General features: G+C 66.2%; 50 protein-coding genes and 2 riboswitches (2 of these 52 cut by a window edge). Of the genes, 28 read left to right on the top strand and 22 right to left on the bottom strand.

Annotated elements, in window-relative coordinates; translation table 11 throughout:
• The 7 genes in view from V8Z74_RS19250 to V8Z74_RS19220 are tightly spaced (at most 55 nt apart) and all read left to right on the top strand, a layout consistent with a single transcriptional unit that may run on beyond the window.
• On the top strand, positions 1-127 hold the 3' portion of the coding sequence (locus tag V8Z74_RS19250) for a 3-carboxyethylcatechol 2,3-dioxygenase (RefSeq protein ID WP_349710710.1). 839 nt of this gene lie to the left of the window's left edge; the window shows 127 of its 966 coding nt (coding positions 840-966); the start codon falls outside the window, past its left edge; it ends in the stop codon at positions 125-127.
• A 19-nt stretch (positions 128-146) separates the two neighbouring features.
• Positions 147-929: a 2-keto-4-pentenoate hydratase gene (gene mhpD / locus V8Z74_RS19245; RefSeq protein ID WP_349710709.1), complete on the top strand. Its 783-nt coding sequence runs from the start codon at positions 147-149 to the stop codon at positions 927-929.
• A 37-nt stretch (positions 930-966) separates the two neighbouring features.
• Complete coding sequence (locus tag V8Z74_RS19240) at positions 967-1,944, top strand: Bug family tripartite tricarboxylate transporter substrate binding protein (RefSeq protein WP_349710708.1); 978 nt, start codon at positions 967-969, stop codon at positions 1,942-1,944.
• A 49-nt stretch (positions 1,945-1,993) separates the two neighbouring features.
• Positions 1,994-2,932 carry a Bug family tripartite tricarboxylate transporter substrate binding protein gene (locus V8Z74_RS19235; RefSeq protein ID WP_349710707.1) on the top strand — a complete coding sequence of 313 codons (939 nt, stop codon included), beginning with the start codon at positions 1,994-1,996 and terminating at the stop codon, positions 2,930-2,932.
• Positions 2,933-2,953: 21 nt separating this feature from the next.
• A complete protein-coding gene (locus V8Z74_RS19230) occupies positions 2,954-3,904 on the top strand; it encodes an acetaldehyde dehydrogenase (acetylating) (protein WP_349710705.1) in 951 nt (316 codons plus the stop codon).
• An 18-nt stretch (positions 3,905-3,922) separates the two neighbouring features.
• Entirely contained in the window at positions 3,923-4,948 is a 1,026-nt protein-coding gene (dmpG, locus tag V8Z74_RS19225; RefSeq protein WP_349710714.1) for a 4-hydroxy-2-oxovalerate aldolase, read from the top strand.
• A gap of 55 nt (positions 4,949-5,003) precedes the next feature.
• Positions 5,004-5,864: an alpha/beta fold hydrolase gene (locus V8Z74_RS19220; RefSeq protein ID WP_349710703.1), complete on the top strand. Its 861-nt coding sequence runs from the start codon at positions 5,004-5,006 to the stop codon at positions 5,862-5,864.
• A 436-nt stretch (positions 5,865-6,300) separates the two neighbouring features.
• On the opposite strand, the gene V8Z74_RS19215 is transcribed toward V8Z74_RS19220, so the two are convergent.
• Positions 6,301-6,828, bottom strand: coding sequence for a DUF6882 domain-containing protein (locus V8Z74_RS19215; RefSeq protein WP_349710701.1), 528 nt, complete (start codon positions 6,826-6,828; stop codon positions 6,301-6,303).
• A gap of 41 nt (positions 6,829-6,869) precedes the next feature.
• Positions 6,870-7,775 carry an alpha/beta fold hydrolase gene (locus tag V8Z74_RS19210; RefSeq protein WP_349710699.1) on the bottom strand — a complete coding sequence of 302 codons (906 nt, stop codon included), beginning with the start codon at positions 7,773-7,775 and terminating at the stop codon, positions 6,870-6,872.
• A 151-nt stretch (positions 7,776-7,926) separates the two neighbouring features.
• Here V8Z74_RS19210 and V8Z74_RS19205 point away from each other — a divergent pair, with 151 nt between their 5' ends.
• Positions 7,927-8,835: a LysR family transcriptional regulator gene (locus V8Z74_RS19205; protein ID WP_349710697.1), complete on the top strand. Its 909-nt coding sequence runs from the start codon at positions 7,927-7,929 to the stop codon at positions 8,833-8,835.
• A gap of 20 nt (positions 8,836-8,855) precedes the next feature.
• Here V8Z74_RS19205 and V8Z74_RS19200 read toward each other — a convergent pair whose 3' ends face one another.
• On the bottom strand, positions 8,856-9,821 hold the full coding sequence (locus V8Z74_RS19200) for a LysR substrate-binding domain-containing protein (RefSeq protein WP_349710695.1): 966 nt from the start codon (positions 9,819-9,821) through the stop codon (positions 8,856-8,858).
• Positions 9,822-9,930: 109 nt separating this feature from the next.
• Between V8Z74_RS19200 and V8Z74_RS19195 the strand changes: the two genes are divergently transcribed.
• Positions 9,931-10,563: a LysE family translocator gene (locus V8Z74_RS19195; RefSeq protein WP_349710694.1), complete on the top strand. Its 633-nt coding sequence runs from the start codon at positions 9,931-9,933 to the stop codon at positions 10,561-10,563.
• A gap of 174 nt (positions 10,564-10,737) precedes the next feature.
• Entirely contained in the window at positions 10,738-11,319 is a 582-nt protein-coding gene (locus V8Z74_RS19190) for a peroxidase-related enzyme (RefSeq protein ID WP_066478563.1), read from the top strand.
• A gap of 7 nt (positions 11,320-11,326) precedes the next feature.
• Here V8Z74_RS19190 and V8Z74_RS19185 read toward each other — a convergent pair whose 3' ends face one another.
• The gene (locus V8Z74_RS19185) at positions 11,327-12,811 is read right to left on the bottom strand and encodes an aminotransferase-like domain-containing protein (protein WP_349710692.1); all 1,485 of its coding nucleotides are present in this window, start codon (positions 12,809-12,811) and stop codon (positions 11,327-11,329) included.
• Positions 12,812-12,882: 71 nt separating this feature from the next.
• Between V8Z74_RS19185 and V8Z74_RS19180 the strand changes: the two genes are divergently transcribed.
• Positions 12,883-13,668, top strand: a complete 786-nt coding sequence (locus tag V8Z74_RS19180; RefSeq protein WP_349710691.1) for an arylamine N-acetyltransferase family protein — start codon at positions 12,883-12,885, stop codon at positions 13,666-13,668.
• 28 nt (positions 13,669-13,696) lie between these two features.
• On the opposite strand, the gene V8Z74_RS19175 is transcribed toward V8Z74_RS19180, so the two are convergent.
• The 4 genes from V8Z74_RS19175 to V8Z74_RS19160 form a co-directional block, all read right to left on the bottom strand.
• Positions 13,697-15,037 (bottom strand): sigma-54-dependent transcriptional regulator, encoded by a 1,341-nt coding sequence (locus tag V8Z74_RS19175; RefSeq protein ID WP_349710690.1) that lies wholly within the window; start codon positions 15,035-15,037, stop codon positions 13,697-13,699.
• 95 nt (positions 15,038-15,132) lie between these two features.
• A complete protein-coding gene (locus tag V8Z74_RS19170; protein WP_349710688.1) occupies positions 15,133-17,058 on the bottom strand; it encodes a sensor histidine kinase in 1,926 nt (641 codons plus the stop codon).
• An 80-nt stretch (positions 17,059-17,138) separates the two neighbouring features.
• Positions 17,139-18,434: a dicarboxylate/amino acid:cation symporter gene (locus V8Z74_RS19165; protein WP_349710686.1), complete on the bottom strand. Its 1,296-nt coding sequence runs from the start codon at positions 18,432-18,434 to the stop codon at positions 17,139-17,141.
• 347 nt (positions 18,435-18,781) lie between these two features.
• The gene (locus V8Z74_RS19160; protein ID WP_066478592.1) at positions 18,782-19,204 is read right to left on the bottom strand and encodes an acyl-CoA thioesterase; all 423 of its coding nucleotides are present in this window, start codon (positions 19,202-19,204) and stop codon (positions 18,782-18,784) included.
• A gap of 266 nt (positions 19,205-19,470) precedes the next feature.
• Here V8Z74_RS19160 and V8Z74_RS19155 point away from each other — a divergent pair, with 266 nt between their 5' ends.
• The 4 genes from V8Z74_RS19155 to V8Z74_RS19140 all read left to right on the top strand — a co-directional run bounded on the left by V8Z74_RS19155 (position 19,471) and on the right by V8Z74_RS19140 (position 24,545).
• Positions 19,471-21,174, top strand: coding sequence for an electron transfer flavoprotein-ubiquinone oxidoreductase (locus V8Z74_RS19155; RefSeq protein ID WP_349710684.1), 1,704 nt, complete (start codon positions 19,471-19,473; stop codon positions 21,172-21,174).
• A gap of 567 nt (positions 21,175-21,741) precedes the next feature.
• The gene (locus V8Z74_RS19150; protein ID WP_066478598.1) at positions 21,742-22,710 is read left to right on the top strand and encodes an ABC transporter substrate-binding protein; all 969 of its coding nucleotides are present in this window, start codon (positions 21,742-21,744) and stop codon (positions 22,708-22,710) included.
• 121 nt (positions 22,711-22,831) lie between these two features.
• Positions 22,832-23,716, top strand: coding sequence for an ABC transporter permease (locus tag V8Z74_RS19145; protein WP_066478600.1), 885 nt, complete (start codon positions 22,832-22,834; stop codon positions 23,714-23,716).
• A gap of 34 nt (positions 23,717-23,750) precedes the next feature.
• Entirely contained in the window at positions 23,751-24,545 is a 795-nt protein-coding gene (locus tag V8Z74_RS19140; RefSeq protein ID WP_066478604.1) for an ABC transporter ATP-binding protein, read from the top strand.
• A gap of 150 nt (positions 24,546-24,695) precedes the next feature.
• Here the strand turns inward: V8Z74_RS19140 and V8Z74_RS19135 are convergent, their stop codons facing one another.
• Positions 24,696-26,648 carry a sigma-54-dependent Fis family transcriptional regulator gene (locus tag V8Z74_RS19135; protein ID WP_349710682.1) on the bottom strand — a complete coding sequence of 651 codons (1,953 nt, stop codon included), beginning with the start codon at positions 26,646-26,648 and terminating at the stop codon, positions 24,696-24,698.
• 214 nt (positions 26,649-26,862) lie between these two features.
• Between V8Z74_RS19135 and V8Z74_RS19130 the strand changes: the two genes are divergently transcribed.
• Complete coding sequence (locus V8Z74_RS19130) at positions 26,863-27,882, top strand: diacylglycerol kinase family protein (protein ID WP_349710681.1); 1,020 nt, start codon at positions 26,863-26,865, stop codon at positions 27,880-27,882.
• On the opposite strand, the gene V8Z74_RS19125 is transcribed toward V8Z74_RS19130, so the two are convergent.
• The 9 genes from V8Z74_RS19125 to V8Z74_RS19085 all read right to left on the bottom strand — a co-directional run bounded on the left by V8Z74_RS19125 (position 27,824) and on the right by V8Z74_RS19085 (position 36,515).
• Positions 27,824-28,687 (bottom strand): alpha/beta fold hydrolase, encoded by an 864-nt coding sequence (locus tag V8Z74_RS19125; protein WP_349710680.1) that lies wholly within the window; start codon positions 28,685-28,687, stop codon positions 27,824-27,826. The genes V8Z74_RS19130 and V8Z74_RS19125 overlap by 59 nt on opposite strands.
• Before the next feature lie 13 nt (positions 28,688-28,700).
• Positions 28,701-30,281, bottom strand: a complete 1,581-nt coding sequence (locus V8Z74_RS19120; protein WP_349710679.1) for a GMC family oxidoreductase — start codon at positions 30,279-30,281, stop codon at positions 28,701-28,703.
• 31 nt (positions 30,282-30,312) lie between these two features.
• On the bottom strand, positions 30,313-30,894 hold the full coding sequence (locus tag V8Z74_RS19115; protein WP_349710678.1) for a gluconate 2-dehydrogenase subunit 3 family protein: 582 nt from the start codon (positions 30,892-30,894) through the stop codon (positions 30,313-30,315).
• 86 nt (positions 30,895-30,980) lie between these two features.
• Entirely contained in the window at positions 30,981-31,694 is a 714-nt protein-coding gene (locus V8Z74_RS19110; protein WP_349710677.1) for a lipoate--protein ligase family protein, read from the bottom strand.
• A gap of 8 nt (positions 31,695-31,702) precedes the next feature.
• A complete protein-coding gene (locus V8Z74_RS19105) occupies positions 31,703-32,419 on the bottom strand; it encodes a dihydrolipoamide acetyltransferase family protein (RefSeq protein WP_349710675.1) in 717 nt (238 codons plus the stop codon).
• A complete protein-coding gene (locus tag V8Z74_RS19100; RefSeq protein WP_066478651.1) occupies positions 32,416-32,661 on the bottom strand; it encodes a lipoyl domain-containing protein in 246 nt (81 codons plus the stop codon). Before V8Z74_RS19100 ends, V8Z74_RS19105 begins: the two co-directional genes overlap by 4 nt.
• Positions 32,658-33,695, bottom strand: a complete 1,038-nt coding sequence (locus V8Z74_RS19095) for an alpha-ketoacid dehydrogenase subunit beta (protein ID WP_349710673.1) — start codon at positions 33,693-33,695, stop codon at positions 32,658-32,660. The genes V8Z74_RS19100 and V8Z74_RS19095 overlap by 4 nt, the downstream gene beginning before the upstream one ends.
• Before the next feature lie 27 nt (positions 33,696-33,722).
• A complete protein-coding gene (locus V8Z74_RS19090; protein WP_349710672.1) occupies positions 33,723-34,730 on the bottom strand; it encodes a thiamine pyrophosphate-dependent dehydrogenase E1 component subunit alpha in 1,008 nt (335 codons plus the stop codon).
• A 303-nt stretch (positions 34,731-35,033) separates the two neighbouring features.
• The gene (locus V8Z74_RS19085; protein WP_349710671.1) at positions 35,034-36,515 is read right to left on the bottom strand and encodes an MFS transporter; all 1,482 of its coding nucleotides are present in this window, start codon (positions 36,513-36,515) and stop codon (positions 35,034-35,036) included.
• A 143-nt stretch (positions 36,516-36,658) separates the two neighbouring features.
• On the opposite strand from V8Z74_RS19085, the gene V8Z74_RS19080 reads away from it, so the two are divergent.
• Positions 36,659-37,549, top strand: coding sequence for a LysR family transcriptional regulator (locus V8Z74_RS19080; protein WP_349710670.1), 891 nt, complete (start codon positions 36,659-36,661; stop codon positions 37,547-37,549).
• A gap of 42 nt (positions 37,550-37,591) precedes the next feature.
• Here the strand turns inward: V8Z74_RS19080 and V8Z74_RS26300 are convergent, their stop codons facing one another.
• The 3 genes from V8Z74_RS26300 to V8Z74_RS19065 all read right to left on the bottom strand — a co-directional run bounded on the left by V8Z74_RS26300 (position 37,592) and on the right by V8Z74_RS19065 (position 40,142).
• Positions 37,592-37,930 (bottom strand): hypothetical protein, encoded by a 339-nt coding sequence (locus V8Z74_RS26300; RefSeq protein WP_502879582.1) that lies wholly within the window; start codon positions 37,928-37,930, stop codon positions 37,592-37,594.
• Positions 37,931-38,145: 215 nt separating this feature from the next.
• Entirely contained in the window at positions 38,146-38,952 is an 807-nt protein-coding gene (gene dkgB, locus V8Z74_RS19070; protein ID WP_349710669.1) for a 2,5-didehydrogluconate reductase DkgB, read from the bottom strand.
• Between the two features lie 20 nt (positions 38,953-38,972).
• On the bottom strand, positions 38,973-40,142 hold the full coding sequence (locus V8Z74_RS19065) for an MFS transporter (RefSeq protein WP_349710667.1): 1,170 nt from the start codon (positions 40,140-40,142) through the stop codon (positions 38,973-38,975).
• Positions 40,143-40,256: 114 nt separating this feature from the next.
• Between V8Z74_RS19065 and V8Z74_RS19060 the strand changes: the two genes are divergently transcribed.
• The 6 genes from V8Z74_RS19060 to V8Z74_RS19035 all read left to right on the top strand — a co-directional run bounded on the left by V8Z74_RS19060 (position 40,257) and on the right by V8Z74_RS19035 (position 47,542).
• On the top strand, positions 40,257-41,159 hold the full coding sequence (locus V8Z74_RS19060) for a LysR substrate-binding domain-containing protein (protein ID WP_349710666.1): 903 nt from the start codon (positions 40,257-40,259) through the stop codon (positions 41,157-41,159).
• A 371-nt stretch (positions 41,160-41,530) separates the two neighbouring features.
• Positions 41,531-43,006, top strand: coding sequence for an amino acid permease (locus V8Z74_RS19055; protein WP_349710665.1), 1,476 nt, complete (start codon positions 41,531-41,533; stop codon positions 43,004-43,006).
• Between the two features lie 236 nt (positions 43,007-43,242).
• On the top strand, positions 43,243-43,515 hold the full coding sequence (locus tag V8Z74_RS19050) for a hypothetical protein (RefSeq protein ID WP_349710664.1): 273 nt from the start codon (positions 43,243-43,245) through the stop codon (positions 43,513-43,515).
• Entirely contained in the window at positions 43,502-43,813 is a 312-nt protein-coding gene (locus V8Z74_RS19045) for a hypothetical protein (RefSeq protein ID WP_349710663.1), read from the top strand. Before V8Z74_RS19050 ends, V8Z74_RS19045 begins: the two co-directional genes overlap by 14 nt.
• Positions 43,810-45,432, top strand: a complete 1,623-nt coding sequence (locus V8Z74_RS19040; protein ID WP_349710661.1) for a PepSY-associated TM helix domain-containing protein — start codon at positions 43,810-43,812, stop codon at positions 45,430-45,432. The genes V8Z74_RS19045 and V8Z74_RS19040 overlap by 4 nt, the downstream gene beginning before the upstream one ends.
• 4 nt (positions 45,433-45,436) lie before the next feature.
• Entirely contained in the window at positions 45,437-47,542 is a 2,106-nt protein-coding gene (locus V8Z74_RS19035; RefSeq protein ID WP_349710660.1) for a TonB-dependent receptor, read from the top strand.
• Positions 47,543-47,564: 22 nt separating this feature from the next.
• On the opposite strand, the gene V8Z74_RS19030 is transcribed toward V8Z74_RS19035, so the two are convergent.
• Positions 47,565-48,020 (bottom strand): Lrp/AsnC family transcriptional regulator, encoded by a 456-nt coding sequence (locus tag V8Z74_RS19030; protein WP_066478697.1) that lies wholly within the window; start codon positions 48,018-48,020, stop codon positions 47,565-47,567.
• Between the two features lie 430 nt (positions 48,021-48,450).
• Positions 48,451-48,559: riboswitch (glycine riboswitch) on the top strand.
• Between the two features lie 18 nt (positions 48,560-48,577).
• Positions 48,578-48,685, top strand: a riboswitch (glycine riboswitch).
• 110 nt (positions 48,686-48,795) lie between these two features.
• Here V8Z74_RS19030 and gcvT point away from each other — a divergent pair.
• The 5 genes from gcvT to V8Z74_RS19005 all read left to right on the top strand — a co-directional run.
• On the top strand, positions 48,796-49,920 hold the full coding sequence (gcvT, locus tag V8Z74_RS19025; protein WP_349710713.1) for a glycine cleavage system aminomethyltransferase GcvT: 1,125 nt from the start codon (positions 48,796-48,798) through the stop codon (positions 49,918-49,920).
• 91 nt (positions 49,921-50,011) lie between these two features.
• Positions 50,012-50,386, top strand: coding sequence for a glycine cleavage system protein GcvH (gcvH, locus tag V8Z74_RS19020; protein WP_349710659.1), 375 nt, complete (start codon positions 50,012-50,014; stop codon positions 50,384-50,386).
• A 121-nt stretch (positions 50,387-50,507) separates the two neighbouring features.
• On the top strand, positions 50,508-53,411 hold the full coding sequence (gene gcvP, locus V8Z74_RS19015) for an aminomethyl-transferring glycine dehydrogenase (RefSeq protein ID WP_349710658.1): 2,904 nt from the start codon (positions 50,508-50,510) through the stop codon (positions 53,409-53,411).
• A 166-nt stretch (positions 53,412-53,577) separates the two neighbouring features.
• The gene (locus tag V8Z74_RS19010; RefSeq protein WP_349710657.1) at positions 53,578-55,074 is read left to right on the top strand and encodes a hypothetical protein; all 1,497 of its coding nucleotides are present in this window, start codon (positions 53,578-53,580) and stop codon (positions 55,072-55,074) included.
• A gap of 107 nt (positions 55,075-55,181) precedes the next feature.
• On the top strand, positions 55,182-56,054 hold the 5' portion of the coding sequence (locus V8Z74_RS19005) for a PAS domain-containing hybrid sensor histidine kinase/response regulator (RefSeq protein ID WP_349710655.1). It continues 1,329 nt past the right edge of the window; the window shows 873 of its 2,202 coding nt (coding positions 1-873); the start codon lies at positions 55,182-55,184; the stop codon falls past the right edge of the window.

Raw genomic sequence — 56,054 nt, 5'->3', positions numbered from 1 at the left:
ATCCAAAACCTGGCTGGTCGCACGTGCGGCCTTGCCCACCGACGTTGCCCTGCCCTGCCCGGTCCGGACCTACCGCGCCATTCCGTCGCTGATCGCCGGCTATGGCGTGATGTTTATGCATTCTTGATCTTCACAACGTTCCCTCCATGAATACCTCCGCACAAATCCAGGTCTGGTCCGAGCGCCTACGCCTGGCTGAACAAACTGCCACACCGATCGCTCCGCTGCGTGAAGAAATAAAGGACAACGACACCGCCTATGCCGTGCAACTGGCAAATGTGCAGTACGCACAGAGCCAAGGGCGCCGCATCATCGGTCGCAAGATCGGCTTGACTTCGCTGGTGGTGCAAAAGCAGTTAGGAGTAGACCAACCAGACTTCGGCACCTTGTTTGCCGACATGGTCTACGGCGACGATGAAATCGTCCCCTTGTCTCGCACTATGCAACCCAAGGTCGAAGCCGAAATCGCCCTGGTACTGTCCAAAGACCTCGACCTCAAGGACGCTACGCTGGTCGATGTCATCAATGCCACAGCCTACGTGCTGCCGGCCATCGAAATTGTGGGCAGTCGCATCGCCGACTGGAACATCCGCTTCATCGATACCGTAGCTGACAACGCATCCAGTGGCCTGGTCGTTCTGGGAGCCGTGCCCTGCTCGCTCAATACGTTGGATCTCAAGCTCTGTGAAATGCAGATGACACGCAACGGAGAGGTTGCCTCCGCCGGCTCTGGCGCCGCCTGTCTGGGGCACCCACTCAACGCCGCCGTATGGCTGGCACGCAAGCTGGCCAGCCTTGGGCAGCCTCTTCGAGCTGGCGACTTGGTGCTTACCGGCGCCCTAGGCCCGATGGTTCCCGTCCAAGCTGGCGACCGGTTCGAAGCATGCATCAGCGGCGTAGGCCACGTCCGCGCCCAGTTCGGCCAATAAGGCTTCTACATCTACCCCAACAACAAGGAGACAAAACATGTGGAATCGTCGTAGCGTCATAACTGCAGGTATCACTTGCCTTGCCATGGGCGGCTCTGTGCCTGCGCTGTCCCAAAATTTTCCCAATCGCCCTGTGACGATGGTCGTCCCCTTCCCTGCGGGAGGGATCACCGACGCTGTGGCACGGGCTCTGGCGAGCAAGATGGGTGAGCAACTAGGCAAGCCCGTCATAGTCGATAACCGTCCAGGTGGCGGAGGACAGATTGCGGCAGCTTATGTACGCCAGCAAGCTGCTGATGGCCATACGCTTTACGTTGGGGCAACCGAGATGTTCGTCATCAACCCCACGCTATTTCGTCGCTTTTCTTACGACCCGCTCAAGGATTTCAGCCCTGTCACCTCGCTGATCGCATCTCCACTAGTGCTTGTCGTCCCAGCCAACAGCCCGCTAACCAGCGTCAAGGAACTGATCGCTCAAGCCAAGAGTCGCAATGGGGGATTGAACTACGCCTCCCAGGGGATCGGTTCGATCGGTCACCTGTTAGGTGAAACATTCCGCGGCAAGGTCGGAGGCAAGTTCAACCATGTGGCCTACAAAGGTTCCGCTCCCGCACTTCAGGATGTAATGGGCGGTCAGGTGGACTTTATGTTCGACCCCGTTATCACTACCTCCCCTATGATTGCCGGCGGAAAGCTCAAGCCCCTGGCGATTGCATCCGACAAGCGCTCACCCCAAATGCCAAGTGTTCCCACCTTGGCTGAAATGGGAGTGCCAGGCGTCAATGCGGGCGTCTGGTTCGGCGCCGTCGTGAAAGCCGGTACACCCTCACCCGTTATCGATCGCCTGAACGACGCTATACATAAGGCCATGAAAGACCCTGAGGTGGTCAAGCGCTTCGCTGATCAAGGCATGCAAGCTTTTCCCTCGACACCTGCCGAATTCGGAGACTTCATGAGAACCGAGCTCGCCAAGTGGGGACCACTGATCAAGGCCAGTGGAGCCTCGGTCGATTAAAGGGGTTACATATGCTGCAGCGTCGCACTCTTTTGCAATCAGTTTAGGCTTGAGCGGCTTATCAATCAGTGGTTTAAGCACTGCTCAAACCTTCCCCAGCAAGCCCATAACACTGGTACTACCGTTTTCTGCCGGCGGTATCAGCGATGTCATGGCCCGCGCGCTTGGCCAGTACTTGGCACAACACCTTGGCAAGCCGGTTATCGTTGATAACAAGCCTGGTGGAGGCGGGCAGATTGCTGCCAATACCGTGCTACAGCAGCCTACCGACGGACATACCGTGTACGTTGCCGGAACAGCTATGTTTGCAATCAACCAGACGCTGTTTCGCAAGTTCTCCTACGACCCAGTCAAGAGCTTTGAACCAGTCACGGCCCTAGTCAGCTCACCACTGGTACTGGTGGTCGCTGCCAACAGTCCAATTAAAAGCCTGCACGACTTGATCGCCCTGTCCAAGGCCAGCAAGCAAGGTCTCACTTTTGCTTCGCAGGGCCTGGGCTCCATCGGTCACCTACTCGGAGATCTGTTCCGCAGCAAAAGCGATTCCAGCATGTTCCATGTGGCTTACAAGGGCTCCATCCCAGCTCTGCAAGATGTGATGACCAATAGGGTCGACTTCATGTTCGACCCTATCAGCTCTACAGAAGCTCTGATCAAAGGTAAAAAACTCCGAGCGCTCGCCATTGCGGCCACTCGTCGCAGTTCGCTGCTGCCGGAGGTTCCCACGCTTGCCGAGCTAGGCATTCAGGGAATGGATGCAGGTGTCTGGTTTGGTGCAGCCGTACGCAGTGGCACGCCGACTACGGTGATCCAGACACTGAACCACGCTTTCGTTGCCGCTTTGCGGGACCCCGAGATACAGAAACGCTTTGAAAGTCAGGGCATGCAGGTGCAGCCGCAGACCCCGGGCCAATTCAAGCAGTTCATCCTGAGCGAGATTGCTCGCTGGACACCGCTGATTCAATCCAGCGGAGCCACCATAGATTGATATTTTTCGAAGGTAAACGCTATGACGCGCAAACTCAAAGCAGCCATCATCGGCAGCGGCAATATCGGCACGGATCTGATGATCAAGATCCTGCGCCATGGCAAGCACATCGAGATGGGGGCCATGGTCGGCATTGACCCCAACTCCGACGGCCTTGCCCGCGCATCTCGCATGGGCGTGGCCACCACTCACGAAGGCGTGGAAGGCCTCACGCGCATGCCCGAGTTTGCAGAGATCGATTTTGTTTTCGATGCGACCAGCGCTGGCGCACATGTGAAGAATGATGCATTTTTGCGCAGCCTCAAGCCCGGCATCCGCATGATCGACCTGACGCCAGCCGCTATCGGTCCCTATTGCATCCCCGTGGTCAACGGCGAAACGCATCTGGACGCACCGAATGTGAATATGGTCACCTGCGGCGGCCAGGCCACCATTCCCATGGTTGCAGCAGTCTCTCGCGTGGCCAAGGTGCACTACGGCGAAATCATTGCCTCGATCGCCAGCAAGAGCGCCGGCCCCGGCACCCGCGCCAACATCGACGAATTCACCGAGACCACGTCCAAGGCGATCGAGGTCGTGGGCGGGGCCACCAAGGGCAAAGCCATCATCATCATGAACCCGGCCGAGCCGCCCCTGATCATGCGCGACACGGTCTACACCCTGAGCGAGCTGGCCGACGAGGCGGCGATTGCCGAGTCGGTGGAGCGCATGGCTGCCGCTGTTCAGTCCTATGTCCCGGGCTACCGCTTGAAGCAGAAGGTGCAGTTCGACCGCCTCGATGCACCGATCCGCATCCCCGGCGTAGGCAATGCGCTCACGGGCCTGAAGACCTCAATCTTTCTGGAGGTCGAGGGTGCGGCCCACTACCTTCCCGCCTATGCAGGCAACCTGGACATCATGACCAGCGCCGGTCTGCGCACTGCGGAACACATGGCCGAACGCATGCTGGCAAATCACGCCGTTGCTGCCTGAGGAGACGACACATCATGAATCCGAACAAAAAAAATCTACATCTCCGACGTCACCCTGCGCGATGGCAGCCACGCCATTCGCCACCAGTACAGCGTGGAACAGGCCAGGCAGATTGCCCAGGCACTGGATGAGGCCAAGGTCGACTCGATTGAGGTTGCCCATGGCGACGGCCTGCAAGGCTCCAGTTTCAACTACGGTTTTGGCGCACATACCGATCTCGAATGGATTGAGGCCGTGGCCAGCGTGGTCAAGCACGCCAAGATCACCACCTTGCTGCTGCCAGGCATCGGTACCGTCCATGACCTCAAGGCGGCCTACGAAGCCGGTGTGCGTGTGGTACGTGTGGCGACACACTGTACCGAAGCAGACGTGTCCAGACAGCATATTGAATATGCGCGCCATCTGGGGATGGAAGCCGTGGGCTTCTTGATGATGAGCCATATGCAAACGCCTCAAGGTCTGGCCCAACAGGCCAAGCTGATGGAAAGCTATGGCGCGACCTGCTGCTATGTCGTGGATTCGGGCGGAGCCCTGGGCATGAACGATGTGCGCGACCGCTTCAGGGCCTTCAAGGACATTCTGAAGCCCGAGACCCAGACCGGCATGCACGCCCACCACAACCTGAGCCTGGGCGTGGCCAACTCCATCGTGGCGGTGGAAGAAGGCTGCGACCGCGTGGATGCCAGCCTGGCAGGTATGGGAGCCGGCGCGGGCAATGCGCCATTGGAGGTCTTCATCGCGGCAGCCGAGCGCCTGGGCTGGAACCACGGCACCGACCTCTACAAGCTCATGGATGCCGCCGACGACATCGTGCGCCCGTTGCAGGACCGCCCGGTGCGCGTGGACCGCGAGACGCTGGCTCTGGGCTATGCCGGGGTTTACAGCTCTTTCCTGCGTCACTCCGAAGCCGCAGCAGCCAAGTACGGACTCAAAGCCGTGGACATTCTGGTGGAGCTGGGTAAGCGCCGCATGGTCGGAGGTCAGGAAGACATGATCGTGGACGTTGCACTAGATCTGTTGCACCAAAAGGCCGCCCATTCTTGAATTTTTCACCTTTGCTGTTCTTCTACTCGAAATGTCAGCTCCATCCAAATAGCTTATGAACACCCCTTTTACAGAGCAATCCACTAGTCACTTCGTCACAATCACCGAAGACAACAAGCCTCTACAACTGCACTACAACGACGTCGGAACAGGCAGCGAAGTAGTGGTCATGCTGCACGGCTCTGGCCCAGGTGCAAGTGGTTGGTCCAATTTTCATCGCAATATCGAACCACTAGTGAATGCAGGCTACCGCGTCATCCTCCTGGATTGCCCTGGCTGGAACAAGAGCGATTCCATCGTTAGCACTGGTTCTCGTTCGGATCTAAATGCACGCTGCCTCAAAGGCGTATTGGACGCTCTTGGTGTCGCAAAGGTGCACATCATCGGCAACTCCATGGGAGGTCACAGCGCCGTCGGCTTCGCCCTCGCCAACCCCGAGATGGTAGGCAAGCTCATCCTGATGGGAGGTGGGACTGGCGGCCCGAGCGCCATCGTCCCCATGCCCGCCGAAGGCATCAAGCTCATCGGTGCGCTGTACCGCGACCCTACGGTAGAAAACCTGAAGCGCATGATGAACGTGTTTGTCTATGACACCAGCAACCTAACGGAAGAATTGTTCCAGCAACGGCTGACCAATATATTGGCCCGCCGCGATCATCTCGAAAATTTCGTCAAGAGCGCCCAGATCAATCCCAAGCAATTCAGCGACTACGGCTCTCGCCTGCACGAGATTACCGCCAAGACCCTGATCATTTGGGGCCGCGATGACCGCTTTGTGCCGTTAGACATAGGCTTGCGCTTGCTCTGGGGCATTCCCAACTCTGAGTTCCACGTATTCAGCCAGTGCGGCCATTGGGCGCAGTGGGAGCACGCCGAAGTCTTTAACAAAATGGTCCAAGACTTCCTTGCACGCTGATAAAGCGGAACTAGTCACCGAAAGTTGGAACTTGATAACCACGGCCTTGAGTCCTTTCTCCGCAGCCTCGTTGCAAGTCTAGTATTCGTTGAGCGTGGATCGATCGGTGGCTTTTAAATCGAAATCCGAGTACTTTGACAATACCGCCTGGCAGAGTTCGTGAAGTCGCTATTCCGCGGCATACACGGATTGGATGAAGTCGTCGTGTACGCGCTTGGCTTCAAGGTCCACATGATGGGCTGCTGCCGGTTTCAAAGACACCTTGTTAAGGTGGAAGATGAAACCGGCAGTAGCCCATCAGCAGTCATTGGCATCTTAAAATTGAGCGACTGCAGACAGCCTTGTAGCTGACCCCAACACCTTCGTTGAAAACACCGCTTCACCCAAATAAAAAGCGCTCCTTGGAGCGCTTTTTCCATATCCACACCACAGCGCCTCAATTGGGCAACTGTTCCTCCCCCATCGCCACCTGCAGATGCAGGATGGTGAAGTACAGCGTCACATCGCCCTGCTTGTCGACGAAGGTGCCCAGCGCGCGCTGCAGGCGGGCGGCGATGCACAGGCATTCCGTGGCTTCGGGGCGGCCGCCCTGGATGCGGGGGGTGGTCAGCAGGGCAAGATGGTGCTCGCGGCCGAAGTCGTGCACGACTTCCAGGGCTTGGCCGTGCTGCCGGGGAATCGCCTCGTTGGCCCAGCTCCACAGAAAGCTGCCTTCGCTGTCGCTGGTGGTGCCGACCAGGCACACGGTGGCCACGACTTCGTGCAGCGGGCCTTCGAACACCAGGGTGGCGCTGTCCAGGTCCCAGCGGTAGGCGGGAGAGCCTTGCAGGCCGAACTGGCGCGGCCATTCGGCGTTGCGCTGCATCATGGTTTCGACGGCCTCGCGGCTCCAGGCGGCCCAGTCGGTGGCCGTGCCGCAAGCGGCGCCAGGGGCGGTATTGTCGGCGGAAGGGGTTTCGCTCATTCGCTGTCCAGTTTCTCGAATGGACCAGATTGTCGGCCAATTCAGGCCTGGCTTTCCCCCTGGAGAAACGGCAACACCTGCTCCAGCAGCAGCGCGGGCGCCTCCTCGGCAATGTAATGGCCGCAGGGCAAGGGCCGGCCGCGCACGTCGTCGGCCAGTTTCTGCCATTCCTCGAGCGGCTCGAAGCAGCGGTGCACCACGCCCTGCTCTCCCCATAGCGCGAGCACCGGCATCAGCAGCTTTCGGCCGGCGGCGCGGTCCTCGCGCTCATGCTGCAGGTCGATACCGGCCGAGGCGCGGTAGTCCTCGCAGATGCCGTGCGCGGCGCCGGGCAGCGCCAGGCAGCGCATGTATTCGGCCAGGGCCCGCGCATCGAACGGCGCCAGGCCCGCGCTGCGCCGGCCCATCACGTCGCGCACATAGGCGGCAGGGTCGGCCGCTATCAGCCGCTCGGGCAGCGGCTGCGGCTGGATCAGGAAGAACCAGTGCCAGTAGGCGGTGGCGAAATCCTGGCTGGTCTGCTCGTACATGGCCAGCGTGGGCGCCACGTCCAGCAGGACAAGGCGCCGCACGGCGTCCGGATGGTCCATGGCCAGCCGGTGCGCCACGCGCGCGCCGCGGTCGTGGGCCAGCACGCTGAACTTGCGGTGGCCCAGCGTCTGCATCAGCGTCAGCAGGTCCTGCGCCATGGTGCGCTTGCTATAGTTGGCGTGGTCGGCATCGCCCTGCGGCTTGCTGGAATCGCCGTAGCCGCGCAGATCGGCCAGCACCAGCGTGAAATGCCTGGCCAATCGGGGCGCCACCTTGTGCCAGATGGCATGGGTTTGCGGATGGCCGTGCACCAGCAGCAGCGGCGGGCCTTCGCCGCCCGTGCGCACGTGCAGCGCCGCATCGGCGGCCACGGCGATGCGGGAAGTGGAAAAGCCGGGAAACAGATCTTCATCCATGGTCGTGCGTGATTCTCCTGCGTAAACGGCCGACGGCCGGCATGCCCGAGCCTGCGGCATCCATCATAGAAGTGCGCCGGATACACATAATTCGCCAGTTTTTATTTCATTCTTCAGTTGAGCTGAAGAATCAGCCATATCCGGGGGACTTATGGACGGCTATTCCGATCTGCGCTTCTTCCAGCAACTGATACAGGCCGGCAGCCTGGCCGCCACGGCCCAGGAGCAAGGCCTGTCCCCGCCCGCGGTCAGCAGGCGTTTGAGCCTGCTGGAGCAGCGGCTGGGGGTGCGCCTGCTGCAGCGCACCACGCGCCGCATGCGGCTCACGCCCGAGGGCGAGACCTATCTGCTCGAAGGTACGCGCCTGCTGCAGGCGCTCGATGCGCTGGAGCGCGAAGTCTCCGGTGCGCGCAGCACACCGCGCGGGCTGCTGCGCCTGGCCTGCACGCTGGGCTTCGGCCGCAAGCGGCTGGCGCCGGCACTCTCGGCCTTTGCGCGCGAGTATCCGGAGATCGAAGTCCGGCTGCACCTGACCGAGCGTCCCGTCCATCTGGTGGAACAGGGTTTTGACGCCATGGTCTGCTTTGGCGATCCGCCCGACTCGCGGCTCACCGCCCGGCGGCTGCTGCGCAACCGGCGCGTGCTGTGCGCGGCCCCCGCCTACCTGCAGCGCCACGGCCGGCCGCGCGGCCCCGCCGAGCTGGGCACCCACCGCTGCATCGTGCTGCGCGAGGCCGACGAGCGCTACGGCACCTGGCATCTGCAGCGGGACGGGCAGACGCATAGCGTCAAAGTCGCGGGCCCCATGAGCACCAACGACGGCGAAACCGCCCTGCTCTGGGCGCTGGACGGCCACGGCATTCTGCAGCGCTCGCTATGGGACGTGGCGCCGCTGCTGGCAGGCGGGCAGCTGCAGCAGGTGCTGCCGGACTGGCAGCTGCCGGGCGCCGACATCTATCTGCTGCATGCCACGCAAAGCGAGCTGTCGGCGCGCATCCGGGCGCTGTCGGAATTTCTGCAGGCCTGGTTCGGCCGCGGCGAAAAACACTGCGGCGCCTGAACTGCCCCTGCCGCCAGCTGCTACGGCTGCGGCCTTGTCTGCGCCATCTGCGCCAGCAGCCAGTCGCACAGCTGCCGCGCCGCACTGTCCCCGGCCCAGGGCTGGCGGGCCAGCAGGCAGTATTGCGAGCCATCGGCCGCAAAGCCCAGCGGCGCGGCCAGCCGGCCGGCCTGCACATCGTCCTGCACCAGCAGCTGCGGCCCCATGGCCACGCCCAGGCCGGCCGCGGCGGCCTGCAGGCTCAGGTAGAAATGCTCGAGCATCAGACTGCCGGCTGCCGGCGCAAGCCAGGCCTGGGCTTTCTGCTGTTTTGACCAATCACTCCAGGCATGGGGCCGCGTCTTGCTGTGCAGCAGCGGCGCATCGGCGCGCAGCCGGTAGCGGCCCTGCCCGTCGCCTTCAAAGAACCGGGCCAGCTGGTCCGGCTGGCAGACCGGCCCCAGGCGCTCGGCGCACAGCGGCACGGCATGGGTGGTGCGGCCCCAGTCGAAGTCGTTGCGGCGAATGGCCAGGTCCAGCCCCGCGCCCCAGTCCACGGGGCCGCCGCCGGCCACCAGATGCACCTTGTGCTGCGGATGGCGGGCCTGGAAGTCGCCCCAGCGCGGAATCAGCCAGCGCATCAGCAAGGTGGGCTCGCACGACAGCAGCAGCGGCCGCTGGGACGCGCGCCGGCGCACGGCCTCGGCCGCCTCGGACATGCGGGCCAGGCCCGCGTGCACGCCGTCGAACAGCACGCGGCCGTGGTCGTTGAGGTAGACGCGGCGGCTCCTGCGCTCGAACAGCGGCACGCCCAGTTCGTCCTCCACCGTCCGCACGGCCCGGCTCACGGCGCCATGGGTGAGGTGCAGCTCGTCGGCCGCGCGGCTGAAACTCTCCAGCCGCGCCGCGGCCTCGAAGCAGCGCAGCGCCACCAGCGACGGCAGGCGCCGCGCGTCCGGCGCATCGCCATATTGTGATTCCAGCTCACTTTTTTCTTGAGAAATCATCGTTATTCAAACAGCGGTGTTATGCCTAGAGTTCTTTCCTATCAAGCGCTGCAGCCATTCCCTCTTCAGAAAAGGCCAGCAGATATTGTGAACCCAGATCACTTTTTCCATGCATACCTGGCCCACCGTCATTCTTGTCACCACCCTGGCCGTCATCAGCCCCGGCGCGGATTTCGCCATGGTCACGCGCACCAGCCTCATGGTCTCGCGCCGCGCGGGCCTGCTCGTGGCCCTTGGCATAGGCTGCGGCGTGCTCGTGCATGTGGGATACACGCTGCTGGGCCTGGGCGTGCTGCTGCACCGGCTGCCCTGGCTGTTTTCGGCACTCAAGTGGCTGGGTGCCGGCTATCTGGTCTGGCTGGGCCTTGCGCTATGGCGCCAGGCCGGCGCTGCCGCCCATGCAGATGCAGTTGCGAACGCAGCCGCGCCAGCGCCCGGGCTTGCCGCCCGGCATTGGCGCCGCGGGTTCCTGACCAATGCGCTCAATCCCAAGACGGCGTTGTTCATCCTCAGCCTGTTCACGCAGGTGACCGGGCCCGAGGTGGCCGTGGCCACGCAGCTGGCACAGGGCCTGTTCATCGCCATCGCCCATGTGCTGTGGTTTGCGCTCGTGGCCTGGTGCTTTTCCGCACCCACGCTGCAGACCCGGGTGCAGGCCATCCGCCCGTGGATAGACAAAAGCCTGGGCGGCGTGCTCATGGGCCTGGGCATGCTGCTGATCGGCACGGCACTGCCGCAGTGACGGTGGCGAAATCCTCAAAAACCATAGCTTCCAGCGCTTTCCAGAAGTGCGCCAGAGGCCATTTTCATGCCTCATGGCCTTGCATCAGCGGCAGCATCTGCAACGCAGACGACAGCTTTGCTCCGGCCGGCCATGCCATGCTCTGGCCGGATTCCATCAATACAGGAGACAGGCATGAGCCAGGCGCGCTACCCCTTTCCGGACTTGAACACCCTGCCCCAGGACATCAGGGAACGCATCCAGCAGGTGCAGGAGAAATCGGGCTTCATCCCCAATGTGTTCCTGGCCTTTGCGCGCCGCCCGGCCGAATGGCGCGCCTTCTTTGCCTACCACGACGCGCTGATGCTCAAGGAGGAAGGCAGCCTGACCAAGGGCGAGCGCGAGATGATCGTCACCGCCACCAGCGCCGCCAACCAGTGCCTGTACTGCGTGGTGGCCCACGGCGCCATCCTGCGTATCTACGAGAAAAAGCCGCTGATCGCCGACCAGGTGGCGGTCAACTACCGCAAGGCCGACATCAGCCCGCGCGAACGCGCCATGCTGGACTTTGCGATGAAGGTCTGCCAGCACAGCCAGGAGATCACGGATGCGGACTTCGAGGCCCTGTACCCCCATGGATTCGACGACGAGGACATCTGGGACATCGCGGCCATCACCGCTTTCTTCGGCCTGTCCAACCGCATGGCCAGCTTCGCGGGCATGCAGCCCAACCCCGAGTTCTACCTGATGGGCCGCGTGCCGCGCGAGAAGAAATAGCAGGCTGTCAGGCCGGAGCGGTGCTCCGCGCCAGTTCCCGGCACAGTTCGCCGATCTGCCCCACGGCCCCGAGCAGCCGGGGCGTGGGCTCGTTGGCACAGTTCAGGCGCAGGTGGCTGGGCAGGTCGGCCTGCGGCGAGAACAGCTGGCCGGGGCTCACGCCTATGCCCAGCTCCAGCGCGCGGCGGTGCACCTCCAGCGCATTCACCTGGCGCGGCAGTTCCACCCACAGCACAAAACCCTCGCAAGGCATGGAGATGCGCGTGCCGGGCGGGAAACTGGCTTCCACCCGCGCCGTGACGGCTTGCACCGCAGCCTGGATACGGGTTTTCAGACGCCGCAGATGGCGGTCGTAATCGCCGCTGGCCAGCACCTCGCCCACGGCGGCCTCCAGCAGCGGCGCACCGGCCCAGTCCCCGGCCAGCCGTGCCTTCAGCACCTGCGCATGAAAGCGCCCCGGCGCAATCCAGCCGATGCGCCAGCCCGGCGCCAGGGTCTTGGACACCGAGCTGCAGTACAGCACGTTGCCGCTGCCGTCGAAGGCCTTGCAGGCCGGCGGACGCTGGCCCTCGCCAGCCAAGTCGCCATACACATCGTCCTCGATCAGCGGCACGCCGGCCTGCTCCAGCAGCGCCACCAGCGCGCGCTTGCGCTCCACGGACATGCTGGCGCCCAGCGGGTTCTGCACCGTGGGCGAGGCCAGCACCGCCGCAGGCCTGTGCCTTGCCAGGGCCTCGGCCAGCGCCTCGGGCAGCAGGCCTTCGCGCGGATCGGTCGCGACCTCCAGCGCCTTCAGGCCCAGGTCTTCCAGCAGCAGCAGCGTGCCGAAATAGGCTGGCCGCTCGATGGCCACCACATCGCCGGGCTGGCATACGGCGCGCAGCGCCAGCCGCACGGCCTGCGTGGCCCCGGAGGTGAGAATCAGATCGTCGGGGCCGAAGCGGCCGCCCCATTGCGCGGCCCGCGCCGCGATCTGGCCGCGCAGCTCGGCCCGACCCGGCGGCATGCTGTAGCTCTGGCCCTGGGCCTGCAGGCGCCGGCCCGCGGCCTGCAGCGCGCGCTGCAGCGTGGCCGCGGGCAACCAGGCGGGGTCGGGCAGCGCGGCGCCCAGCGGGATCAGCCGCGCATCGGCGCTGCTGAACAGCGAGCGCGCCAGGCCCGCCATGGTCACGGGCATGGGGCGCGGCGACGGGCGCGAGGGCGGCAAGGCCGCGACCGGGGCCTGCTGGCGCACAAAGTAGCCCGAGCGCGGCCGCGCGACGATCAGCCCCTGGGCTTCGAGGCTGCGCAGCGCCTCCAGCGCCGTGGGCAGGCTGACCCGTTCGCGCTCGGCCAGCTTGCGTGCAGAGATCACACGGTCGCCGGGTCGCAGCGCGCCCGAAGCCAGGGTCTGGCGCAGCATCCCGGCAATGCGCAGATAGTGGGGCAAAGAGGCGTCGAGGCTGTCCATGGGCAGGGGCGAAAGAATCTGTACAGGTGGATTTTCATTCATTCTGCCTATACAGCGGAGGCCGCCCATGCCCTATCGTCCGGACTGCAATCTACGCAAGGACTTTTTTCCAAATGCACGCCAGCAATTTCGACCTGCCCACCTATCTGCAACGCATCGGCCACACCGGCCATTCCGGCCCCGACACCGCCACGCTGCACGCCCTCATGCGCCGGCAGCTGTTCACCGTGCCCTTCGAGAACCTGGACGTCCAGGAGGGCAAGATCGTCTCGCTGGTGCCCGAGGACATTGCCGAAAAGATTCTCCGCCAGGGCCGCGGCGGCTACTGCTACGAGGTCAACGGCCTGTTCGCCATGGCGCTGCAGGCCCTGGGCATCGCCTACCGCTTTGTCGCGGCCCGGCCCATGTTCTACCCCGCCCGCCGACCCCGCACCCACATGGCCGTGATCGCCGAGGTCGAAGGCCGGCGCTGGCTGTGCGACCTGGGCTTCGGCAGCTACGGCATCCGCGCGCCGATGGACCTGGACGCCGTGGGCGTCGAGGTCGCGCAAGACTGCGACACCTTCCAGCTCACGCTGGACGAACGCGGCGAATACGTGCTCAAGGCCAGGGTGGAGGGCGAATGGGCCAACCAGTACGCCTTCGACCTGTCGCCCCAGGAATGGATCGACTTCGTTCCCGCCAACTACCTGAACTCCACCCACCCCGAAGCCATCTTCGTGCAGAAGCTGCTGGTGGTGCTGCACCACAGCACCGGCCGCGCCATCCTGCTGGACGACATGCTCAAGACGGTGACGAACGGCCAGGTCGAGAAAAGGCAGCTGGCCCGCGAAGAGATCGGCGAGGTGCTGGCCAACCTCTTCGGGCTGGCGCCGGCCGTGGCGCAGCCAGGGCGCTGACAGCCGGCTTCCGGCGCGGCCTTGCGCCTCAGCCGCCCTGCCCGTCCAGTCCGTACTTGCGGATCTTGTCGTGCAGCGTGGTCTTGGGCATGGACAAGGCCTCGGCCGTGCGGGCCAGGCTGCCGCCCTGGCGGCGCAGCGCATCGGCAATCAGCGCACGCTCGAAGGCCTCCACGGTGGCCGCCAGGGGCTTGGGGGCTTCGGACGGCTCGGTGGCGAAAGGCGGCGAGCCGGCCTCTATGCCCAGCACCGTGCGTTCGGCCACATTGCGCAGCTCGCGCACATTGCCGGGCCAGTCATAGCCCAGCAGCTGCTGTATGCGCGCCGCCGTCAGCTCGGGCACGGGCCGCTGGTGGCGCGCCGCACCCTGCAGCGCGAAGTGCTCGAACAGCAGCGGCACGTCCTCGCGCCGTTCGCGCAGCGGCGGCACCGTCAGCGTGGCCACGTTGAGCCGGTAGTAGAGATCGGCCCGGAACAGCCCCTGGCGGCTCAGCTCCAGCAGATCCACCTTGGTCGCGGCGATGACGCGGCAGTCGATGGGAATCAGCGTGTTGGAGCCCAGGCGCTCCAGCACCCGCTCCTGCAGCACGCGCAGCAGCTTGATCTGCATGGCCATGGGCATGCTCTCGATCTCGTCGAGGAACAGCGTGCCGCCGCTGGCGTGCTCGATCTTGCCGATGCGCTTCTTGCCCGCGCCCGTGAAGGCGCCGGCCTCGCTGCCGAACATCTCGCTGTCGAACAGCGTATCGGGCAGGCCGCCGCAGTTGATGGCCACGAAGTTGCCGTTGCGCCGGCTGCTGGCCTCGTGCAGGCAACGCGCCACCAGTTCCTTGCCGGCGCCGGTTTCGCCGACGATGAGCACGTCGGCCGCGCTCTGGGCCAGGCTTTGCAGGGTCTGGCGCAGGCGCTGCATATTGGGCGCGCGGCCCAGCAGCCGGTGCTCCAGGTTGCCCGCGCTTTCAAGCTGGCGGCGCAGCGAGCGCACTTCCAGCACCAGGCGCCGGCGCTCCAGCGCGCGGCGCACGGCGCCAACGAGCAGCTCGGGCGCGAACGGCTTTTCCAGAAAGTCCTGGGCGCCGTCCTTCATGGCCTGCACGGCCATGGAGACATCGCCATGCCCGGTGATGAGCACCACGGGCAACTCGGGGTCCAGCGCCATGAGTTCGCGCAGCAACGCCATGCCGTCCATTCCCGGCAGGCGGATGTCGCTGACCACCACGCCCTCATAGTCGGGCATCAGGCGCTTGCGCGCCTGCTCGGCACTGGCCACGCATTCGCAGGCAATGCCTTCGAGCTGCAGCGCCTGCTCGCAGCCCAGGGCGACATCCGGGTCGTCTTCGATGATCAGGACTTTGAGAGCGGGGTTCATGGAGCAAGGCACGCAGGCATCAGGGCAATCGGAAAAGAAACAGTGCGGCAGGGCTTGGCATCAGGGAAGGCGCCATTGCCGCTGCACGGCTGGCATCAGCCAGCCCGAGTATCCGCCAAAGCCGCGGGCGGCACCGCCGGCAGGGACAAGGTGAAGACTGCGCCGCCATCGGGGTGGTTGGCACCCTTCAGCGAGCCGCCGCAGGCCTGGACGATATCGGCCGACAGGGCCAGGCCCAGGCCCAGTCCCTGGTCCTCGGGCTTGGTGGTGAAAAACGGCTCGAACAAATGCTCTTGTGCTTCGGCGCTCAGGCCCGGGCCATGGTCGCGCACCAGTATCTGCACCTGGCCCGGCTCCTGTCCTGCCGCCTGCCGGCATTCCAGCTCCACGCAGGGCGCGGCCTGCCCGCGCATGGCATCGAGCGCATTTCCCAGCAGGTTGACCAGCACCTGCTCCACGCGGTTGGCATCGCACCAGGCGGCAAGCCGGGGCTCCCCCTTGCGCGCGATGACTGCACCAGCGCGGTCGATGCGCGCCTCCAGCACGGACAGGGCATTGTCCAGCACGTCGTTCAGCACCACGCTGGCCGGCCGGCCCTCGGACTTGCGGGCAAAGTTGCGCAGCCGCGCCGTGATGCGGCCCATGCGGTCGGCCAGATCGGCCATGCGCTGCAGATTGCCCTGGGCCACCGCCAGTTCGCCGCGCTCCAGGAAGCGCTGGCTGTTGCCGGCCAGCGTGCGCAGCGCCGCCAGCGGCTGGTTGAGTTCGTGCGCCATCTCGGTGGACAGGCGCCCGATCACGGCCAGCTTGCCGGCCTGCACCAGCTCGTCCTGCTTGGCTCGCAGCGTGGCTTCGGCCTGCACGCGCTCGGCCACTTCCTGCTGCAGGGCCTGGTTGGCGGCCGACAGGTCGGCCGTGCGCTGCGCCACCTTGCGTTCCAGCGCATCATGCGCGGCCTGCAGGGCCTCCCGGGCCGCCAGCTGCTCGCGCAAATGCCGGCGGCGCTGGTGCAACAGGGCCACCAGCAGCAGCGCCAGGGCCATGGCCGCCGTGGCCACTCCGGCACGGCTCAGCGCCAGCTGGTTGACCGGCCGCAGCGGAGACAGCACGGTCATGCGCCATGGCGTGGCCAGAAAGGAATGGAGCGGACGCGACTGGGACAGGAACAGATTGGCGGAAGCGCCGGGGGAAGCACCGGCGGCCCCGGGCCTGAACCGCACCAGGGCCGTGCCGGCGTCCAGTTCGCGCAGCACCTGCCAGTCCAGCGGCTGCAGGGCGCGCCGGTTGTACTTCTGGGAATTCTCGAGCTGCTGGCGCGTGGCCTCGTCCAGCGGCTGCAGCGTGGTGAACTTCCATTCGGGCCGGTTGCTGAGGATGAGCACGCCGTTCTCGTCGCTGACCAGCACCGGCGACTCCACGGCCGCCCAGGACTGCTCCAGCTGCTCCAGGCCCACCTTGACCACCGCCACGCCCAGCACCCCGCCCCGGTCATGGACGGAGCCCAGCGTGCTGGTGAGGTAGTAGCCGGGCTCGCCGCGCGTGGTGCCTATGCCGAAATAGCGCCCGCTGCCCACGCGCAGGGCCTCGCGGTAATAGGGACGGAAGCTCAGGTCCTCGCCGAGGAAGCTGTCGGCGCGCCGCCAGTTGCTGGCGGCCTTGACCTTGCCGCGGCTGTCCACCACGTAGACGCTGAGCGTGCCGGCGCGCTCGCTGAGCTGCTCCAGGTATTGATTCACCCGCTGCTGCAGGCCCGCATCCTCGGGGCGGTTCAGCATGGCCCGGACATCTTCGTCCAGGGCCACGATGGCGGGCAGGAAGGCGTACTTGTCGACCTCCCGCTCCAGGCTGGCCGCGTACAGGTCCATGCGGTGCTCGCCCGAGGCGCGCAGGTCCGCAATGCCTGCCCGCTGCGCCAGCCAGTACACGCCCCAGCCGCCCAGGGCGCTCAGCAGCAGCCACAGGCAGACAAGCAACAGCAAAAAAAGCGGGCGCAGCGGCCTGGCTGCGGATAGAGCGGACATGGGGTCCGCCATGGTAGCAGCGCCGGCCGCCGCACCCATGGCCGGCAATGGGACCGGGCGGGCCAAATGCCGTCAGCCCGTCAGGCGGCCAGGCGCTCCGACTCGGGCAGCGCAATGGCCGCGGCCTCGGCCTGCAGGCCGGTCTCGTCGTCGCTGTCGCCTTCCCACTTGGCCACCACGGCCGTGGCGATGGCATTGCCCAGCACATTGGTCAGCGTGCGGCCCATGTCCAGGAAATGGTCGATGCCCAGGATCAGCAAAATGCCGGCTTCCGGCAGGCCGAACATGGGCAGCACGGCAGCCACCACCACCAGTGAGGCGCGCGGCACGCCCGCGATGCCCTTGCTCGAGACCATGAGCACCAGCAGCATGGTGATCTGCGCGGTCAGGGACATCTCGATGCCGTAGGCCTGAGAGATGAAGATGGCCAGGAAGGTCGTGTAGATCATCGAGCCATCGAGGTTGAAGGAGTAGCCCAGCGGCAGCACGAAGCCCGTGATGCGCGGCTTGATGCCGAATTCCTCGAGCTGTTCCATGAGCTTGGGCAGCGTCGATTCGCTGCTGGCCGTGAAAAAGCCCACCAGCAGCGAGCCGCGAATCAGCCCCAGCAGGCGGAACACGTCGCGGCCCAGCACCAGATAGCCAGCCAGCGTCAGCAGCACCCACAGCGTGGCCAGTGCGATGTAGAAGCAGACCATGAACTTGCCGAACACGGACAGCATGCCCAGGCCGTGGGTGGCGATGGTGTCGGCCACGGCACCGAACACGCCCACAGGTGCGAAGCGCATCACGTAGTCGGTGACGCGCAGCATGACGTGGGACACCTCTTCCATCATGTCCACCAGCATGTATTTCTTCTGGTGGTTCAGATAGCCCAGCGCCAGGCCGAAGAACAGCGCGAACACCAGGATCTGCAGAACCTCGTTGGTCGCCATGGCCTCGACGATGTTCTTCGGGAAGACGTGCGTGATGAAATCCTTGAGGTTCAGCGCCGAGGTCTTCAGGCCCAGGCCGTCGGCGCTGCTGGGCAGCTCCACCTTCAGGCCATGGCCCGGCTGCAGCAGGTTGGCGTAGAACAGGCCCAGGAACAGCGAGCAGAACGACGCCGCGATGAACCAGCCCAGGGCCCGGCCGCCGACGCGGCCCACCGACTGGGCGTCGCCCATGTTGGCCAGGCCCGCCACCAGGGTGGTGAACACCAGGGGAGCGATGATCATCTTGATCATGCGCAGGAACACATCCGTCAGGATGCCGAAATAGCTGGCGATCTCCTTGGCTGCCTCGGGCGTGGCGGCAGAGGTATGCACCATGTAGCCGACGAGCACCCCCAGTGCCATTGCCAGCAGGACCATCATGGTCAGGCGATTGGATTTCATTCGTTTGGTTTTGTATGCGTTGTAGTCTTGCCGGGACAGGCTGGTTTCGTCTCGTACCAGAGCCCGTGCGGCAAAGGCGGCGCCTTCCGGTCGCCACCGCTGCCACCCGGGCTGTTTCCGCCCCGGCACTCGCAGCCGCTCGCTGCGGCCTGGACCAACCTATGCACGGAACGTGCCAGCTGGCGCATGCGGCATAAGCCTTTGATTTGCCTATGTCACGCATACTTTTGTGCATACTTTGCGACACTGGACCTCCGGATTTCCGGACGCACACACCCCCATCCATCCGGAAATCCGAACGCCGCCTGCCTGGCGCCGGCAGCGCCTTGCCTGCGTGATTGCCCCTATCAGGCCGCGGTCAGTTCACGCACCCACTGCGGCAGGTCGGTAGCCTTGTGCTGCAGGAAATCCACCCAGATCACGGTGGCGCCGCCGGCGGCGCAGACCACGCCCGGCGCCTCGTCCTTTTCCATGGTGATCCAGCTTTCGAAGGTGGTGCGCGCCGGATCGCTGACATACAGCTTGAGCCTGACCACGTCGGGATAGGCAAACTGCTGGTAGAAGTTGCAGAAAGCATTGACGATGACCGGCCCGTCGCCAGTGGGGGCGGGCGGCATGCCGGCCTGCATCATCCAGTCGATGCGCGCCGTCTCCATGTAGCGGAAATACACGCTGTTGTTGACATGGCCCATTGCATCCATGTCCCCCCAGCGCACGGGAAAGCGTGTCTCGTATACCAGCTTCTTGTGTTCGGGCAGTTCCATGCGCATAGGTGACAGTCTCCGGTCGCGGCCGGCGGATGCATCCGCCAGACTATGTGTTTAGAGGAATGGCAAGCCGATGGGCAGCCTTTGTCCTTGCGCACTGTGCCCTGTTCTGCGGGTAATCGCTGTCACCAATTAGCACGCCCGTGCACAAATCGGGACATGGAGGACATAGAATCGCCCGCATTGCGGCATCTGCGGCCCCTTCCCCAGGGAGCTGCGGCCCGGCCCCCGCCATATCATCTTTTTACTATCCAAGCGAGACTCTCCCGATGACAAACGAAGAAATCCTGGCCCAGTACGGTCCGCGCGAAGCCATGGAATACGACGTGGTGGTGGTGGGCGGCGGCCCCGGCGGCCTGTCCACCGCCATCCGCCTGAAGCAACTGGCCGCGGAAAAAGGCCAGGATGTCTCCGTCGTGGTGCTAGAAAAAGGCTCCGAGCCCGGCGCGCACACCCTCTCGGGCGCCATCATGGACCCGCGCGCCCTGACCGAGCTGATTCCCGACTGGAAGGAAAAAGGCGCTCCTTTGACGCAGCCCGTGACCGACGACGCCATGGTCTTCCTGGGCGAGAAGGGGTCGCTGCGCACGCCCAACTGGCTGCTGCCCCGGTGCTTCCAGAACCACGGCAACTACATCGTGCGCCTGGGCTTCGTCACCAAGTGGCTGGCCGACCAGGCCGAAGCCCTGGGTGTGGAAATCTTCCCCGGCTTTGCCGCCGCCGAAGTGCTCTACAACGAGGACGGCTCCGTCAAGGGCGTGGCCACCGGCAACATGGGCGTGGGCAAGGACGGCGAGCCCACGGGCGACTTCCAGCTGGGCATGGAGCTGCATGCCAAGTACACCATCTTCGCCGAAGGCGCGCGCGGCCACTTGGGCAAGCAGGTCATCGCCAAGTTCAGCCTGGACGCCAACCGCGATCCCCAGACCTACGGCATCGGCGTCAAGGAGCTGTGGGAAATCGACCCGGCCCGCCACAAGCCCGGCTTCGTGCTGCACACCGCCGGCTGGCCCATGAAGAGCGACACCTACGGCGGCGCCTTCCTCTACCACCTCGAGGACAACCTGGTCACGCTGGGCTTCATCACCGGCCTGGACTACTCCAACCCCTACCTGTCTCCGTTCGAGGAGATGCAGCGCTGGAAGACCCATCCCAACATCCGCTGGTACCTGGAAGGCGACGAATCCAAGGGCATCAAGCCCGGCAAGCGCATCTCCTACGGCGCGCGCGCCATCACGGCCGGCGGCATCTCCAGCCTGCCGCGCTTCGTGTTCCCCGGCGGCGCGCTCGTGGGCTGCGAAGCCGGCTTTCTCAACGTCAGCCGCATCAAGGGCAGCCACGCCGCCATCAAGACCGGCATGCTGGCCGCCGAGGCCGCCTACGAAGCCATCGTGGCCGGCCGCCAGCACGACGAGCTCACGAGCTACACCTATGCCTTCGAGAACAGCTGGCTGTACGACGAGCTGTACAAGGCCCGCAACTTCAAGGCCTGGTTCAAGAAGGGCCTGACCACCGCCACCATCATGAACGGCATCGAGCAGTTCGTGCTCAAGGGCCACATCCCCTGGACGCTGCACCGCAACAAGCCCGACCATGCCTATCTGAAACCGGCCGACCAATGCCAGCCCATCGTCTACCCCAAGCCCGATGGCAAGCTGACCTTCGACCGCCTCTCCAGCGTGTTCATCAGCAACACCAACCATGCGGAAAACCAGCCGGCCCACCTGACGCTCAAGGACCCCGGCGTTCCCGTGAACGTGAACCTGACCCAGTTCGCGGGTCCCGAGCAGCGCTACTGCCCGGCCGGGGTGTACGAGTTCGTCGAGGACGAGGCCAATGCCGGCAAGCAGCGCCTGCAGATCAACGCGCAAAACTGCGTGCACTGCAAGACCTGCGACATCAAGGACCCGACGCAGAACATTGTGTGGGTGACGCCCGAAGGCGGCGGCGGTCCCAACTATTCGGGCATGTAAAAGCGCATCCGCGATCCGGGCCCGCCAACCCGGCCAGGCGCCATGGAGACCGAGGCCTGCTTTCGAGCAGGCCTTTTTCATGCGCTCCATGCCTTCGGACGCACCGTGGTTTCTGCCTGCGGTTTCCGCCGGTGCATTTACCGCGGGTTATCCATGAGATTCCAAAAATCAGGAGCACGCTCGCCTGATTTGCAAAGCGCGGCAGGCCTGGCAAGCGCGAAGGAGCCAGTGCTTGCGCACGCTCAAATTTTGTGCAATGCGTACCCAAAGACTCTTTTTCGGACAATGAATGCAGGAAAAATGCAAAACAGGGCATTCAAATGCCTCCGCACGATGCAAAACTGCAGCCGTTTTTCTTAAATTACTGCATGAATAACCCGTTTGATTTTCACTTTGTGCAGTTTTCATGCCATTTTTTGGCGAATTCCGTATAGGTGAAAACAGGGTTATGACTAGCGACGAGACAAGCAGGTGGGTGCAGTAGACTTTGCCGCGAGGCGCTGTGTATCAAAACGCAGCCGTCTTATTCACCATCTGGAAATAAACACAAACACGCTGGAGATACACATGAAGCAGCTGTCTTGGGCCCGCATGGGCGCCCTGGCCCTGGCGGTTTCCGCCATTTCGGGGGCATACGCAGCCGACACCAAGTCGGTGGCCGTGACCGCCATCGTCGAACACCCGGCCCTGGATGCCGTGCGCGACGGCGTCAAGGACGCCCTCAAGACAGCCGGCTACGAGGACGGCAAGAACCTCAAGTGGCAATACCAGAGCGCCCAGGGCAATACCGGCACCGCCGCCCAGATCGCCCGCAAGTTCGTCGGCGACAAGCCTGACGCCATCGTCGCCATCGCCACGCCTTCGGCCCAGGCCGTGATCGCCGCCACCAAGACGGTGCCCGTGGTGTTCTCCGCCGTGACCGACCCCGTGGCCGCCAAGCTGGTGGCCAGCTGGGAGCCTTCCAAGAACAACGTAACCGGCGTGTCCGACCTGCTGGCCCTGGACAAGCAAATGGACCTGGTCAAGCAGGTCGTGCCCAATGCCAAGCGCATCGGCATGGTCTACAACCCCGGCGAAGCCAACTCCGCCGTGGTCGTGAAGGAGCTGCAGGCCCTGCTGCCCAAGATGGGCTGGACGCTGGTGACGGCCGCCGCACCCCGCTCGGTGGACGTGAGCAGCGCCGCCCGCTCGCTGGTGGGCAAGGTGGACGTGATCTACACCAACACCGACAACAACGTGGTGTCGGCCTATGAATCGCTGGTCAAGGTCGGCCAGGACGCCAAGATCCCGCTGGTGGCCTCGGACACCGACTCCGTCAAGCGCGGCGCCGTGGCCGCCTACGGCATCAACTACCGCGACCTGGGCGAGCAGACCGGCCGCATGGTGGTGCGCATCCTCAAGGGCGAAAACCCCGGCGACATCAAGCCCGAAGTCTCCACCAAGATGGAGCTGTTCGTGAACCCCGGCGCCGCCGAAAAGCAAGGCGTGAAGCTGTCCGACGCGCTGATCAAGTCGGCGGCACAAGTGATCAAGTAAGGCCTGTGCGGCGCGCCGCCCCCGGATGCGTCCGGGGCGGCGCAGGCACAGCGGCAGGCGTCATGGCAACATGGCCCTGCCCTTTTTTTAGACGTTCCCCCTCGCGCCTGTCGCTATCCGTATGTCTCTCTTTTCCCTGCTCGGTGCCGTCGAGATCGGCCTGATTTTCAGCCTGGTGGCGCTGGGCGTCTTCATTTCCTTTCGCCTGCTGCGCTTTCCCGACCTCACGGTGGACGGCAGCTTTCCCCTGGGCGGCGCCGTCTGCGCCGTGATGATTTCCCAGGGCATCAATCCCTGGCTGGCCACGCTGGCCGGCACCGCCGCCGGCGCCGTCGCAGGCTTCATCACCGGCTGGCTCAATGTGCGCCTGAAGATCATGGACCTGCTGGCCTCGATCCTGATGATGATCGGCCTGTACTCGGTCAACCTGCGCATCATGGGCGGCCCCAATGTGCCGCTGATCAACGATCCCACGCTGTTCACCATGCTGCAGCCCGACAGCGTGGCCGACTATGTGATGCGCCCCGTCATCCTGCTGGGCTTCGTCGTCGTGGCCAAGCTGGCGCTGGACTGGTTCTTCGCCACCGAGCGCGGCCTGGCCATCCGCTCCACGGGCTCCAACGCCCGCATGGCCCGCGCGCAGGGCGTGAACACCGGCGCCATGATCCTGCTGGGCATGGCGATTTCCAACGGCCTGGTCGGCCTGGCCGGCGCGCTGTTCGTGCAGACCCAGGGCGGCTCCGACATCTCCATGGGCATCGGCACCATCGTGATCGGCCTGGCTGCCGTGATCGTGGGCGAGACCATCCTGCCCTCGCGCAAGATCATCTGGGCCACGCTGGCCGTGGTGATCGGCGCCATCGTCTACCGCTTCTTCATTGCCGCGGCCCTGAACATCGACGCCATCGGCCTCAAGGCCCAGGACCTGAACCTGGTCACGGCCGTGCTGGTGACCGTCGCCCTGGTGATCCCGCAGATCAAGAAAAAGCTCGGCAAGCGCAAATAAGAACGACAAGAACGAAAGAACTGCGGAGAACACCATGCTGAACGCACAGAACCTGGAACTGACCTTCAACCCCGGCACCCCCATCGAGACGCGTGCGCTGCGCGGCCTGTCGCTGTCCATTCCCGACGGCCAGTTCGTCACCGTCATCGGCTCCAACGGCGCCGGCAAGTCCACCTTCCTCAACTGCGTCTCGGGCGACCAGGGCGTGGACAAGGGCAAGATCGAGATCGCCGGCATCGACATGACGCGCATGCCTGTCTGGGAGCGCTCCAAGCAGGTGGCGCGCGTGTTCCAGGACCCCATGGCGGGTACCTGCGAAGACCTGTCCATCGAGGAGAACATGGCGCTGGCCCATGAGCGCGGCAATTTCCGCGGCCTGTCCAAGGCCGTGAAGGCCGCCAACCGCGACCTCTACCGCGAGCGCCTGGCCACGCTGGGCCTGGGCCTGGAAAACCGCCTGACCGACCGCATCGGCCTGCTCTCGGGCGGCCAGCGCCAGGCCGTGAGCCTCCTGATGGCCGCGCTGCAGCCTTCGCGCATCCTGCTGCTGGACGAGCACACCGCCGCGCTCGACCCGCGCACGGCCGACTTCGTGCTGCAGCTGACGGCGCGCATCGTCGAGGAAGCCAAGCTCACCACCATGATGGTCACCCACAGCATGCGCCAGGCGCTGGACGTGGGCACGCGCACCGTGATGCTGCACCAGGGCCAGGTCGTGCTGGACGTGAGCGGCGAGGAGCGCGCCCGCATGGACGTGCCCGACCTGCTGCACATGTTCGAAAAGGTGCGCGGCGAAAAACTGGCCGACGATGCGCTGCTGCTGAGCTGACCTCCGGCCCAGACCCGAATAAAGTCCGCCGCCAGCGGACTTTATTTTTTATAGCTGCCTGCGCTGTGCAGATCGATATTTCAAGCTATTCCAAATCCAAAATCATTGGCTGATTGGCGTAATCAGCTCACAAATAGATAGCTGACGGCTTCAATCACTAAGCCGGTTGGGGCTGACGATCTCCCACTTCTGCATGTGCCGGTATACCGTGGCGCGGCTCAGTCCCAGGCTGCGCGCGGCTTCGGTGACGTTCCACCGGTGCTCCTTCAGCACCTGCAGCAAGGCCGTGCGCCCGTCCTGCGCCTCCTGCATCGGTGCCCCCTGCGCGGCAGCCGCCTGGGCTCCGCCCAGGGACAGCATGCGCTCGGGCGGCAGCATGGGCGGCTGGCCGCCATGGATTTCGGCCGGCAGGTGCTCGGGACTGACGGGCTCGCCCCCGCTGAGCGCCATGGCCGTGCGCAGCACGTTCTTGAGCTGCCGGATATTGCCGGGCCAGTCATGGCGCAGCAGCAGGTCGCGCGCGGCCGCGGTGATGGCCACGGCACGGCCGTAGAGCTGCCGGCCGTCCTCGCGCAGCAGGCTGTCGATCAGCGCGTTCTTGTCGGTGCGGTCGCGCAGCGCCGGCAGCTCCAGCGTCACGCTGTTGAGGCGGTAGTACAGGTCGAGCCGGAACTGGCCCTGGGCCACCATCTCGCGCAGGTCGCGGTGCGTGGCGCAGATCAGCTGCACATCGACGGCAATCGGCTGCTCCGACCCCAGCGGCGTGACCTCGCGCTCGGCCAGCACGCGCAGCAGCCGCGTCTGCATGGCCTGCGGCATGTCGCCGATCTCGTCGAGGAACAGCGTGCCGCCGTGGGCCTGGGCGATCTTGCCGCGCGCGCCCTTGGAGCGGGCGCCAGTGAAGGCCCCTTCGCGGTAGCCGAACAGCTCGCTCTCGATCAGGGTCTCGGGAATCGCCGCGCAGTTGACCGCCACGAAGGGCTGGGCCCGGCGCGCGCTGGCCTCGTGCATGGCCTTGGCAAAGGCCTCCTTGCCCGAGCCCGATTCGCCATGCAGCAATATGGCCAGCCCCTTGTCCAGCACGCGCAGCGCTTGCCGCGTATTGGTCTGCATCTGCGGATCCAGCCCGGCAATGGCCTGCAGCGCATCGGCACCGGCCTCGGGCGGAACCTCGCGCCGTGCGGCCGCCGAAGGTGCCGCTGGCGCCGACGGCCTGCGCCGCGGCGGCCGCATCAATGCAAAGCACTGCGTTCCCGTGGCCAGATGGCGCATGGTCAGCGGATAGCCGCCCTGGTGTGCGGCCTGCATCACCTGCTCGAACCGCAGGTCGAACACCTCCTCGATGCAATGGCCCAGGGCGGGCAGCAGCGCACCTTGCTCGCGCAGCGACTGGCTGATGGCCACGATGCGCCCGGCCTCGTCGAGCGCGACCATGCCGTCGGCCGAGACTTCGAGAAAATCGCGCCGCCGCGCGAGCTTGAGCACATGGTGGTGCTCGAACTCGTGCAGGAAATTCGCATCCTCGGCCATGCGCGCCGCGGACCGCACCATCTGCAGCACCAGATGCTGGCTGCGCTTGTCGTCGGGCGACTCGATGGCCGAGGCATCGAGCACGGCCAGCATGCGTCCGTCGGTCCCGAAAATCGGTACGGCGCTGCAGGTCAGCTTCTTGTTCGGAGCGCGGAAATGCTCCTCGTGATGCACGGTGATGGCCCGCTGCTCCAGATTGGCCAGCGCCACCGCGCAAGTGCCCTCCTTCTCTTCGGTCCAGCAACTGCCCAGCCACAGGCCGGCGCGGCGCCAGTCCTGATCGAACAAGGGGTTGTTGATGAAGTCCACCGCCACGCCATGGGTGTCGGTCAGCAGCACCACATAGCCGGCCTCACGGATCTGGCCGAACAACACCTCCATGCCGCTGCGCGCGATGCGCATGAAGCGCTCCATGGGCTCGCGATGGTCCTTGAGAGCGCTGGTGGTCAGCACGCGCGGCGGCTCGCCGCGCCCCGGGTCCAACCGGTACAACTCGAACGAGCGCTGGCGCGAGCGCTCGATCATCGAGAAATCCGTCCCCGGGCCTGCCGGCCCGCCTGCCTCTGCGGGCATGTTCGATGCCATCCACTGCATTGTCGTCTCCTGTCGCCGCACTCTTTCAGATGTCGAGCGGGTCGCGCTTGCCATGGGATGGAGGCTGCCGCCTCACACCGGCCATGATAATCGCCTGCTTCGCCGCCGGCATGCGTGAAGCTGGCATTGTTCTTGCGTTAAGAAGCAGGCCTGGGTTCCACCCTTCACCATCCCACACAACGGCCTGCATACGATGAATCCGACTCCAGCCGCCTGCCTCGGCATCATTGCCAACCCCTCTTCGGGCCGCGACCTGCGGCGGCTGTTCTCCTGGGGCAGCACCTTTTCCATGGCCGAGAAAATCAATGCCGTGCTGCGGCTGCTGTCCTCGGCCGGCGCGCTGGGCATCCAGGAGGCCTGGCTGATGCCCGACACCTCGGGCCTGGCACGCGAAGTGCAGTCGCGCGCGCAGCAGGCACGCCTGCGCCAGCCCGCGATGCCCGAGGTGCGCCTGCTCGATCTTGCACTGACCGACAGCGCCAGCGACAGCACCCGCGCCGCCGCGCTGATGGCCGAACGCGGCGTGCGCGCCATCGCCGTGCTGGGCGGTGACGGCACCCACCGGGCCGTGGCCCGGGGCAGCGGCGAGGTACCGCTGGCCACGCTTTCGACCGGCACGAACAATGCCTTTCCCGAGCGCTTCGATGCCACGCTGGCCGGCATGGCCGCTGCGCTGGTGGCCACGGGCCGGGTCGGCGAGGACGTGGGCGTCCGGCGCAACAAGCGGCTGCTGGTGCGCGGCAGGGAGCTGGAGGACGTGGCGCTGGTCGACATCGCCGTCTCGCGGCAGGACGCCACCGGTGCCGGCGCGGTGGACTGCGCCCAGGACCTGCAGGAGCTGTTCGTGAGCTTCTGCGAGCCCGGTGTGATCGGGCTGGCATCCATCGCCGCGCTGCTGGAGCCCACCGGCCGCGACTGCACCCATGGCCTGCACCTGCGCATGGCGCCCGGCGCACCCTGCTCCGTGCACGCCCCGCTGATGCCGGGCATGGTGGCCGAGGTGAGCGTGGTCAACCTGGCCCGCCTGCAGCCCGGCGCGCCGGTGGCCATCGCGGCCACCCGGGGAACCTTGGCGCTCGATGGCGAGCGCAGCATCGAGATCGCCGCCCATGCGCCGCTGACGGTGACGCTGGACGGCAACGGCCCGCGCACCATCATGGTCGAAGCGGTGCTGCGGCATGCCGCGGCGGCCAACCGACTGCACCTGGGCTGAAGCAAACAGGCAGCTCAGCCGCGCCTGGCGTCTCCGTCCACTCCGCCAGCAGTTGCACCAGCGCGGCGGGCTGGTCGGCATGCAGCCAGTGGCCGGCCTCCGGCAGCTCCACGATGCGCGAATGCGGAAACAGCCGCTGGATCGTGTCTTCGTGGCGCGGCAGCACATAGTCCGAGGCCCCGCCGCGCACGAACAGCGCGTCGATGGCGCTCGGCGCGCGTTGCAGCCCGGCAGGGAAACCCAGCAGCTGCGGCATGGAGCCGCCTATGCCCAGCCAGTGGATGCGCCAGGCCAATCGCCCGTCGCGCCAGGCCAGGTTCTGCAGCAGCATGGCCCGCAAGCGGGCCGAGGGCACGAAGCGTTCGAGCTGCCGGTCGGCCTCTTCCCGCGAACGGGCGGCGCCCAGGTCCAGCCGCAGTGCGGCGCAGACCAGGGCCGAGAAATGGTCGTGGTAGCGGGCCGGGGCGATGTCGAGCACGGCCAGCGCCTCGGTGCGCCCGGGGTACCGCAGCGCAAAGGCCATGGCCACCTTGCCGCCCATGCTGTGGCCGGCGATGCGGGCCCGTGCAATGCCCCGGGCGTCGAGCAGTTCGCGCAGGTCGTCTGCCATGCTCTCGTAGTCCATGGCATCGGCGTGCGGCGACAGGCCGTGGTTGCGCAGGTCCACCGCCAGCACGCGCGCGCGGGCCGACAGCGGTGCCGCGATGTGGTGCCACTGTGCGGCGCTGCCGAACAGGCCGTGCAGCAGCACCAGCGGCGCGCAGCCGGCGTCGCCACCCGGGTAGCTGCGGCAGGACAGCTTCATGTCCTGCCTCCCGTCACAGCTCGCGCCGCTGCATGGCCCCGGCGATGTACTCGGCCTGCCGGATCGCCAGCGCCACGATGGTCAGCGTGGGGTTGGCCGCCGAGCTGGAGGTGAACTGGCTGCCGTCCGAGATGAAGAGATTCCTCACATCGTGCGCCTGGCCCCATTTGTTGACCACGCCGTCGCTGGCCTTGGCGCTCATGCGGTTGGTGCCCATGTTGTGGCTGGCCGGATAGGCCGGCATGTCGATCACGCGGGTCGCGCCCACGGCTTCGGACAGCTTGCGCCACTGCACCAGGCCGTGGGCGGTGATCTTGTCGTCGTTGGCGTGGTAGGTCTTGGTCACGATGGGCACGGGCAGGCCGTACTGGTCCTTTTCCGTGGGGTGCAGCGTGATGGAGTTCTGCTCGCGCGCCAGGTCCTCGCCGCAGACCCAGACGCAGCTCATGTGGTCGTACATCTCCATGGCCGAGGTGAAGTCGCGGCCCCAGCCGCCGGGCTTCATGAACGCCGCCGTGTACGGCAGGTGGATGGCCAGCCCCTCGAGGTAGTAGCCGCCGACAAAGCCGCGCCTGGTGTCCAGAGGCACCTCGTCGGCCACCACGGCCGCAATGTCGAAACCGCGGTACATGTAGACCGGCTTCTTGTGGATGGCCACGGCCGCCGCCGTGGCGTGGTTCATGTAGTTCTTGCCCACCTGGCCCGAGGAGTTGGCCAGGCCGTTGGTGAACATGCTGGAGGCCGAGTTCAGCAGCAGCCGCGGCGACTCGATGGAGTTGCCTGCCACGCAGACCACGCGCGCCTTCTGCAGCTGCTTGCGGCCCTTGCTGTCCACATAGAGCACGCCGTTGGCGCGGCCCTGCTTGTCGTGCTGGATCTGCAGCACCATGGACTCAGGGCGCAGCTCGACCTTGCCCGTGGCCTGGGCGCGCGGCACCTCGGTGTAGAGCGTGGACCACTTGGCGCCGATCTTGCAGCCCTGCATGCAGAAGCCGATCTGCTGGCAGGCGGGACGCCCGTCATAGACCTCGCTGTTGGAGGCTGCCGGGCGCACGATGTTCTTGTAGCCCACCTTCCTGGCGCCGGCGTCGATCACCTTGTAGTGGTTGTTGGGAGGCATGGGCGGCAGGCCGCTGGCCTTGGTGCCGGCCACGCCCATCTTCTTCTCCGCCAGCTCGTAGTAAGGCTCCAGCTCGGCCAGCGTGATCGGCCAGTCAAGCACGTTGGCCCCGTCGATGGCACCGTAGGTGGTCCTGGTGTGGAAGTCGTGCTCCTGGAAGCGCAGCGCCACGCCCGACCAGTGCACCGTGGAGCCGCCCACGCCCTTGACGATCCAGGCCGGCAGGTTCGGGTAGGTCTGGGTGTGGTGCCAGCCGCCGGCCGAGATGCGCTTGTCCAGCCACGAGATCTTGTTGAACATCGCCCACTCGTCGTTCTCGAAGTCGTTCTGGGTGTAGTGCTTGCCCGCCTCCAGAACCACGCACTTGACGCCGCGCTGCGCCAGTTCGTTGGCCAGTGTGCCACCGCCCGCACCCGAGCCCACGATCACGACGACGCTGTCGTCGTTGAGAGAGAACTTTGCCTGATCGGTCATGATGCTTGTCTCCTTGTCGTTGTGCCGGCGCTCAGAGCCAGTCGATGTCATCGAAGCCGCGGTTCACATAGCCGCCCTTTTCCCAGGACGAACCCTCGTAGCCGAACAGCGGCCACAGCTTCTTGTTGTTGTAGAGGCCCGTGACCAGGTCGCCCTGCACCTTCTTGAAGAACGGCGTGGCCTCGATGTCCTTGAGCAGCGCCACGCGCTCGTCCTCGGTCTTCACCTCGGCGTAGGGCACGCCGTAGCGCTGCCTGGCGCGCTGGTCCAGGTCCTTGATGCCCTCGGTCAGCAGCTTTTTCACACCCTTGTCCTTCACGGACGCCGCGTCGTACGGCGCCACGGCCTCGACGTAGAAGCTCTCGGCCAGCTTGTCGTGCGGGTAGATATCGCGCGCCATGCGCACCAGGGTCTTGCCGGTCGCCGCACCCAGGTGGCGAAAGCTCTGCTGGGCCGCCACATCCTTGGTGGCCGCGATGCCGGCCGCGGGAATGACCGCGATGCCGATGGCCCCGAGGCCGCCGCCGCGCAGAAAACTGCGCCTCTGCAGCGTGGGCCGCTTGTCCAGCACGCGCATGGTGCCGGGGACTGAATCGTCTTTCGGGTGGTTCATCGTCGTCTCCTTCGTGTTGTGATTGCTGTCTCGATGGAATCAATGCGGGTTGGCCGCCGGCCGCGGCCAGGGTTTGAAGTTCATGTTCAGGGGGGACAGGCCTGCGGCTCCAGGGTCGCGGCCAGCACCTGTTCCAGCCGCAAGGCACAGGCATGGGCATCGAAATGCGCAATGGCTTCCCCGGCGCCGATGGTGGTGGCGGCCAGGACCTGGGCATCGGCCGCCGCGCAGCCCAGGGCCTCGCACATCAGCTGCCAGGGCGATCGCTGCAGCAGCAAGCCGCCGACCAGCAGCACGCCGCTGGCGCGGCGCACCTGGGCCAGACCGGCGATCTTGCGGCCGCCGGCCAGTACCTCCCAGGGCGACAGGCCGCCGAAGCAGGCCCAGGCCACCGCCGTGCGCCGCTCGGCCGGCATGGCGCGCAACACCTCGGGCGCCAGGGCCTGGGCTTCCACACCGCCCTGCCGCAGCGCCTGGGCCAAGGCCTCGCCCAGCCAGCGGTAACTAGCCACCAGCCCTTGGCGGGCCAGCGGGTGGTCGGCCGGCAGCGCCACCGACAGGCCCAGCATCCACGGCCCGGTCAGCACTGCGCCGCCGCCGGACTGGCGCAGCAGCACCGGCATGGGGCCAGCCGCCTGCGCCAGCAGCCGGCGCTGCGAGCAGCCGAGCACGATGGCCGACTCCCGGTAGCGCCAGAGCCTGAAGCTCGGCATGGCCACCGGCTGGGCAAGTTGCTGCTCGTTCCACAGCTGCTCGCGCACGGCCTCGGGCGGCGTCAACGATGGGAGGGGTGCAGTCATGGCGGGCCTTACAGCGAATCGGGGGCTTCGAGGTGGCCCTTGACGGCCTGCAGGAACTGAGCGGCCGGATAGCCATCGATGGCCCGGTGGTCGAACACCAGGGTCAGCGTCGTCATCGCGGCAATGCCCAGCTTCCCGTCCTGTACCACCGCGCGCTCGCGCACGCTGCTCACGCCCAGGATGCCCACCTGCGGCGCGTTCAGCACCGGCGTGAACCAGTCGATGCCGGTCATGCCCAGGTTGGTGACCGTGAAGCTCGCGCCCTGGTAGGCCTTGGGCGTCAGCTTGCCGGCGCGGGCGCCGGCTGCCAGCTCGCGCGTTTCCTGCGCGAGCTGCGCCACGGGCTTGGTCTCGGCATCGCGGATCACCGGCACCATCAGTCCCTCGTCCAGCGCCACGGCCAGGCCCAGGTGCACGGCGCCCTGGCACTCGATGACGTTGTCCTTGAGCAGCGCGTTCATGCGCGGGTGCCTGGCCAGCGCCAGCGCGGTGGCGCGCAGCACGCAGGCGGTGATGGTGGGCTTGGCCCCGCCCTCCGCCATGGGGTGCGCCCGCAGCCAGGCCTGGCAGGCCGAGACATCGACATCCACGCCCATGGCCACGCGCGGCGCCTGCCAGCCCACGGCCATGTTGCGCGCGATGGCGCCGCGCAGGCCCTTGAGCGGGATGCCCGAGGCGCTGGCAGCGCCCGCCGCTGCAGCAACGGTGGTGGCAGCGCCGCTCATGCCAGCGTTCCCAGGCTCTGGCCGGGCTTGAAGGTGCCTTCGGCCGGCACGAGGATGGATTCGACCACGCCATCGGCGGGCGCCAGTACCTCATGGCTGGTCTTGACCACGACCACGCTGGCCAGCGGCTGGCCGGCCTTGACGCTGTCGCCCACTTGCACCAGCCAGTCCTCGACCAGGGCCTCGGTGCCGGGCTCCACGTCCTGCCAGGCGTCTTGCGGAAGAATGATGTCGGTGCTCATGCGTAGGCTCCTTCGAGTTGCGGTGCGGCGACGAGCTGCTGCGCGGCGGCAACGATGGCGTCGACCTGGGGAATGACGAACTGCTCCAGCGGGCGGCTGAAGGGGATGGGCACGTCGGGCACGGCCAGGCGCCGCACCGGGGCCTTGAGGCGCACGCTGTCGAGGTTCTCGGCCACCAGCGCGGCGATCTCGCCCGAGAGGCCGAAGCTCAGGTAGTCCTCATCGGCCACCAGCAGGCGGCCGGTCTTGCGCACCGACTTGAGCACGGCCTCGCGGTCCAGCGGCACGATGGTGCGCAGGTCGATCACCTCGGCGTCTATGGCCGCATCGGCGAGCTGCTGCGCGGCCAGCACGGTCTTCTGCACCATCTGGCTCAGCGTGACGATGGTCACGTCGGCACCCTCGCGCACGACCTTGGCCTGGCCGAAGGGGATGGTGTATTGCTCCTCGGGCACCTCGTTGGTGCTGCCCTCGAAGTACGACATCCACGGCAGGCCCATGATGCCCTTGTGGAACAGGAACACCACCGGGTTGTCGTCGCGGATGGCCTGGGTCATCAGGCCCTTGGCGTCATAGGCGTTGGACGGCACCACCACCTTCATGCCCGGCATGTGGGCAAAGGTGCCGTACAGGCACTGCGAGTGCTGGGCCGCGTCGTTGTAGCCGCCGCCGATACCGGCCATCAGCACCATGGGCATCTTGATGTTGCCGCCGGCCATGTAGATGTTCTTGGCCATGTGGTTGTAGATCATGTCCATGCACACGCCGAAGAAGTCGACGAACATGATCTCGGCGATGGGGCGCATGCCCTCGGCGGCCGCGCCGATGGCGGTGCCGATGAAGGCGGTCTCCGAGATCGGCGTGTCCATGATGCGGTCCTTGCCGTGCTTGGCCAGCAGGCCGCCGGTGGCGCCGAAGATGCCGCCGTACTTGCCGATGTCCTCGCCCATCACGAAGACATTGGGATCGCGCTCGATTTCCTGGCCGATGGCCTCCGACACGGCCTGGGCCATGGTCAATTTGCGGGTTGTCATGCTGGGTCTCCGAAGTTCGTGGGGGCGTTAGCAGAAGACGTGCAGCAGCGCGTCCTCGGGCTTGGGGTACGGGCTGCTGCGGCCGTACTCGTAGGCCTCGGCGATGCGGGCGCTGACACGCTGGCGCAGCGCCTGGTCGGCCGCGTCGTCGAGCAGGCCGGCGCGGCGCAGGTGCTCGCCCAGGCGGGGGATCGGGTCGTTCTTGCGCAGCTCGGCCGCCTCGCCCTTGGGGCGGTAGGTCTCGGGGTCGCCCTGGAAGTGGCCCAGGTAGCGGTCGGTCTTGACCTCGATCAGCGTCGGCCCCTCGCCGCGGCGCGCGCGCTCGACGGCCACGCCGGCCGCCTCGTAGACCGCGAGCGCGTCGTTCTGGTCCACCAGCACGCCGGGCATGCCGTAGGCGGCGGCGCGGTCGGCATTCCAGGCCACCGAGGTGGATTCGCTCTTTTCCACCGAGATCGCGTACTTGTTGTCCTCGCAGATGAAGAGCACCGGCAGCTTCCACAGTGCCGCGAGGTTCATCGACTCGTGGAACGCCCCCTGGTTGGTCGCGCCCTCGCCGAAGAAGGCCACGGCCACCCAGTCCTTGCCGCGCTTCTTGGCGGCCAGCGCCGCGCCGCAGGCCGGCGGCATGCTGGCGCCGATGATGCCGCTGCAGCTGAACTTGTGCGCCGGATCGAACAGGTGCATGTGCCCGCCCTTGCCGCGGCCCAGGCCCGTGTCCTTGCCGAACATCTCGGCCGTCATGGGCTTGAGCGGCACGCCCTTGGCGATGGCGAAGTGGTGCGGACGGTGCGAGCCGACCACGGTGTCGTCGTCGTGCAGGTGGGCGCAGACGCCGACCGCCACGGGCTCCTGCCCGGCCGCCAGGTGCATCTCGCCCGGCACGGGGCCGGAGCCGATGTCGAAGGCCAGGCCTTTCTGGATATGCGGCGGCAGCTTGCCTTCCATGTAGACCCGGGCCATGGTCTCTTCGTATTCCCGGATCTCGATCATCTTCTCGTACATCCACAGCTTGCGCTCGGTGCTTGGATTCATGGTGATGTCTCCGTCTGTCGTTGGGTTGCGGCCCGCCGGATGCACCGGCCGGGCCCTGCATGCACGCCATCGCGTCCACGCAGCCTTCAGCGCAAGCGCTGTGCCAGGCAGAGCCCGAGCCTCGACGAATACGGGTAAATCCCAGGAAATACCGACATGCAGGCCGGATTACGGCGCACGAACGGCGCTGAAGCGGCCTGATCCGCTGCGCCGCCCGCGCCGGCATGCGACAGCTGCGGCATCCTTGTGCGACACCTGTCGCACAGCGGCTGAGACGCTGCGACAGGTGTCGCAGCCTCCGTCTCAGACCGTGCAGGAGTGCGCGCCCGGCCCGGCCTCGCTCTGGCGGGGCACCCGCATGCGGGCGGCGATTGCCAGCCCCAGCAGCGCCAGCAGGGCTGCGCCCCATTCGGCATGCTGCAGGCCCCGGGCCGTGGCCTCGTCCAGCGCACCTGCCGGCAAAGCCTGCCCGCCTTGCAGCGCCAGCAGCGGTGCCGTGGCCAGCATGACCAGCACGGCCAGGCCCAGGGCCGCGCCCACTTGCTGGGCCGTGGCCGCTATGCCCGAGGCCACGCCCTGCTGGCCGGCGTCTATGCCCTGGCCGGCAAGCACCCACATTGCCGTCCAGCTGGCGCCCTGCCCTACGCTGGCCACCACGAAGCCGGGGACCAGCCACACGTAGCCGCTGCCCAGGGGCAGCGCCCAAGCCGTCCAAGCCAGCCCCAGCGCCCCTGCGGCCCAGCCGCCCATGAGAACGGTGCGGGGCGAGCTGCGCGCCAGCCAGCGCTCGGCCCAACGTATGCCCACCGTGCACACCGCCGTCGGCAGCAGGAATGCCAGGCCGGCCTGCAAGGGGCTCCAGCCGTATATCTGCTGGAAGTACAGGGCCAGGAAGTAGTACTGCACGCCATAGCTGCTCATGAAGGCCATGGTCAGCAACATGGCCGTGCGCAGGCCGGGCTCGCGCAGCAGAACCAGCGGCATCAGCGGCGAAGCGGCGCGCGCCTCTATGCGCACGAACAAGGCCAGCAGCATCGCCGCCACGGCGAGCGCCAGCAGCACGCGCCAGTTGCCGAAGCCCCACTCGGGCCCTTGCACCAGCGCGGCCACCAGCAGGCTACTGCCCAGGGTCACGCTGATGCAGCCCGCCAGGTCGAAGCCCTGGCCCGACCCGCTCCGCCCGCCGCTGGCCGGCAGAAAGCGCAGGGCACCGAGCGCGCAGGGCCAGGCCACGGGCACCAGGATCCACAGCACCCAGTTCCAGCCCAGAAGCTGGGTGAGCAGGCCGCCCAGCAGCGCACCAGCAGCCAGGCCGCCGGCGGACGCCATGCTCCACACGGCAAGGGCCCGGTTGCGTTGCGGCCCGGCGGCATACAGCGTGTTGATCAGCGACAGCGTGGCCGGAAACAGCAGCGCAGCGGCCACGCCCTGGCCGGCCCGCGCCATCACCAGTTGCCAGGAGTGGCCGGCAAACCCTCCGGCCAGCGAAGCCAAGCCGAAAAGCGCCATGCCTGTCACGTACATGCGGCGCCTGCCCAGCAGGTCGGCGCAGCGTCCGCCCAGCAGCAGGCAGCCGCCAAAGGCGACGCTATAGGCGCTGATCACCCACTGCAGCTGCTGCGCACCCATGCCCAGATGCCGGCCCATGGAGTCCAGCGCCACGAAGACGATGGTGGCGTCCAGCGCAATGAGCAGCTGGGACAGGGACAGCAAGGCAAGCGCTGCGCCGGGGTGGCGAAGCGCACCGGCGGCAGGGCCGCCTGAAAGAGAAACCGGGGAATCCATGGCCAAAGCGTTCCTGAACAGAGACAAATAAAGAAGGGAGGAAAAGAACGATGGCCATACTAATTAATGCAATAAATAAGAAAAACAGCATATCTTTCTTTGACTAATGCAAAAATGCATGAATCAAACCCACCACTTCATCCATGGACCTCAATGCCCTGCAGATACTGATCAAGGTTGCCGAGTGCAAAAGCTTTACCCAGGCGGCCAGCCAGCTGGGTTCCAGCCAGTCGCGCCTTTCGCGCGCCGTGGCCCAGCTGGAGAAAGACCTGGGCACGCGGCTGCTGCACCGCAATACGCGCAGCGTGTCGCTCACGCCGGATGGCTGCGCGCTCGTGGACCGCAGCGCCCCGCTGATCGCCGGGCTGGACGAGGCCCGCAAGCTCGTCATGGACCGCCGCTGCGAGCCCAGCGGCGTGCTGCGCATGACCGCACCCTCCATGCTGGGACGCATCATGCTCGTGCCGCTGATGGGCGAGCTGATACGCGCGCACCCGCAACTGCAGATAGACGCCTGCCTGACCGACCGGCTGGTGGACATGGTGGAGGAAGGGTTCGATGCGGCCGTGCGCATAGGTCCCTTGTCCGACAGCCGCATGATTGCGCGGGCTCTGCCCCCGCTGCGCTGGGTGACCGTGGCTTCGCCCGGCTATGTGGCGGCCTGCGGCACCCCGCAGGACCTGCAGGCGCTGGCGGACCACCGCTGCCTTTCGGTCTACAACCACTATCTGGGGCGGCGCGTGCCCTGGCAGTTCCTCGGGCCGGACGGACAGTTGCTGGACTGGGCTTCGCCCCAGCACGTGAGCTTTGACAGCGGCGATCCCCTCATCGAGGGCGCGCTGAGCGGCCTGGGCGTCGCCCAGGTCATGGAGTTCGCGGTGCGCGAACATCTAGCGGCCGGCAGGCTGGTGCGGCTGCTGCCCCAGCTCGAAGGGCGCAGCCGCGAGCTGTCGCTCGTCTATCCGCGCACCCGCCAGGCCTCGCCCAAGATCAAGGCGCTGGCCCAGGTGCTGCTCGCGCAGACACGGTGGTAGTGGCGCGGGTGCTCAGGGCTGCAGGGGACATGCCGCCGGCAATCATCGTGGGCTGAGCGCTTTTCCTGGCCATGCGCAAGGGATCTTGGATATCAGGCATTGCAAATCTCCCGGGCCGGTGCTGACCCCTGGAGCGGTGAACGATGAAAAAACAGGCAGCACGTGCTCGGCGTTCTCATGGAAGGTCTCATCCAGCGGGCGCAGGTTGCGCCGGAAATGCAGACCCACGTGATCGGCGCCCGCCGCGCGCAGCGCCTGCAACTCGGCGATCAAGGCCTTGCGGCTGCCGCGAAAACCGAAGCGCCAGCGTTGCAAAGGCACATCGGCGTTTTCGGTCAGACCCAGATGGGTGAAACGGGCGTAAGGCTTGTCACCCGCCACGGCACGTCCCGCACCCACAAAGCGCGAAAGCCAAGCCAGGCGGCGAGTCGGGCCAGCTCGGCATGGCGGCGCAGGTCCGACTCGCCGGGCAGGCGGCCTGCCTGGCTCCGAGCCTATCCGCCTGCAAATGTCCAGCCATTGTCCAGAAGGGCCTCAATGCCTATGCTGAAGCCGCCTTCGGCCAAGGAAGCCAAAGAAGTCATTTCAAGCGCTCCTCAATCCCACACCGGAGCCAGGCCCTCGGGACTGACTTCGCGGCCGTTGCGCTCCAGCGCGGCGATCAGCGCCATGTCTTCCGCGTCGAGCTTGAGGTCGCGCGCCAGCAGGTTGCTGGCCAGGTTCTCGCGCTTGGTGGATGACGGAATCACCGCATAGCCCAACTGCAGCGCCCAGGCCAGCGCTACCTGCACCACCGTGGCGTTGTGCTTGGCGGCGATCCTGGCCAGCACCGGATCCTTGAGCACCTTGCCGTAGGCCAGTGTCATGTAGGAAGTCACCTGAATGCCCTGCTCCTTCAGGAAGGCGGCCAGCCGGCGGTTATGCAGATAGGGGCTGAGCTCGATCTGGTTGGTGGCGATCTCGCCCTGGCCCACCGCGGCGATGGCCTGGCGGGTCAGTTCGATGTTGAAGTTGGAGATACCGATCTGGCGCGTCAGGCCCTGGGCCTTGGCCTCGGCCAGGGCTTCCATGTATTCGGACAGCTCCACACCGTTGCCGGGGGGCGGCCAATGGATCAGGGTCAGGTCCACGTAGTCGGTGCGCAGCTTCTTCAGGCTGTCACGCAGGCTAGGCACCAGCCTGGTCCTGGCGTAGTTGTCGGTCCAGATCTTGGTGGTCACGAAAAGCGCTTCGCGCGCCACGCCGCTTTCGGCAATCGCCTGGCCGACTTCGGCTTCGTTGCCGTAGATCTGGGCCGTATCGACGGCGCGGTAGCCCACGTCCAGCGCGTTGCGCACCGAGTCGATCACGGTCTGGCCGGTCAGGCGGAAGGTACCGACGCCGAAGCTTGGGATATTGCTCATGGAAAAACTCCTAAGGGGGTTTAAATGGAAGAAGAAATCGAAACAGGACGGCGGCGGGCATTGCCCAGCCAGACCAGGCCCAGGCCACCGGCGGCCAGGGCCGCACCGGCCAGCGGCACGGCCGCATAGCCCAGGCCCTGCCCGATCACCGCGCCGCCCAGGGCCGCGCCCACGGCATTGCCCAGGTTGAAGGCGCCGACGTTGACCGACGAAGCCAGGCCCGGGGCCTGGGCCGCCGCCTGCATAACGCGCATCTGCACCGGCGGTACGATGCCGAAGGCCGCAGCTCCCCAGACCACGAGGCCGATGGCCGCGCCCACATGGGTAGTCATCACCAGGGGCAGCACGGCCATCACGACAGCCAGCGCGCCGAGGATGAGCTTGGCAGCACCGTCCAGCGACCAGTCGGCCAGTTTGCCGCCGATGCTGTTGCCCAGCGTGAAGCCGATGCCGATCAGCACCAGGGCAAAGGCCACGAAGCTCGGGCTGGCGTGGGTGATGTCGGCGAGCACCGGGGCCACATAGGTGTAGAGCGCGAACATGGCGCCGGCGCCCAGCACCGTGGTGCCCATGGCCAGCAGGACTTCGGGGCGGGTCAGCACCTTCAGCTCGCGGCGCACGTCGGGGCGCGCACCAGGCGTGCCTTGCGGCAGGGCCAGCCACAGCGCGGCGATGGTGACCAGGCCCAGCACGGCCGTGCCGCCAAAGGCTACGCGCCAGCCGACCTGCTGGCCTATCCAGGTGGCCGCCGGCACGCCGCCGATGTTGGCAATGGTCAGGCCCATGAACATCATGGCGATGGCGCTGGCCTGCTTGTCCTTGGGCACCACACTGGCGGCCACCACGGCGCCGATGCCGAAGAAGGCGCCGTGGTTGAGGCTGGTGCTCAGGCGCGACAGCAGCAGCGTGGCATAGCTGGGCGCGAACGCCGACAGCAGGTTGCCCACGGTGAACAGCACCATCAGCGCCATCAGCGCGGCGCGCTTGCCGAAGCGGCTGAACAGCAGGGTCATGACCGGCGCGCCGGCCATCACGCCGATGGCGTAGGCCGAGACCAGCATGCCGGCCGTGGGAATGCTGACCTGCACGCCCTCGGCAATCACGGGCAGCAGCCCCATGGGCGTGAACTCGGTGGTGCCGATGGCAAATGCGCCGATCGCCAGGGCGGACAAAGCAGCAGCGGGTTTCATTGCAGTCTTTCTCGAAGTGAATAGGGGGAATCAGGGAATGGACCGCAGTGTCCCCGGTTTATATTTGCAGATTAAGCCCTGTATCAAACAAATACTATTGAATTCAATTCAATAATGAAGACCACCCTCGATGAATTGCAGGCCTTTGCGGCCGTGGTGGACACGGGCTCGATCACCGCTGCCTCAGAGCTGCTGGGTCTGACGGTCTCGGCCACCAGCCGCACGCTGGGCCGCCTCGAGGAAAAGCTGCAGACCACGCTGCTGCGCCGCACCACGCGCCGGCTGGAACTGACCGAAGAAGGCGCCGCCTTTTTGCAACGTGCGCGCGCCATCCTGGCCTCCGTCGACGAAGCGGAAGAACTGATGGCCGCACGGCGCATGCGCCCGGCCGGGCGGCTGCGCGTCGATGCGGCCACCCCCTTCATGCTGCATGTGCTGGTACCGCTGATCGCGGGCTTTCGCGAACGCTATCCCGAGGTCGAGCTGGAACTCAATTCCAACGAAGGCATCATCGACCTCATCGAAAAGCGCACCGACGTGGCCTTCCGCATCGGCGTGCTCAAGGATTCCACGCTGCATGCCCGCCCCGTGGGCACCAGCCAGGTCCGCGTGCTGGCCAGCCCCGTCTATCTGCAGCGCCACGGCCTGCCAGCCGAGCCCGGGCAGCTGGCGCGGCATGCGCTGCTGGGCTTTACCCAGCCCGAGTCGCTCAACGACTGGCCGCTGCGCGACGCGGCCGGCAACACCGTGCGCATCCGGCCCATGCTCGCCTCCTCCAGTGGCGAGACGCTGCGGCACATGGCGCTCGCAGGTCTGGGGCTGGTCTGTCTTTCGGACTTCATGACACGCGAGGACCGCCGCAGCGGCCAGCTGGTGCAGCTGTTTGCCGGCCAGACACTGGACGTGCGCCAGTCGATCAACGCGGTCTACTACCGCAACACCGCGCTGGCTGCGCGCATCACCTGCTTTGTGGACTATGTGGTCGAGATGCTGGGACGCAGGCCTTTCGAGGAATAAGCGCCGGCAAATCCGGCCCTACCGGCTGCCCAGGCTCAATCCGTTGCATTCTTGCCACCACCGGGGCTGGGGAAGGCAGGCTCCAGTCCTGCCCAGCCCGGCCGCTTCATGCAAATAAACACATACAAAACAACAACTTGTCATCAGGCATAGCCAATAGGCAAGGCCGCTTGGCAACCTGCAGCGCACGCGCCCGCCATAAATCCCTCACAATCGGCACCCACCAAATGGCAAGGTATGTCATCGCCGATCGCGCAAGCAGCGTTGTTATCCAGGCGCTGAACCTGCCGAACCACAACAATGCAAGCCATGGCACAGACCCTGTGCAGCCCTGCTGCTTGTGTCATGACCTTCCAGAAACACTCGTATTCATGAGCGATAGCGAATCCACTTCAGAATCCGGCCAGTTGCACCGGTCCCTCAAGGCCCGCCACATGTCGATGATCGCCATCGGCGGCTCCATCGGCACCGGTCTTTTCGTCGCCTCGGGCGCCACCATCTCGCAGGCGGGCCCCGGCGGCGCTCTGCTGGCCTACGTCATCGTGGGCCTGATGGTCTATTTCCTGATGACCAGCCTGGGCGAGATGGCGGCCCACATGCCGGTGTCCGGCTCGTTCGCCACCTACGGCGCCAAGTATGTGGACGAAGGCTTCGGCTTCGCCTTGGGCTGGAACTACTGGTACAACTGGGCCGTGACCATTGCGGTGGACCTGGTGGCCGCGCAGCTGGTGATGGCCTACTGGTTTCCCGGCATCGACGGGGTGCTCTGGAGCGCACTGTTCCTGGCGCTGATGTTCGGCCTCAACATTCTTTCGGCCCGGGGGTTCGGCGAATCCGAATTCTGGTTCGCCGCCATCAAGGTGACCACGGTGCTGGTCTTCATCGCCATCGGCATGCTGATGATCTTCGGCATCCTTCAGGGCGGCGCGCCCGAGGGCATCTGGGGCAATATCGCCAACTTCAGCATCGCGGACGCACCGTTTGCCGGCGGCTTTGCCGCGCTGATCGGCGTGGCCATGGTGGTGGGCTTTTCGTTCCAGGGCACGGAGCTGATCGGCATTGCGGCCGGCGAGTCCGAAGATCCCGCCAAGAACGTGCCCAAGGCCGTGCGCAAGGTGTTCTGGCGCATTCTGCTGTTCTATGTGTTCGCCATCCTGATCATCGGCCTGCTGATCCCCTATACCGATCCCAAGCTGCTCAAGAATGACCTGGGCGACATCGCCGTGAGCCCGTTCACGCTGGTGTTCGAGCGCGCCGGCCTGCTGTCGGCCGCCGCCGTCATGAATGCCGTGGTGCTGACCTCCGTGCTGTCGGCCGGCAACTCGGGCATGTATGCCTCCACCCGCATGCTCTACGCGCTGGCCACCCAGGGCATGGCGCCCCGGATCTTCGCGCGCGTCAATGCCCGCGGCGTGCCCGTGCTGGCCCTGCTGGCCACTACAGCCATTGCGGCGCTGTGCTTTCTGACCAATATCTTCAGCCCCAAGGTCGTCTATATCTGGCTACTCAACCTGTCGGGCATGTGCGGCTTCGTGGCCTGGCTGGGCATTGCCGTCAGCCACTACCGCTTCCGCAAGGGCTGCGAGGCGCAGAACTACGATCTCGACAAGCTGCCCTACCGCGCCGCGGCCTTTCCGTTCGGCCCCATCTTCGCCTTCGTGCTGTGCCTGATCATCACGCTGGGCCAGAACTACGAGAACTTCCTGTCCGACAAGATCGACTGGGTCGGCGCCATTGCCACCTATATCGGCCTGCCGCTGTTCCTGGCCATCTGGTGGGGCTACAAGCTCGTCAAGGGCACACGCATCGTGAGGTACGAGGAGATGGACGTGCAAAGCACGCGCTGATCCCAGCGATTTTCATATTCCAGTTCAAGGCAGCACCGGCAACGGCGCTGCCTTTTTCATTTGCGGCATCCGGGCCGGACCGCATGCCGGTGCCATGCCAGTCCCGTGACGTTTTTCTTGAATTTTTTATTTTTTAATGAAAACGATTCTCATTTGATTTATCATCATCACAACCATTTACAAATCATCCCAAGCGCGCCGGATCGTCCATCGATACGGCAGCGCTTTTTACTTTCATGCTTGTTTCAATCGCTTGCGCGCTGGCCGTCACGCTGGCCGGCCTTGCCGCCGTGCTGGCTACCGAACGCGCCGCCAGCCGCATCACCGGCCGCATAGGCTGGCTGCTTTTCCTGCTGCTGCTCGCACTGGCCGTATCGATGCTGAACCGGCCGCAGGCCGGCGCCGAAGCAGCGGCCATCGCCACGCTCGGGCTCATGGCTGTCACTCCGCCGATCGCGGTCCTGATGGGCTGGCGCCAGCGCCGGGAGGCTGCGCATGGCAGCCGCTGAACGCCCGCCCCGCGAGCCGGCGCGCCGGGCCACGCCGCCGCGGGATCTGCTGCACCATGGCCTGGTCGGCGGCCTGCTGGGCTTTCCGCTGGCCATCTGGCTCAGCGGCCTGCTGTACTACGCGGCCGATGCGGCGCAGGATCCAGCCACTTACCAGATCGCCATGTGGACGGTCCCGATGCTGTGGGCAGGCATCACGGCGCTGGCCTTCATGGCGCCTGGCAAGCGGGACTGCTGGCTGGCGCTGCTGGCGGCCAATGCACTGGCCTTTGGAGTGCTGAAGACGGTACAGGCATGAAGGCAGCGACCGTACGCAACTACCTGTCGGTCCATACCTGGACCGGCATCCTGGCCGGCATGCTGCTGTTCATCGCGTTCTACGCGGGCGCGCTGTCCATGTTTTCGCCCGAGATCACGCACTGGGCCCGGGCCGAGCCCGAGCGGTCCGGCGCCAGCCAGGATGCCGACGCGCTGGCCACGGCCTTTTTCCAGGCCCACCCCGAAGTCGAACGCGCCACGCTGGTGCTGGCATCCGAAAGCAATGCGGCGCCCTACATGCGCTGGGGCAGGCGCGGCCAGACGCCCCAACGGGTCGAACTCGACGACCAGGGCCGGCTGCGCCCGCTGCCCGCGCCGGCCGCAGAAGCCGGCCATTTTGTCGACCATATGCACCGCAAGGGCGGGCTACCCATGCCCCGGGATACGGCCGAACCGGTGATCGGCATCGTGTCCATGCTCTATGCGCTGGCGCTGATTTCGGGCGTGGTCGTGCTGCTGCCCTCGCTGGTCAAGGATTTGTTCGTCGTGCGCTTCGGCCGCAACCTCAAGCGCCTGTGGCTGGACCTGCACAACCTGCTGGGCGTCGCGAGCCTGCCGTTCCATGTGGTGATGGCGCTGTCGGCCGCGGTGTTCTGCCTGCATGACTGGATCTACGATGCCCAGGGCCGCTGGGTCTACCCCCAGGGCCTGCGCGCCATAGAAGCCCAGGCGCAACTGCCGCGCATGCCGGTGCCGCTGGACCGCGCGGTCTGGCGCACACCCACCCTACTCGCGGCGGACGCCGCCGGCATCGTGCCGGACTTTGCCGCCACGGCGCTCGACTACCGGGGCCTGGGCACGCCCAAGGCCAGCGTCTTCCTGGCCGGCACCGAGGATGTGCATTTCAAGCGCCGCCCGCGCGAAGGCTTCGTCGTGCTCGACCCCGCCTCGGGCACCCAGTTGCAGGACGGAATGACCCCGGGCCAGGGCTCGGCCATGGCGCGCACCCTGGTCAGCTTCTTCTCGCTGCATTTCGGCAGCTATGGCGGCGAACCCGTGCGCGTGCTTTATGCCGTATTGGGCGTGATGGGCGCAATGCTGTTCTATACCGGCAATGTGCTGTGGATCGAAAGCCGCAGCAAGCGCCTGCGCGCCCCGGCCGGGTCCCAGCCGTCCGGTGTCGAGCAGCCCCGCCATGTGCGCTGCATTGCCGCGCTGAACCTGGGCGTGTGCCTGGGCTGCGTTGCCGGCCTGCCTGCGGCGCTGGTGGCGGCCCGCTGGCTGAGCGCCACGGCGCCGGACCCGGACCGGGTGCTGCAAGGCACGTACTACGCCGTCTTCGCAGCGTGCATCGGCTATGCCTTTGCGCGCGGGGCGCAGCGCGCCGCAGCGGGGCTGCTGGCCGCCGCCGCGCTGGCCACGGCGCTGATACCGCTCACCAGCCTGGCCATGCCGCTGCTCGCCCAGGCCTGGCCGTGGGCCCAGGCGCTGGACAAGCCCTATGCACGCGGCCTGCTGTTTGTCGACGGCCTGTCGGCCGCCGGGGCAGCGCTGCTGGCCTGGATGTCCTGGAAGGCCCATGGCCGCAGGCCGCGCGGGCCGCTGCAGCAGCCCTCCAAGTCCCCTGTTTCTTCCTCTGCCTCTGCACAACATGAATAAATCCGTGTTCACTCCCCGAGCGCTGCCGCTGGCATGTGCCGCCGCCCTGGCCTGCATGGCCCTGCCCGCCGCGGCCCAGTCCGCCCCCACCCTGCCCGAGGTCGCCGTCACCGGCGAACAGGATCCCGAAGCCCTGCCTTCGGCCGCGCCCGGCGGCAAGGCCGCCCAGGGCCTGCGCCTGGGGATTCTGGGCAACACCGATGTGCTCGATGCCCCCGTCAGCGCCACGGCCTATACCCAGCAGGCCATCCAGGACCAGCAGGCCCGCACGCTGGCCGACGTGCTGCAAAGCGATCCCTCGGTGCGCTACACCACCAACAGCGGCCACATGCTCGAGCATTTCCGCATCCGCGGCCTGGACGTGAACGGCCCCAGCGTGGCCTACGGCGGCCTGTACGGCATGGCGCCCAAGGGCCATATCCCCACCGAGATGATCGAGCGCGTCGAAGTGCTGCGCGGCCCCAGCACCATGCTGGGCGGCATGGCGCCGGACAGCAATCTGGGCGGCAGCATCAATCTGGTGCCCAAGCGCGCCGGGGCCAAGCCTGTCACCGAGATCACCACCTCTTACTCTTCGGACTCCTACTTCCAGGCCCATGCCGATGTCGGCCGGCGCTTTGGCGAGGAAGGCCGTCTGGGCCTGCGCTTCAACGGCGCGTATGGCGGCGGCGACACCGGCGTGGCCGACCAGCACAAAGGCCGCCGCCTGGGAGCTCTGGCACTGGACTACCAGGGCGACAGCTGGAACGTCACCGTCGATGCCTACAGCAGCCGCGAAACCATACGCAACGGCAGCCAGGCCATGTACGGCCTGGCCACGCGGCGCGGCAACGTGGTCGGCATAGGCCGGCTGGTGCCCGTACCGGACAGCGACGTCAACGCCTTCCGCGGCACGAACGGCCGCTTCGACGACGACGGAATCACCGTGCGCGGCGAGCTGCGCCTGGCACCCGACTGGACGGCCTACGCCGCCGCCGGCGCCGTCAACAGCCACGGCCAGGGCCTGATGTTCGGCACGCGCATGATCGTCACCGGCGACAACGGCGCCGCCAAGGGCTATGTCTACAACGTGGACACCATCACGCGCGACCGCGTCGCCGAGATCGGCGTGCGCGGCAAGTTCGCCACCGGCACCGTCAGGCACACGCTCAACATCACGGCTTCGGCGCTCAACCACAAGGACGGCAGCTCCAGCCGCGCCGCCGAGGGCTGGGACCAGAACATCTACGACCCCGTCACGCCGCCCTTCCCCGCCGCGCCGGCGCCTGCCCGGTTCAGCATCGACAACGACCTGCGCTCGCTGGCCGTGGTCGACACGCTGGACATGCTGGACGGCCGCCTGCTGCTCACCCTGGGCGCGCGCCTGCAGAACGTCAGGCAGATCAACGGCTACGACGAATCGCGCTTCTCGCCCTCGGCCGGCGTCGTGGCCAAGCCCTGGGGCCAGAACACCTCGCTGTACGCCAATTACATGGAAGGCCTGTCGCCCGGCCAGATCGTGCCCTTCAATGCCGGCTACACCAACGCCGGCCAGTCCTTCGCGCCCTATCGCACCCGGCAGGTGGAACTGGGCGTCAAGCACCGCCAGGGCGCGCTCACGCATACGGTCAGCCTGTTCCAGATCGATAGGCCCACGCTGATCACGGCAGCCGACGGCAAATCCATGTACGAAGGCGGCAAGCAGCGCGTGCGCGGCGTGGAATGGACGGCCTTCGGCCAGATCGCGCCCACGCTGGAGCTGCTGGGCGGCCTCGCCTATACCCAGTCTCTGCAGCGCAACACCGGCAAAGACAGCTACGGCGTTCCGGGCTGGACGGCCAACCTGGGCCTGGACTGGACCACCCCCATCGAGAACCTGAGCCTGGGCGGCCGCGTGGTCTATACCGGCCGCCAGTGGGTCGATTCGGCCAACACCCTGCGCCTGCCCGGCTCGCACCGCTTCGATGTCAGCGCCCGGTACAAGACCCGCGTGGGCCGCACGCCGGTCACCATCAACGGCTACATCGAGAACCTGACCGACCGCGCCTACTGGTCCGGCATGTTCGCCGACGGCTATGCCATGCCGGCACCGCCGCGCACCTTCCGCCTCGCGGCCACGTTCTCGTTCTGAGGCCGCCGGGCCTGCCGCGGGCTCAGACGCCCAGCGGCAGGTCCGACTTCTTGAGCGTGCGCAGCACGAAGCTCGACTGGCTGTGGCGTATGCCCTTGATCTTGTAGAGCTTCTCGCGCAGCAGGCGCTCGTAGTCGCGCGTGTCCCTGACCACCACGCGCAGCAGGTAGTCGTATTCGCCCGAGACCAGATGGGCCTCCACCACCTCCGGGATGGTGGCCAGCACCTCGCCGAACTTCTCCAGCGTGTTGTCGGAGTGGCTGTCCAGCGTGACCATGACCAGCACCGTGTCGGCCAGCCCCAGCGCCTGGGGATTGAGGCGCACCGTGTAGCCTTCGATCACGCCGGATTCCTCCAGCTTCCTGATGCGTGCCCAGCACGGCGATGCGCTCAGGCCCACGGCGGCGCCGATTTCCTGCAGGCTGGCGCGCGCGTTGCCCTGCAACACGGAAAGAATCTTTTTATCCAAGGCATCCATAGCCTTGAATTTATCGCTTTTTGCACATCAACAGAAAAATTTTCTGTAGCAAACCCATATTCGCAGAATTTGAAGCAACCTTTTCTGCGGTGCAACATGCACACTGAAGTCCATGGAAGCACGTTTACCGACGCAGCAACCCCATTCAAGCAGCACCGTTGTTTACCGTCAGCGCCAGGTTGCCTGATCCGCCCTCCGGACCCGTTCCAGGCCGCGCCGCTTACCCGCAGTGGCGCGGCCTGTTGCATTTGCGGGCAGGCCTGGAAAGCTCCCATGGCCCTAGCAGCCAGCGCCATCTGCATATTGATTTCATGAATCAATTAACCTGAAATCCAGGTTATTCATGCGCAAGCTGCTATCAAAACAGGACCTCCCTGCGGACACCCCCGCGCAAACCCGCGTGGTGCAGTGCAAAAAACCGTGCCTAAAATGGCGCTCGTCAGGAGAGAGTGCAAGCCGGCCCCGGCCATGCACCGCCGAAGGCGCAGGCCCAGCTTGGCTGGCCCCGAACGCTCAGGCAAAAGGACTGGCGACCGCAGGCAGGCCCCGGCTTGCCGGCGTTCCTTGCTGGAGAGAGATGCCGCCCGCCGGCATCCACCGAAGGAGCAAGCCGCAGCCCTGGCGCAGCGGTGAATCTCTCAGGTAAAGCGGACAGCAGGGCAAGCCCGCCACGCATGGCTCTGCCGTGCATGGCACAACCCTTGGTTCATGACCGGAGCGCTTGCCTGTGACCCCTGTTTCCGCTGCCGATGCCAAAGCATCCCCCGCGCCCGCTTTGCCGGCCGGCGAGCTGCTGACCACGCCGCTGTTCGCCCTGCACCAGGAGCTGGGCGCGCGCATGGTGCCGTTTGCCGGCTACTCCATGCCCGTGCAGTATCCGCAGGGGCTGATGGCCGAGCATCTGCACACCCGCCAGTCGGCCGGCCTGTTCGACGTCTCCCACATGGGCCAGCTGCTGCTGCGCGGCCCGCAGGCGGCACTGGCGCTGGAGTCGCTCATGCCCGTGGACGTGCAGGGCCTGGGCCTGCACAGGCAGCGCTATGGCCTGCTGCTCAACGACGAAGGCGGCATTCTGGACGACCTGATGTTCGTCAACCGAGGCGACGACCTGTTCCTCATCGTCAACGGCGCCTGCAAGCAGGCCGACATCGCGCATATCCGCAACCGCATCGGCCAGCGCTGCGAAGTCGTGCCGCTGCCCGAGCGGGCCCTGCTGGCGCTGCAGGGCCCCAAGGCCGTGCAGGCCCTGGCGCGGCTGCTGCCCCATGTGACCAGCCTGGTCTTCATGAGCGGCAACCACTTCGACTGGCAGGGCCACCGGCTCTACATCACGCGCAGCGGCTATACGGGCGAGGACGGCTTCGAGATCTCCGTGCCTGCGGCCGGCGCCCAGGCGCTGGCCCGCGCGCTGCTGGCCCAGCCCGAGGTCGCGCCCGTGGGCCTGGGCGCGCGCAATTCGCTGCGTCTGGAAGCCGGCCTGTGCCTGTACGGCAACGACATCGACACCAGCACCACGCCGGCGCAGGCCAGCCTGGGCTGGGCCATCCAGAAGGTGCGGCGCAGCGGCGGCGAGCGCGAAGGCGGATTCCCCGGCGCCAGCCGCGTGCTGGCCGAACTCCAGGATCCCGGCCGGCTGCCGCGCAAGCGCGTGGGCCTGGTGGCGCTGGAGCGCATCCCCGTGCGCGAGAGCGCCGTGCTCGAGAACATGGATGGCCAGCACATTGGCCACATCACCAGCGGCCTGCTCAGCCCCACGCTCGACAAGCCCGTGGCGCTGGCCTATGTGCAGCCCGACTATGCGGCCGTCGGCACCCAGGTCTTCGCCATGGTGCGCGGCAAGCCCGTGCCCATGCAGGTGACGGCCACGCCGTTCGTGCCGGCCAACTACTACCGGGGCTGAGCCGGTTTTCATCCGAAGCGGCGCCGCAAACCGCTACAGTGCGGGCTGACCTTTCTCAAAACCCGATTTTGTTTCCCCATCTGGAGTTTCCATGAGCATCCAATATTCCAAAGAACATGAGTGGATCAATGCCGCCGACACCAACGCCGCCGTGGTCGGCATCACCCTGCATGCGCAGGACGCGCTGGGCGACGTGGTGTTCGTCGACCTGCCCGCCGTGGGCGCCACCTTCAAGCAGGGCGAGGTGGCCGGCGTGGTGGAGTCCGTCAAGGCCGCTGCCGATGTCTACATGCCCGTGACCGGCGAGATCGTGGAAGTCAACGAAGCTTTGCGCGCCGACCCGGCCCTGGCCAACAGCGATCCTCTGGGCGCCGGCTGGTTCTTCAAGGTCAGGATGAGCGATGCCGGCGAGCTGGCCGGCCTCATGGGCGAAACCGCCTACAACGATTTCGCCAGCAACAGCTAAGCCCTGCCAAAGCCCCCGCAAGCGGTTTGCCGGGGCTTTTTCACTGGAGCCGGCCGCGCATGCGGCCCGCACGCTCCGCCAGCCATCGCTTCCGAGAATCTTTTGAGATTAGGTCAACTCCATGCTGATGCCGCCCCCTTCCCCCGCCGAGACCCTGCAGTCGCTGGAAAACCCCGGTGAATTCGTGCCCCGCCATATCGGCATCGATGCGCAGGACGAAGCCCATATGCTGTCCGTGATCGGCGAAGCCTCGCGCGCCGCGCTCATGGACTCCATCGTCCCGCCCGCCATCCGGCGCAGCCGCCCCATGCAGCTGCCGGCCGCCGTTTCCGAGGCCCAGGCGCTGGCCGAACTCAAGGCCATCGCGGCCAGGAACAGAATATTCAAGAACTTCATCGGCCAGGGCTACTACGGCACGCATACGCCGGGGGTCATCCTGCGCAACGTGCTCGAGAATCCCGCCTGGTACACCGCCTACACGCCCTACCAGGCCGAAATTTCCCAGGGCCGCATGGAAGCGCTGGTCAACTTCCAGACCATGGTCTGCGACCTGACCGGCATGCCGATCGCCAATGCCTCCATGCTCGACGAAGCCACGGCCGCCGCCGAGGCCATGACGCTGGCCAGGCGCGCCGCCAAATCCAGAAGCGACACGCTGGTGATTGCAGGCGACACCCATCCCCAGACCATAGAGGTCATCCGCACCCGTGCCGCGCCGCTGGGCATCCAAGTGGTCGTGGCCAATTCCAAGGAGGAGTGGGAGGCCGCGCTGGCCGGCGACTTCTTTGCCGCGCTGATCCAGTATCCGGCCAGCAGCGGCTGGATCGCGGACTGGCAGGCCGACGTGCAGGCCATCCACGCCAAGCAAGCGGCCGCCATCTTCGCCGCCGACCTGCTGGCCCTGACGCTGATCACGCCGCCCGGCGAATGGGATGCCGATATCGTGGTGGGCAGCACCCAGCGCTTTGGCATGCCCATGGGCGCCGGCGGCCCGCATGCGGCCTTCATGGCCTGCCGCGACGAATACAAGCGCTCCCTGCCCGGCCGCCTGGTGGGCGTGAGCGTGGATGCGCACGGCCGCCCCGCCTACCGACTGGCGCTGCAGACGCGCGAACAGCACATCCGGCGCGAAAAGGCGACCTCCAACATCTGCACGGCCCAGGTGCTGCCCGCCGTGGTCGCCAGCATGTATGCGGTCTACCACGGCCCCCAGGGCCTGACCCGCATCGCGAAGCGCGTGGCGCGGCTCACGGCCATCCTGAGCCGCGGCCTGGCCCATCTGGGCTATCACAGCCGCCACCACGACACGGCCTTCGACACCATTTCGCTTCACACGCGTGAAGCTACCGATTCCATAGCTGCTCGCGCAGCGTCCATGGGCGTCAACCTGAGAAAAGCCTGGGATGAATACCTGTGCATCAGCCTGGACGAGACCAGCACCCGCGCCGACGTGGAGCTGCTGTGGTCCGTCTTCGCGCAGGACGGCCAGCCGCTGCCGACCATTGCCGCCATGGACGAAGGCCTGCCCTCGCTGATTCCGGAGGCGCTGCAGCGCAGCAGCAGCTTTCTGGCGCATCCGGTGTTCAACACCCATCATTCAGAGACAGCCATGCTGCGCTACATCCGCAGCCTTTCCGACAAGGATCTGGCGCTGGACCGCTCGATGATTCCGCTGGGCTCGTGCACCATGAAGCTCAATGCCACCAGCGAGATGATTCCCATCACCTGGCCCGAGTTCGCCAACATCCATCCCTTCGCTCCCGCCGACCAGCAGGCCGGCTATGCCGAGCTGGATGCACAGTTGCGCCGCTGGCTGTGCGAGGCCACGGGCTATGCGGGCGTGAGCCTGCAGCCCAATGCCGGCAGCCAGGGCGAATATGCAGGCCTGCTGGCCATCAGGGGATGGCATGCCAGCCGCGGCGAGGCGCACCGCAACATCTGCCTGATCCCCAGCAGCGCCCACGGCACCAATCCTGCCAGCGCCCAGATGGTGGGCATGCAGGTGGTCGTCACCCAATGCGACGACAACGGCAACGTGGATCTGGCCGACCTGCAGGCCAAGTGCGAGCAGCACAGCGCCAACCTGGCCTGCGTGATGATCACCTACCCCAGCACGCACGGCGTGTTCGAAACCCAGGTCAGGGAGCTGTGCGCCCTGGTGCACCGCCACGGCGGCCGCGTCTACGTGGACGGCGCCAACATGAATGCCCTGGTCGGCGTGGCCGCGCCAGGTGAATTCGGCGGCGACGTGAGCCACCTGAACCTGCACAAGACCTTCTGCATTCCCCACGGCGGCGGCGGCCCCGGCGTGGGCCCGGTCTGCGTGGTGGAGGACCTGGTCCCCTTCCTGCCCGGCCACGCAACGGGCGGAATGGATTCAAAGACAGGAGCCGTCAGCGCGGCGCCCCTGGGCAATGCGGCCGTTCTGCCCATCAGCTGGATGTATATCCGCATGATGGGTGCCGAAGGCCTCAAGCAGGCCACCGAAACGGCCATCCTCAGCGCCAACTACATCAGCGCGCGCCTGCGCCGGCATTACCCCACGCTGTACGCATCGGCCAACGGCCATGTGGCACATGAATGCATCCTGGACCTGCGCGGGCTCAAGGAAACCTGCGGCGTGATGGCCGAGGATGTGGCCAAGCGCCTGATCGACTACGGCTTCCATGCGCCCACGCTATCCTTCCCCGTGGCCAACACCCTGATGGTGGAGCCCACCGAAAGCGAGCCGCTGGCCGAGATCGACCGCTTTGTCGCCGCCATGATCGCCATCCGCGAAGAAATCCGCGAGATCGAGGCCGGCCGGTGGCCGCGCGAGGACAATCCGCTCAAGAACGCGCCCCACACCGCCGAGCAGGTGGCCAGCGATGACTGGCAGCATGCCTACAGCCGCGAAACCGCGGCCTATCCGCTGGCCGCGCTGCGACACGGCAAATACTGGTCGCCCGTGGGCCGGGTCGACAACGTCTACGGGGACCGCAACCTCTTTTGCAGCTGCGTGCCGCTGGCAGAGCCTGCCGGCTGAAGCAGCGGGACCATCGGCCATTTGCGGGCCGGACGCGCGCGGTCGGTCCGGGGCTCTTACACTTGCGCAGGCGCACTGAGGCGTTGCGCCTTCCTTCGGGAGGGCACACCGCGCCGCTTTGCCTGTGCAAGTTCCAGCCTTTTGCCACCTTTCTGCAACCGCCCGCATGCTCCGACCGAAACGCTCCCGATGGCCTCTGGCCAGTGCCGTACTGCTGTTGCTGGCAGCCGCGGCCGTCTATCAGGGCATTTTGCTGCGCGCCAAGCTGGAGATCGGCGGAGCCGAGCCGCAGCCTGCGGTGACCGGCCGGGTGCAGAACCTGCACCAGCGCGCCATGCAGCAATACTGCACGGGTCTGGTCCGCACGCCCAGAAACACCTGGCTCGTGGGCCGGCTCGAAGACGCCCACGACATCACGCCCCAGCCCGAAGGCTCCGTTCAGCTCGATACCCTGGTCTATGGCGGCAAGCGCGCCGCGCAGGCGCCGCCGGAGGACTGGGGCACGCCCTGGAATGCCTGGCACCGCAAACCGGAGCAGACCACCTATGTCTCGCGCCTGGCCGAAGACGGCATCTTCCATGAAGTGGCCCGGCTCAACGGTACGGGCTGCCTGCTCGCCACGCCCGATGGTTCCACGCTGTATCTGCTGACCGATCTGGAACGGCCGCAGGCTTCGGAGGCGAAACCTGCGCTGGAGCAGACCGCCGTGCTGCGCAGCGACGACCAGGGCCAAAGCTGGCAATGGCTGGAGAGCGGCTGGCTGCCGCAGGTGAACTGGCAGGCTTGGAGCATGCGCCCGCAGTTCCACGGAGACCGGGAAGTCTGGGCATGGAGAGATTTCGAATTCGGTGAAGAGCAAGCCGCGCCGACGCAAGGCAGCCCCAGCGGCCTGTTCTATTCGCCGGACCTGGGCCGCACCGTGGAATCCGTCGCGGCATCCGCGCCGCTGCTCAAGACGCTGGACGACCTGCGCGGCAAGGCGCCTGCCGATGCCGACTGGGGCGACAGCAACGGCAGGCATGGCCGCATACGGGCGCATGTCGTCCAGAACGGTCCGGACCAGGCCGTGCTCTGGATCAGCCAGACCTTCATGTATGGGGCGCCCGGCGGCCCCCACCTGGATACCTCGATCAGCGTCAGCACCCGCGCCGAGCTGCGCCGCAGCGCCGGCCGCTGGGACATGGCCTTGCCCGAGCACATGGAAGGCTTTGCCGTCACCGAGCTGCAGGCCAACAGTGCCGGCAGGACGATTGCCGTGCTGCAGCGCGACGGCCAGCCCCTGCCCCAGGTGGCCGAATGGAACGGCACCGGCCGGACCTGGGTGGACCACGGGCCGCTGCCCAGCCCGTTCCACCCCCTGGCTTCCTCGTCCGGCCTGCGCGACTTCCGGGTCGGAGACAAGGTGCTGCTGGCCAACACCATGAGCAGCTACCAGGTGCCGCGCTGGCTCTCCCCCGTACGCGACTCCAGCATCTCGGCCAATGCGGTCTTCTATTCCAGCGACTGGGGCGCTTCCTGGCACAAGCTCGCGATCGACGGCTACCTGGGCGTGCTGGGCTTCGAGCCTAGCACCGGCCGGGTCCACTGGGCCCAGGGCAACTGGTACAACAGCCGCGACCTCCAGATCCACAGCTACGACCTGGAGCCGGGCGGCAAGCCCTAGGCGGCGGTCGTGCGCCGGAAAACGCCCTGCGGCTTGTTGGCGGCCTGCGAGGCGCTTACACTGCGCCTACTTTTTGCAACCCTTGGGTCTGCAATGTATTTCCCGCCATGAGCAGCCCAGAACCCACGCCCCCTCTCGACGACGAACCGGACAGCCTGCCCCTGCATGCACTGCTGGCCCCCGGCTCCCCGGCTCCCGCCCTGTCGTCGGACATACGCCCCATCGTTCCCGAAGACGAGGATCCGCTGCAGGCGCTGGTGGCCGAGCTGCGCAACTACCAGCGCGAGCTGGAGCTGCAGAACGAGGTGCTCAACTACAGCCAGGCCGTGGCGGAAAGCGCCTCGGAGCGCTTCGAGGCCCTGTTTGCCAACATTCCCCTGCCCCTGCTGGTGCTCGACGAGCACGACATGGTGGTGCAGGCCAATGCCATGGCCCACAGCGCCTTCCAGCCCACGGAGCGGGACCGGCTGCTGGTCAACTTCATGCCGTTCGTGCACGCGCACGACGTGGAGCGCGTGCGGCAGGCGTTTGCGCTCGCGCACGAGCAGGGCAGCGCCCAGGCCTACGAAGTCGCCTTCGACATCAACGAGGAAATCCAGCTGTGGGGCGACCTGCATATCGCCTGCATCTCGGTGCGCCAGCAGAACGGCCAGTCCGCGCCCCAGTTCCTGTGCGCCATGGTCAACCAGGGGCCGCTGCTGGCGGAGCGCCAGGCGCTGCAGGAGCGCAACCTGCAGCTGCATGCGAGTGAAAAGCGCCTGGAATCCATCATCAACTCCTCGCTGGATGCCATCATCTGCGTGGATGCGAACCAGCGCATCACCGTCTTCAATCCCACGGCAGCCGCCCTGTTCCTGTGCTCGCCCCATGATGCGCTGGGCAGCCCCCTGGATCGCTTCCTGCCCGACGCGGCACGCGCACTGGCCTTTGCGCCGCTGACCACCCAGGCCATTCTGGGCGAGATGGCCGCGCGCACCGCC

The organism is Comamonas sp. w2-DMI (genome assembly GCF_040187735.1).
Classification (GTDB): Bacteria; Pseudomonadota; Gammaproteobacteria; order Burkholderiales; family Burkholderiaceae_C; genus Comamonas; species Comamonas terrae.
This window is presented reverse-complemented; position numbering and strand designations above follow the sequence as displayed.

Excerpts from the sequence above, each read along its gene's own strand:
- V8Z74_RS19180 (WP_349710691.1), top strand. The coding sequence starts at position 12,883 with ATGCACGCCAGCAATTTCGACCTGCCCACCTATCTGCAACGCATCGGC.
- V8Z74_RS19050 (WP_349710664.1), top strand. The coding sequence starts at position 43,243 with ATGCTTGTTTCAATCGCTTGCGCGCTGGCCGTCACGCTGGCCGGCCTT.
- V8Z74_RS19080 (WP_349710670.1), top strand. The coding sequence starts at position 36,659 with ATGGACCTCAATGCCCTGCAGATACTGATCAAGGTTGCCGAGTGCAAA.
- V8Z74_RS19170 (WP_349710688.1), bottom strand. The coding sequence starts at position 17,058 with ATGTCCGCTCTATCCGCAGCCAGGCCGCTGCGCCCGCTTTTTTTGCTG.
- V8Z74_RS19010 (WP_349710657.1), top strand. The coding sequence starts at position 53,578 with ATGCTCCGACCGAAACGCTCCCGATGGCCTCTGGCCAGTGCCGTACTG.
- V8Z74_RS19065 (WP_349710667.1), bottom strand. The coding sequence starts at position 40,142 with ATGAAACCCGCTGCTGCTTTGTCCGCCCTGGCGATCGGCGCATTTGCC.
- V8Z74_RS19130 (WP_349710681.1), top strand. The coding sequence starts at position 26,863 with ATGAATCCGACTCCAGCCGCCTGCCTCGGCATCATTGCCAACCCCTCT.
- V8Z74_RS19150 (WP_066478598.1), top strand. The coding sequence starts at position 21,742 with ATGAAGCAGCTGTCTTGGGCCCGCATGGGCGCCCTGGCCCTGGCGGTT.
- V8Z74_RS19055 (WP_349710665.1), top strand. The coding sequence starts at position 41,531 with ATGAGCGATAGCGAATCCACTTCAGAATCCGGCCAGTTGCACCGGTCC.
- V8Z74_RS19190 (WP_066478563.1), top strand. The coding sequence starts at position 10,738 with ATGAGCCAGGCGCGCTACCCCTTTCCGGACTTGAACACCCTGCCCCAG.
- dkgB (WP_349710669.1), bottom strand. The coding sequence starts at position 38,952 with ATGAGCAATATCCCAAGCTTCGGCGTCGGTACCTTCCGCCTGACCGGC.
- V8Z74_RS19040 (WP_349710661.1), top strand. The coding sequence starts at position 43,810 with ATGAAGGCAGCGACCGTACGCAACTACCTGTCGGTCCATACCTGGACC.
- V8Z74_RS19220 (WP_349710703.1), top strand. The coding sequence starts at position 5,004 with ATGAACACCCCTTTTACAGAGCAATCCACTAGTCACTTCGTCACAATC.
- V8Z74_RS19155 (WP_349710684.1), top strand. The coding sequence starts at position 19,471 with ATGACAAACGAAGAAATCCTGGCCCAGTACGGTCCGCGCGAAGCCATG.
- V8Z74_RS19135 (WP_349710682.1), bottom strand. The coding sequence starts at position 26,648 with ATGCCCGCAGAGGCAGGCGGGCCGGCAGGCCCGGGGACGGATTTCTCG.
- V8Z74_RS19185 (WP_349710692.1), bottom strand. The coding sequence starts at position 12,811 with ATGAATGAAAATCCACCTGTACAGATTCTTTCGCCCCTGCCCATGGAC.
- V8Z74_RS19085 (WP_349710671.1), bottom strand. The coding sequence starts at position 36,515 with ATGGATTCCCCGGTTTCTCTTTCAGGCGGCCCTGCCGCCGGTGCGCTT.
- V8Z74_RS19095 (WP_349710673.1), bottom strand. The coding sequence starts at position 33,695 with ATGACAACCCGCAAATTGACCATGGCCCAGGCCGTGTCGGAGGCCATC.
- V8Z74_RS19205 (WP_349710697.1), top strand. The coding sequence starts at position 7,927 with ATGGACGGCTATTCCGATCTGCGCTTCTTCCAGCAACTGATACAGGCC.
- V8Z74_RS19100 (WP_066478651.1), bottom strand. The coding sequence starts at position 32,661 with ATGAGCACCGACATCATTCTTCCGCAAGACGCCTGGCAGGACGTGGAG.
- V8Z74_RS19165 (WP_349710686.1), bottom strand. The coding sequence starts at position 18,434 with ATGAAATCCAATCGCCTGACCATGATGGTCCTGCTGGCAATGGCACTG.
- V8Z74_RS19160 (WP_066478592.1), bottom strand. The coding sequence starts at position 19,204 with ATGCGCATGGAACTGCCCGAACACAAGAAGCTGGTATACGAGACACGC.
- V8Z74_RS19030 (WP_066478697.1), bottom strand. The coding sequence starts at position 48,020 with ATGGATGCCTTGGATAAAAAGATTCTTTCCGTGTTGCAGGGCAACGCG.
- V8Z74_RS19045 (WP_349710663.1), top strand. The coding sequence starts at position 43,502 with ATGGCAGCCGCTGAACGCCCGCCCCGCGAGCCGGCGCGCCGGGCCACG.
- V8Z74_RS19140 (WP_066478604.1), top strand. The coding sequence starts at position 23,751 with ATGCTGAACGCACAGAACCTGGAACTGACCTTCAACCCCGGCACCCCC.
- V8Z74_RS19125 (WP_349710680.1), bottom strand. The coding sequence starts at position 28,687 with ATGAAGCTGTCCTGCCGCAGCTACCCGGGTGGCGACGCCGGCTGCGCG.
- V8Z74_RS19210 (WP_349710699.1), bottom strand. The coding sequence starts at position 7,775 with ATGGATGAAGATCTGTTTCCCGGCTTTTCCACTTCCCGCATCGCCGTG.
- V8Z74_RS19105 (WP_349710675.1), bottom strand. The coding sequence starts at position 32,419 with ATGAGCGGCGCTGCCACCACCGTTGCTGCAGCGGCGGGCGCTGCCAGC.
- V8Z74_RS19240 (WP_349710708.1), top strand. The coding sequence starts at position 967 with ATGTGGAATCGTCGTAGCGTCATAACTGCAGGTATCACTTGCCTTGCC.
- V8Z74_RS19110 (WP_349710677.1), bottom strand. The coding sequence starts at position 31,694 with ATGACTGCACCCCTCCCATCGTTGACGCCGCCCGAGGCCGTGCGCGAG.
- gcvH (WP_349710659.1), top strand. The coding sequence starts at position 50,012 with ATGAGCATCCAATATTCCAAAGAACATGAGTGGATCAATGCCGCCGAC.
- gcvP (WP_349710658.1), top strand. The coding sequence starts at position 50,508 with ATGCTGATGCCGCCCCCTTCCCCCGCCGAGACCCTGCAGTCGCTGGAA.
- V8Z74_RS19195 (WP_349710694.1), top strand. The coding sequence starts at position 9,931 with ATGCATACCTGGCCCACCGTCATTCTTGTCACCACCCTGGCCGTCATC.
- V8Z74_RS19120 (WP_349710679.1), bottom strand. The coding sequence starts at position 30,281 with ATGACCGATCAGGCAAAGTTCTCTCTCAACGACGACAGCGTCGTCGTG.
- V8Z74_RS19230 (WP_349710705.1), top strand. The coding sequence starts at position 2,954 with ATGACGCGCAAACTCAAAGCAGCCATCATCGGCAGCGGCAATATCGGC.
- V8Z74_RS19115 (WP_349710678.1), bottom strand. The coding sequence starts at position 30,894 with ATGAACCACCCGAAAGACGATTCAGTCCCCGGCACCATGCGCGTGCTG.
- V8Z74_RS19090 (WP_349710672.1), bottom strand. The coding sequence starts at position 34,730 with ATGAATCCAAGCACCGAGCGCAAGCTGTGGATGTACGAGAAGATGATC.
- mhpD (WP_349710709.1), top strand. The coding sequence starts at position 147 with ATGAATACCTCCGCACAAATCCAGGTCTGGTCCGAGCGCCTACGCCTG.
- V8Z74_RS19215 (WP_349710701.1), bottom strand. The coding sequence starts at position 6,828 with ATGAGCGAAACCCCTTCCGCCGACAATACCGCCCCTGGCGCCGCTTGC.
- V8Z74_RS19145 (WP_066478600.1), top strand. The coding sequence starts at position 22,832 with ATGTCTCTCTTTTCCCTGCTCGGTGCCGTCGAGATCGGCCTGATTTTC.
- V8Z74_RS19175 (WP_349710690.1), bottom strand. The coding sequence starts at position 15,037 with ATGAACCCCGCTCTCAAAGTCCTGATCATCGAAGACGACCCGGATGTC.
- V8Z74_RS19200 (WP_349710695.1), bottom strand. The coding sequence starts at position 9,821 with ATGATTTCTCAAGAAAAAAGTGAGCTGGAATCACAATATGGCGATGCG.
- V8Z74_RS19060 (WP_349710666.1), top strand. The coding sequence starts at position 40,257 with ATGAAGACCACCCTCGATGAATTGCAGGCCTTTGCGGCCGTGGTGGAC.